The organism is Stenotrophomonas maltophilia (assembly GCF_900186865.1).
Lineage (GTDB): Bacteria > Pseudomonadota > Gammaproteobacteria > Xanthomonadales > Xanthomonadaceae > Stenotrophomonas > Stenotrophomonas maltophilia.
The window spans coordinates 4,523,807-4,578,497 of record NZ_LT906480.1 but is presented as its reverse complement, the minus strand read 5'-3'; the positions used below and the strand labels follow the sequence as shown (position 1 = coordinate 4,578,497).

55 protein-coding genes, 1 tRNA gene and 1 pseudogene (2 of these 57 cut by a window edge) are annotated in these 54,691 nt (G+C 66.7%); 29 read left to right on the top strand and 28 right to left on the bottom strand.

Translation table 11 applies throughout. From position 1 onward, the window contains the following. Together CKW06_RS21575 and CKW06_RS21570 are read right to left on the bottom strand one after the other, a co-directional pair. On the bottom strand, positions 1–258 hold the 5' portion of the coding sequence (locus CKW06_RS21575; RefSeq protein WP_005414726.1) for a response regulator transcription factor. 402 nt of this gene lie to the left of the window's left edge; only the first 258 of its 660 coding nucleotides appear in the window; the start codon lies at positions 256–258; its stop codon lies off the left edge, out of view. Next, positions 258–548 carry a PepSY domain-containing protein gene (locus CKW06_RS21570; RefSeq protein ID WP_024957659.1) on the bottom strand — a complete coding sequence of 97 codons (291 nt, stop codon included), beginning with the start codon at positions 546–548 and terminating at the stop codon, positions 258–260. The genes CKW06_RS21575 and CKW06_RS21570 overlap by 1 nt, the downstream gene beginning before the upstream one ends. Positions 549–699: 151 nt before the next feature. On the opposite strand from CKW06_RS21570, the gene CKW06_RS21565 reads away from it, so the two are divergent. Beyond that, the gene (locus CKW06_RS21565) at positions 700–1,134 is read left to right on the top strand and encodes a PepSY domain-containing protein (RefSeq protein WP_005411365.1); all 435 of its coding nucleotides are present in this window, start codon (positions 700–702) and stop codon (positions 1,132–1,134) included. Positions 1,135–1,261: 127 nt separating this feature from the next. Here CKW06_RS21565 and CKW06_RS21560 read toward each other — a convergent pair whose 3' ends face one another. The 3 genes from CKW06_RS21560 to CKW06_RS21550 all read right to left on the bottom strand — a co-directional run bounded on the left by CKW06_RS21560 (position 1,262) and on the right by CKW06_RS21550 (position 3,585). After that, positions 1,262–1,744, bottom strand: coding sequence for a hypothetical protein (locus tag CKW06_RS21560; RefSeq protein ID WP_005411364.1), 483 nt, complete (start codon positions 1,742–1,744; stop codon positions 1,262–1,264). 126 nt (positions 1,745–1,870) lie between these two features. Then, positions 1,871–3,079: an NAD(P)/FAD-dependent oxidoreductase gene (locus CKW06_RS21555; protein ID WP_024957660.1), complete on the bottom strand. Its 1,209-nt coding sequence runs from the start codon at positions 3,077–3,079 to the stop codon at positions 1,871–1,873. 11 nt (positions 3,080–3,090) lie between these two features. Continuing rightward, positions 3,091–3,585 carry a lipocalin family protein gene (locus tag CKW06_RS21550; RefSeq protein ID WP_005411362.1) on the bottom strand — a complete coding sequence of 165 codons (495 nt, stop codon included), beginning with the start codon at positions 3,583–3,585 and terminating at the stop codon, positions 3,091–3,093. A 182-nt stretch (positions 3,586–3,767) separates the two neighbouring features. On the opposite strand from CKW06_RS21550, the gene CKW06_RS21545 reads away from it, so the two are divergent. Next, positions 3,768–4,016: a hypothetical protein gene (locus tag CKW06_RS21545; protein WP_005414723.1), complete on the top strand. Its 249-nt coding sequence runs from the start codon at positions 3,768–3,770 to the stop codon at positions 4,014–4,016. A gap of 334 nt (positions 4,017–4,350) precedes the next feature. Beyond that, positions 4,351–6,780 (top strand): DUF3772 domain-containing protein, encoded by a 2,430-nt coding sequence (locus CKW06_RS21540; RefSeq protein WP_050426961.1) that lies wholly within the window; start codon positions 4,351–4,353, stop codon positions 6,778–6,780. Between the two features lie 35 nt (positions 6,781–6,815). Here the strand turns inward: CKW06_RS21540 and CKW06_RS21535 are convergent, their stop codons facing one another. Further along, positions 6,816–8,921 carry a phosphoglycerol transferase I gene (locus CKW06_RS21535; RefSeq protein WP_024957662.1) on the bottom strand — a complete coding sequence of 702 codons (2,106 nt, stop codon included), beginning with the start codon at positions 8,919–8,921 and terminating at the stop codon, positions 6,816–6,818. Between the two features lie 244 nt (positions 8,922–9,165). Further along, a pseudogene (locus CKW06_RS21530) lies at positions 9,166–10,812 on the bottom strand (ABC1 kinase family protein); the annotation flags it as partial. Positions 10,813–11,018: 206 nt separating this feature from the next. Here CKW06_RS21530 and CKW06_RS21525 point away from each other — a divergent pair. Continuing rightward, on the top strand, positions 11,019–11,945 hold the full coding sequence (locus CKW06_RS21525; protein WP_024957664.1) for a DUF808 domain-containing protein: 927 nt from the start codon (positions 11,019–11,021) through the stop codon (positions 11,943–11,945). A 107-nt stretch (positions 11,946–12,052) separates the two neighbouring features. Here CKW06_RS21525 and CKW06_RS21520 read toward each other — a convergent pair whose 3' ends face one another. Next, a complete protein-coding gene (locus CKW06_RS21520; RefSeq protein ID WP_005411356.1) occupies positions 12,053–13,591 on the bottom strand; it encodes a GGDEF domain-containing protein in 1,539 nt (512 codons plus the stop codon). Positions 13,592–13,697: 106 nt separating this feature from the next. Here CKW06_RS21520 and CKW06_RS21515 point away from each other — a divergent pair, with 106 nt between their 5' ends. The 3 genes from CKW06_RS21515 to CKW06_RS21505 all read left to right on the top strand — a co-directional run bounded on the left by CKW06_RS21515 (position 13,698) and on the right by CKW06_RS21505 (position 15,640). Next, entirely contained in the window at positions 13,698–14,333 is a 636-nt protein-coding gene (locus CKW06_RS21515; RefSeq protein ID WP_032963976.1) for a Rossmann-fold NAD(P)-binding domain-containing protein, read from the top strand. Continuing rightward, a complete protein-coding gene (locus CKW06_RS21510; protein WP_024957666.1) occupies positions 14,333–15,040 on the top strand; it encodes a helix-turn-helix transcriptional regulator in 708 nt (235 codons plus the stop codon). Before CKW06_RS21515 ends, CKW06_RS21510 begins: the two co-directional genes overlap by 1 nt. A 213-nt stretch (positions 15,041–15,253) precedes the next feature. Beyond that, complete coding sequence (locus CKW06_RS21505; protein WP_024957667.1) at positions 15,254–15,640, top strand: VOC family protein; 387 nt, start codon at positions 15,254–15,256, stop codon at positions 15,638–15,640. A 36-nt stretch (positions 15,641–15,676) separates the two neighbouring features. Here the strand turns inward: CKW06_RS21505 and CKW06_RS21500 are convergent, their stop codons facing one another. From CKW06_RS21500 to pdhA, 5 genes are all read right to left on the bottom strand, one after another. Continuing rightward, the gene (locus tag CKW06_RS21500; RefSeq protein ID WP_024957668.1) at positions 15,677–16,627 is read right to left on the bottom strand and encodes a hypothetical protein; all 951 of its coding nucleotides are present in this window, start codon (positions 16,625–16,627) and stop codon (positions 15,677–15,679) included. 269 nt (positions 16,628–16,896) lie between these two features. Further along, positions 16,897–18,294 carry a dihydrolipoamide acetyltransferase family protein gene (locus tag CKW06_RS21495; protein WP_024957669.1) on the bottom strand — a complete coding sequence of 466 codons (1,398 nt, stop codon included), beginning with the start codon at positions 18,292–18,294 and terminating at the stop codon, positions 16,897–16,899. Further along, on the bottom strand, positions 18,291–18,644 hold the full coding sequence (locus CKW06_RS21490; protein ID WP_005411349.1) for an SH3 domain-containing protein: 354 nt from the start codon (positions 18,642–18,644) through the stop codon (positions 18,291–18,293). Before CKW06_RS21490 ends, CKW06_RS21495 begins: the two co-directional genes overlap by 4 nt. Position 18,645: 1 nt before the next feature. Next, complete coding sequence (locus CKW06_RS21485) at positions 18,646–19,713, bottom strand: alpha-ketoacid dehydrogenase subunit beta (RefSeq protein ID WP_005419896.1); 1,068 nt, start codon at positions 19,711–19,713, stop codon at positions 18,646–18,648. Next, complete coding sequence (pdhA, locus tag CKW06_RS21480) at positions 19,706–20,788, bottom strand: pyruvate dehydrogenase (acetyl-transferring) E1 component subunit alpha (protein WP_005411347.1); 1,083 nt, start codon at positions 20,786–20,788, stop codon at positions 19,706–19,708. Before pdhA ends, CKW06_RS21485 begins: the two co-directional genes overlap by 8 nt. A gap of 335 nt (positions 20,789–21,123) precedes the next feature. Between pdhA and CKW06_RS21475 the strand changes: the two genes are divergently transcribed. The 4 genes from CKW06_RS21475 (at position 21,124) to CKW06_RS21460 (ending at position 25,727) form a co-directional block, all read left to right on the top strand. Next, complete coding sequence (locus tag CKW06_RS21475; RefSeq protein WP_005414712.1) at positions 21,124–21,999, top strand: tryptophan 2,3-dioxygenase; 876 nt, start codon at positions 21,124–21,126, stop codon at positions 21,997–21,999. Positions 22,000–22,180: 181 nt separating this feature from the next. After that, complete coding sequence (locus CKW06_RS21470; protein WP_014648688.1) at positions 22,181–23,680, top strand: peptide MFS transporter; 1,500 nt, start codon at positions 22,181–22,183, stop codon at positions 23,678–23,680. A gap of 19 nt (positions 23,681–23,699) precedes the next feature. After that, complete coding sequence (locus CKW06_RS21465; protein WP_024957670.1) at positions 23,700–24,305, top strand: thioredoxin family protein; 606 nt, start codon at positions 23,700–23,702, stop codon at positions 24,303–24,305. A gap of 282 nt (positions 24,306–24,587) precedes the next feature. Further along, the gene (locus CKW06_RS21460; protein ID WP_005411343.1) at positions 24,588–25,727 is read left to right on the top strand and encodes a hypothetical protein; all 1,140 of its coding nucleotides are present in this window, start codon (positions 24,588–24,590) and stop codon (positions 25,725–25,727) included. Positions 25,728–25,758: 31 nt separating this feature from the next. Here CKW06_RS21460 and CKW06_RS21455 read toward each other — a convergent pair whose 3' ends face one another. Beyond that, the gene (locus CKW06_RS21455) at positions 25,759–26,814 is read right to left on the bottom strand and encodes a PDDEXK nuclease domain-containing protein (RefSeq protein ID WP_024957671.1); all 1,056 of its coding nucleotides are present in this window, start codon (positions 26,812–26,814) and stop codon (positions 25,759–25,761) included. A gap of 374 nt (positions 26,815–27,188) precedes the next feature. Continuing rightward, a complete protein-coding gene (locus CKW06_RS21450) occupies positions 27,189–27,746 on the bottom strand; it encodes a MarR family winged helix-turn-helix transcriptional regulator (protein WP_005411341.1) in 558 nt (185 codons plus the stop codon). Between the two features lie 66 nt (positions 27,747–27,812). Here CKW06_RS21450 and hppD point away from each other — a divergent pair, with 66 nt between their 5' ends. Together hppD and hmgA are read left to right on the top strand one after the other, a co-directional pair. Further along, complete coding sequence (gene hppD, locus CKW06_RS21445) at positions 27,813–28,925, top strand: 4-hydroxyphenylpyruvate dioxygenase (protein WP_024957672.1); 1,113 nt, start codon at positions 27,813–27,815, stop codon at positions 28,923–28,925. A gap of 85 nt (positions 28,926–29,010) precedes the next feature. Next, a complete protein-coding gene (gene hmgA / locus CKW06_RS21440; RefSeq protein WP_012481453.1) occupies positions 29,011–30,309 on the top strand; it encodes a homogentisate 1,2-dioxygenase in 1,299 nt (432 codons plus the stop codon). A gap of 84 nt (positions 30,310–30,393) precedes the next feature. Here hmgA and CKW06_RS21435 read toward each other — a convergent pair whose 3' ends face one another. After that, positions 30,394–30,930, bottom strand: a complete 537-nt coding sequence (locus tag CKW06_RS21435) for a hypothetical protein (RefSeq protein WP_024957673.1) — start codon at positions 30,928–30,930, stop codon at positions 30,394–30,396. A gap of 125 nt (positions 30,931–31,055) precedes the next feature. On the opposite strand from CKW06_RS21435, the gene CKW06_RS21430 reads away from it, so the two are divergent. Together CKW06_RS21430 and CKW06_RS21425 are read left to right on the top strand one after the other, a co-directional pair. After that, positions 31,056–31,712, top strand: a complete 657-nt coding sequence (locus CKW06_RS21430) for a hypothetical protein (protein ID WP_005411337.1) — start codon at positions 31,056–31,058, stop codon at positions 31,710–31,712. Between the two features lie 73 nt (positions 31,713–31,785). Next, positions 31,786–32,745 (top strand): sodium:calcium antiporter, encoded by a 960-nt coding sequence (locus CKW06_RS21425; RefSeq protein ID WP_024957674.1) that lies wholly within the window; start codon positions 31,786–31,788, stop codon positions 32,743–32,745. A gap of 74 nt (positions 32,746–32,819) precedes the next feature. Here CKW06_RS21425 and CKW06_RS21420 read toward each other — a convergent pair whose 3' ends face one another. The 8 genes from CKW06_RS21420 to CKW06_RS21385 all read right to left on the bottom strand — a co-directional run bounded on the left by CKW06_RS21420 (position 32,820) and on the right by CKW06_RS21385 (position 40,689). After that, complete coding sequence (locus CKW06_RS21420; protein ID WP_024957675.1) at positions 32,820–33,209, bottom strand: Na+/H+ antiporter subunit G; 390 nt, start codon at positions 33,207–33,209, stop codon at positions 32,820–32,822. Next, entirely contained in the window at positions 33,206–33,490 is a 285-nt protein-coding gene (locus CKW06_RS21415) for a K+/H+ antiporter subunit F (RefSeq protein ID WP_005411334.1), read from the bottom strand. The genes CKW06_RS21420 and CKW06_RS21415 overlap by 4 nt, the downstream gene beginning before the upstream one ends. Next, entirely contained in the window at positions 33,487–33,993 is a 507-nt protein-coding gene (locus CKW06_RS21410) for a Na+/H+ antiporter subunit E (protein WP_005411333.1), read from the bottom strand. The genes CKW06_RS21415 and CKW06_RS21410 overlap by 4 nt, the downstream gene beginning before the upstream one ends. Then, positions 33,990–35,525 carry a monovalent cation/H+ antiporter subunit D gene (locus CKW06_RS21405; protein ID WP_024957676.1) on the bottom strand — a complete coding sequence of 512 codons (1,536 nt, stop codon included), beginning with the start codon at positions 35,523–35,525 and terminating at the stop codon, positions 33,990–33,992. The genes CKW06_RS21410 and CKW06_RS21405 overlap by 4 nt, the downstream gene beginning before the upstream one ends. Beyond that, positions 35,522–35,914, bottom strand: coding sequence for a Na+/H+ antiporter subunit C (locus tag CKW06_RS21400; protein ID WP_024957677.1), 393 nt, complete (start codon positions 35,912–35,914; stop codon positions 35,522–35,524). The genes CKW06_RS21405 and CKW06_RS21400 overlap by 4 nt, the downstream gene beginning before the upstream one ends. After that, a complete protein-coding gene (locus tag CKW06_RS21395) occupies positions 35,914–38,742 on the bottom strand; it encodes a monovalent cation/H+ antiporter subunit A (RefSeq protein ID WP_005411330.1) in 2,829 nt (942 codons plus the stop codon). Before CKW06_RS21395 ends, CKW06_RS21400 begins: the two co-directional genes overlap by 1 nt. Before the next feature lie 333 nt (positions 38,743–39,075). Next, the gene (locus CKW06_RS21390; protein WP_005411329.1) at positions 39,076–39,561 is read right to left on the bottom strand and encodes an Mpo1 family 2-hydroxy fatty acid dioxygenase; all 486 of its coding nucleotides are present in this window, start codon (positions 39,559–39,561) and stop codon (positions 39,076–39,078) included. Between the two features lie 201 nt (positions 39,562–39,762). After that, on the bottom strand, positions 39,763–40,689 hold the full coding sequence (locus tag CKW06_RS21385; RefSeq protein WP_005414703.1) for a phosphoribosylaminoimidazolesuccinocarboxamide synthase: 927 nt from the start codon (positions 40,687–40,689) through the stop codon (positions 39,763–39,765). Between the two features lie 144 nt (positions 40,690–40,833). Here CKW06_RS21385 and CKW06_RS21380 point away from each other — a divergent pair, with 144 nt between their 5' ends. The 10 genes from CKW06_RS21380 to CKW06_RS21335 all read left to right on the top strand — a co-directional run bounded on the left by CKW06_RS21380 (position 40,834) and on the right by CKW06_RS21335 (position 49,509). Continuing rightward, a complete protein-coding gene (locus CKW06_RS21380) occupies positions 40,834–41,163 on the top strand; it encodes a J domain-containing protein (RefSeq protein WP_005411327.1) in 330 nt (109 codons plus the stop codon). A gap of 30 nt (positions 41,164–41,193) precedes the next feature. Next, the gene (gene rpe, locus CKW06_RS21375) at positions 41,194–41,868 is read left to right on the top strand and encodes a ribulose-phosphate 3-epimerase (RefSeq protein ID WP_005411326.1); all 675 of its coding nucleotides are present in this window, start codon (positions 41,194–41,196) and stop codon (positions 41,866–41,868) included. 59 nt (positions 41,869–41,927) lie between these two features. Then, positions 41,928–42,410, top strand: coding sequence for a GNAT family N-acetyltransferase (locus CKW06_RS21370; RefSeq protein WP_012481443.1), 483 nt, complete (start codon positions 41,928–41,930; stop codon positions 42,408–42,410). Between the two features lie 325 nt (positions 42,411–42,735). Further along, a complete protein-coding gene (gene yegS / locus CKW06_RS21365) occupies positions 42,736–43,665 on the top strand; it encodes a lipid kinase YegS (protein WP_024957678.1) in 930 nt (309 codons plus the stop codon). Positions 43,666–43,965: 300 nt separating this feature from the next. After that, the gene (gene trpE, locus CKW06_RS21360) at positions 43,966–45,441 is read left to right on the top strand and encodes an anthranilate synthase component I (RefSeq protein ID WP_024957679.1); all 1,476 of its coding nucleotides are present in this window, start codon (positions 43,966–43,968) and stop codon (positions 45,439–45,441) included. A 67-nt stretch (positions 45,442–45,508) separates the two neighbouring features. Then, positions 45,509–46,288 (top strand): SIMPL domain-containing protein, encoded by a 780-nt coding sequence (locus CKW06_RS21355; protein ID WP_005411322.1) that lies wholly within the window; start codon positions 45,509–45,511, stop codon positions 46,286–46,288. Between the two features lie 2 nt (positions 46,289–46,290). Next, complete coding sequence (locus CKW06_RS21350) at positions 46,291–46,878, top strand: anthranilate synthase component II (protein WP_012481439.1); 588 nt, start codon at positions 46,291–46,293, stop codon at positions 46,876–46,878. 16 nt (positions 46,879–46,894) lie between these two features. Then, complete coding sequence (gene trpD / locus CKW06_RS21345) at positions 46,895–47,926, top strand: anthranilate phosphoribosyltransferase (protein WP_005411320.1); 1,032 nt, start codon at positions 46,895–46,897, stop codon at positions 47,924–47,926. Between the two features lie 75 nt (positions 47,927–48,001). Then, complete coding sequence (gene trpC / locus CKW06_RS21340) at positions 48,002–48,796, top strand: indole-3-glycerol phosphate synthase TrpC (protein ID WP_024957680.1); 795 nt, start codon at positions 48,002–48,004, stop codon at positions 48,794–48,796. Next, the gene (locus CKW06_RS21335; protein ID WP_005411318.1) at positions 48,793–49,509 is read left to right on the top strand and encodes a haloacid dehalogenase-like hydrolase; all 717 of its coding nucleotides are present in this window, start codon (positions 48,793–48,795) and stop codon (positions 49,507–49,509) included. The genes trpC and CKW06_RS21335 overlap by 4 nt, the downstream gene beginning before the upstream one ends. A gap of 116 nt (positions 49,510–49,625) precedes the next feature. Here the strand turns inward: CKW06_RS21335 and CKW06_RS21330 are convergent, their stop codons facing one another. Both CKW06_RS21330 and crp read right to left on the bottom strand, forming a co-directional pair. Then, on the bottom strand, positions 49,626–50,387 hold the full coding sequence (locus tag CKW06_RS21330) for a sulfite exporter TauE/SafE family protein (protein WP_005411317.1): 762 nt from the start codon (positions 50,385–50,387) through the stop codon (positions 49,626–49,628). 62 nt (positions 50,388–50,449) lie between these two features. Next, positions 50,450–51,139: a cAMP-activated global transcriptional regulator CRP gene (crp, locus tag CKW06_RS21325; protein WP_012481435.1), complete on the bottom strand. Its 690-nt coding sequence runs from the start codon at positions 51,137–51,139 to the stop codon at positions 50,450–50,452. A gap of 149 nt (positions 51,140–51,288) precedes the next feature. Between crp and speD the strand changes: the two genes are divergently transcribed. After that, positions 51,289–52,083: an adenosylmethionine decarboxylase gene (gene speD, locus CKW06_RS21320; protein ID WP_005411315.1), complete on the top strand. Its 795-nt coding sequence runs from the start codon at positions 51,289–51,291 to the stop codon at positions 52,081–52,083. A gap of 169 nt (positions 52,084–52,252) precedes the next feature. Continuing rightward, positions 52,253–52,573, top strand: coding sequence for a DMT family transporter (locus CKW06_RS21315; protein WP_005411314.1), 321 nt, complete (start codon positions 52,253–52,255; stop codon positions 52,571–52,573). A gap of 89 nt (positions 52,574–52,662) precedes the next feature. On the opposite strand, the gene coq7 is transcribed toward CKW06_RS21315, so the two are convergent. Continuing rightward, positions 52,663–53,307, bottom strand: a complete 645-nt coding sequence (gene coq7, locus CKW06_RS21310) for a 2-polyprenyl-3-methyl-6-methoxy-1,4-benzoquinone monooxygenase (protein ID WP_024958920.1) — start codon at positions 53,305–53,307, stop codon at positions 52,663–52,665. 198 nt (positions 53,308–53,505) lie between these two features. Here coq7 and rplM point away from each other — a divergent pair, with 198 nt between their 5' ends. Both rplM and rpsI read left to right on the top strand, forming a co-directional pair. Then, on the top strand, positions 53,506–53,934 hold the full coding sequence (gene rplM / locus CKW06_RS21305) for a 50S ribosomal protein L13 (RefSeq protein ID WP_005414692.1): 429 nt from the start codon (positions 53,506–53,508) through the stop codon (positions 53,932–53,934). Between the two features lie 2 nt (positions 53,935–53,936). Continuing rightward, a complete protein-coding gene (rpsI, locus tag CKW06_RS21300) occupies positions 53,937–54,329 on the top strand; it encodes a 30S ribosomal protein S9 (protein ID WP_005411311.1) in 393 nt (130 codons plus the stop codon). 322 nt (positions 54,330–54,651) lie between these two features. On the opposite strand, the gene CKW06_RS21295 is transcribed toward rpsI, so the two are convergent. Then, positions 54,652–54,691 (bottom strand) — tRNA-Gln (locus CKW06_RS21295) (it continues 35 nt past the right edge of the window).

Here is a 54,691-nt window from a genome sequence, read left to right as displayed (position 1 = left end):
GTCGTGCCAGCGCCCGCGTGCGGTCAGCACCAGCACCGGGAAGCTGCGGCCGTTGCCGCGCCAGCGCTCGATCACGCTCAATCCGTCCAGCCCGGGCAGGCCCAGGTCGACGATGGCCGCCTGCAGGTCTTCGATCTGGCCGATCTCCTCGGCCTGGCGGCCGTCGGCGACCACGTGCACCACGTAGCCGGCCTGTTCCAGCAGGGGCACCAGGCGCTGTGCCAGTGCGGCATCGTCTTCGGCCAACAGGATGCGCATCAGTCGTCCAGCTCCGTCTTCAGCAGCTTTCCGCTGCGCGCATCATAGTCCAGCTCCACCACCACGCCGTCGCCGCGCAGGATCTCCACTTCGTAGACGCCGTCGTCCAGCTCCACTTCCAGCAGTTGGCCCGGAAAGCGCTTGAGCGCATGGCGCACCACGCTTTCCAATGGCACGTAGCGGCCCTGCTGCACGGCGCGGCGCGCGACCTGCTGCGCCGGGTCCTGTGCGGGCGCGGCGGCGGTCGGGGCGCTGGCCAGGGCCAGCAGCAGGGGCAGGGTGGAGAGCATCGGGGCGCGGGGAGGACTGTAGGACCAGGCGTGAGTGTGGCGGAGGTGACTAACAGCTGGCTAACAGTGCCGGCTAAGGCGCTGTTAACCACGGGGTGCATTGTGGCGTTGCCGGGATGGTCCGGCCACGAACACGAACAGGAGAACCCCCATGTTGAAGTCACTCACCCTCGCCACTGTTGCCCTGCTGGCCGTCGCGCCGGCCGTACAGGCTGCGCCGCTGGGCATGGCCCAGGTTGAACAGACCCTGCGCAAGGCCGGCTACACCCAGATCCACGAGATCGAACGCGATGATGGCCTGTGGGAGGCTGACGTGAGCCGCGCCGATGGCCGCTTCAGCGAGGTCTACGTGGACCCGAAGACCGGCGAGATCTTCGATGAGCACAGCAGCCGCGCGCTGTTGACCACCGAGCAGGTGCTGGCACGGGCACAGGCGCATGGCCTGCGCGAGATCCATTCGCTGGAACGCGATGGTGCGACCTGGTCGCTGGAAGCCCGCAATGCCCGCAACCAGAAGGTGGAGGTGCGCCTGAGCGGTTATGACGGCCGCATCCTGCACAGCGAGCGCGATGGCTGGCTGGATTGATTCGCGTGCGGGTAGGTGCCGGCCGCTGGCCGGCACGGAATGCAGAGCGTGTCGACCAAGGTCGACACCTACCAAGCGTACGCAGCGGTAGTGGCCGACCTTGGTCGGCCCAGGCCGACGCGGGGCGTTACCAGCCAAACGGCGGCGGGTAATCCCAATAGCCCGGGCCGCGGCCGTAGTAGCCGCCGTACGGGCCGAAGAAGCCCGGGCCCTTGCCTTCGCTCACGTGGATGTTGACGTTGACCCCGTGGGTCTTGCCCTCATCGGTGGTGTAGTTCTTGCTCAGGTTCAGCGTGGCGGCGTTGTAGTGGCTGTTGCCACCGTTCTTGGAATAGCCGATACCGGTGGTGAAGCTGCCGGATACCTTGACCTTGTCGTCGGTGACGTCTGCGATCTTCGCGTCGTCGTGTACGCGCGGGCCGCTCTTGTCACCGTAGTACGTGCCCGGCGGGTCCTGCTGCAGGGCCGGGTCGTTGAGGTAGCGCATCGGCGCCTGCGGCAGCGTCAGGTCCAGGCCGGCAGCCTGCGGCGCGGTGGCGCCGGCGGCGGACTGGGCCAGCACGGTTCCCGGCAGGGCCAGGCACAGCAGCAGGGTCAGGGGGCGGATCATGACGGTGCTCCAGCGGACAGGTGGCCGCGCAACACGCGGCGGTACAGGCCGACGCTAGCAGGGGCTGCTTGAATGATGCCTGTCGGCGCCCGCTCGCGGTAGAGCCAGGCCATGCCTGGCTGCAGGCTACAAGCGCCCGAACCCGAACAGCCCCGCCAGCGGATGCGCCCGCCGCTCGATCCCGGCCCGCAGCAGCTGCGCGCCGATCATCGAATAGGTGATGCCGTTGCCGCCGTAGGCCATGGCGAAGTGCACCCGCGGCCCCCACTGATCGTGCGGGCCGAAGAACGGCAGGCCGTCCGCCGTTTCGGCGAAGGTGCCGGCCCAGGAAAACGCCGGCACCGGGTCCAGCCGTGGGAACCAATGCAGCAGCTGCTTCATCAGCTTGTCGGCCTTGCTCTCAACGCGCCGGTCGCGGCGGGCGGGGATGTCCATGGCATCGTCCAGCCCGCCCACCAGCAGGCGACGGTCGCCGGTGGCGCGCAGGTACAGGTAGGGGCGGGCGCTCTCCCACACCATGGTGGTGCGCAGCCGGCCGAGCACGTCCGCATCGACGGGATCGGTGATGAAGGCGTAGCTGCTGCGGTTGCGTGCGACCCGTTGCTTGAGCCAGCGCTGGTTGGCATAGCCCATGGCCAGCACCACGTGGCGTGCGCGGATGGTGGCACCGTCTTCGGTACGGGCGGTCACCCCGCGCGCAGTGGCATCAAGGCTGTGCAGCACCGTGCGGTCATGCACCTGGCCGCCGCGCCGGCGCACGCGCTGCAGCAGCGCATAGGTCAGCCGATAGGGATCGACCCGCGCCGCCTGGCGCGTGAGCAGGGCACCACCGGCATTCACGTCGAAGCGTTCCTGCAGTGCCTCCGGGCCCAGCCAGCGGGCATCCAGGCCGATGCTGCGCCGCGCCTCACCTTCGGCCATCAGGCGCGGAACGTCGCGATGGCGGCTGGCCAGGTACAGGCTGTCCATGCGCTGGAAATCCACGTCCTTCAACCCGCGTGCCACGTCGCCCAGCGCTGGGATTGCTTCCGCACACGCCCGGTAGGCAAGCGCCGCGGCGTCCTGGCCATAGCGCTGGGCCAGTTCCAGCAAGTGGGTGTCGATCTCGTACTGCAGCAGCGCGGTGCTGGCAGCGGTGCTGCCCCAGCCGATGTCACGCTGCTCGATCACCGCCACGTCGTGGCCATGCCCGGACAGCTCGTCGGCAATCAGCGCACCGGTGATGCCGCCGCCGACCACCAGCACGTCGCAGCGCAGATCCCGCTCCAGCGGTGGGAAGGCGTGGATCAGGCCGTTGCGCACCGCCCACCACGGGTAGCCACTCTTCAGGTCCATGAGTGGGCGGCTCAGGCTGTGGGGCGACCGGTGTGCGGGGTGTGGATCAGTTCGGACAGATCGAAGCCCTGCAGGCGGGCGGTGGCCAGATAATGGTCCTGCACGGTAGCGTCCAGCTGCGGTTCGCGGGCCAGCAGCCACAGGTACTTGCGGTCCGGGCTGCCGACCAGCGCCACGCTGTAGTCCGGAGCGACCTGGATCACCCAGTAGTCGCCCTTGGCGAACGGCAACCAGCGCAGGCCCTTGGGCAGGAAGCTCACCTCCAGCCGTGCGCTGTCGTTGTCGACGGCACAGGCCTCGCCGGTGGCTTCCTCGACGTCGCCGTCCATGCGGCAGCGGTTGGTGACGCCGACGTTGCCGTTGTCGAGCAGGGTGTAGTGCGCCGACACATCGGTGCAGCCTTCCGGCTCGTGGCGCATCGGCAGGCGTGCGATTTCATACCAGGTGCCCAGGTAGCGGGGCAGCTTGAGGTCGGCGACGGTCTTCAGCGGCGGGTGGTCGGTCATCGGCGGTCGTGGCAGGGGTGGGCCTCCACGATGCCGATGGCCTTGCCATGGGCGGGTGAAGCCGGGGCGATGGCCGTGTCCAGAACGTTCCGTCGCCGCTGCGGCGTGCCCGTTGTCACCGGCGTGGCGGTATGCTGCCGCCAGCGCCGTGTTTTCCTGATCCAACCGAGGTGGAGGTGCCGATGTACCAGGTGATCCTGTTGAAGAGTGAATCCGCGTTCGCACGCGAGCAGTGGCCGCAGGTTGATGACCTGGTCGACTACGAGGGCGTCAGCTACAGCCTGCGTGCCGGCCCGCGCCAGCCGCTGCCCACCGACCACGACTGGCACCCGGTGGCGGTGTACGCGCCCGATGAGATCACCGAGGAAGAGTTCCAGGACTGGTACGCGCTGCAGCAGCCGGCCGTCGAAGAGCTGCGCCTGAAGTACTGACTTCGCCGGCGTGGCGCGCGTGCGCGCGGAAACGCAGGCGGGGTGAATCGACGGGGTAGAGTCGACTGTTGGTCGACTGCTCTTCGCTGGACGCTGTGCCAAAGCCCGCGCTGCGCGCGATAGTCGACTAACAGTCGACTCTACCCCGTCGATTCGCCCGGCCACGATCACCCCGCCGCAATCGCCAGGCCGTTATCGCCCCGTCGTGACCACCCCGCGCCTTCACCCCGTCGAAGCTCCCATCGCGGTGGGTGTGGTCCTCTGCCCCACCATCCGGCCTTTACCGCCTGTGCCGTATAGTCGCGCGCAGGCGCGGTGGTCCGCGCGAAACGGTGTGGCTGGCGTGTCTTCTTTCCTGCGATCGATCCGTGCACGGGGGCCTTGGCTGGCCCTGCTGCTGTGCACTGCCTTCCTGCTGTCCGCACCGGTGCTGGCCCAGGATGAGGACCCCACGCCGAAGCAGCAACTGGCGGACATCGATTCCAGGCTGAAGGAGGTCGAGCGCAAGCGGGGCGATGCAGAGGCCATCGAGACACTGGCGATGCTGTCCGAGAATGCCTCGCAGGCCCGGCGCGATGCCGAAGCGCTGGAGAAGGCGTTGCAGCCGCAGCTGGATCGGATCAGCGAACAGCTGGCGCAGCTGGGCACGCCTGCGGAAGGCACTACCGAACCGCCGGAACTGGCCGCGCAACGACGCACCATCACCAAACAGCGCGACGGCCTGGCCGCGTCGGTAGCGCAGGCCAAGGCCAGTGCCGTGCGTGCCCAGCAGCTGGCAGCCGACATCGACCAGCAGCGCACTGCGCAACGCGCCGAAGACATGGGGAAGAAGGTCGCCTCGCCGTTGTCTCCGGCGCTGTGGAGCAAGGTGGCCGAGCGCCTGCCGATCGATATCGCACGCGTCGCGCCGTTGGCCGAGCAGGGGCGCGATACGTTCGTCGCCGGCGTTCGGGCCAATGGCTGGGGCACGCCGTTGCTGGGCCTGCTGGCCGCGCTGGTGATGATGTTCCCGCTGCGGCTGTGGCTGCGCAGGCTGGGGCGGCGCTTTGCGGCGTCCGAGCGTGCGCCGGACGGTCGCCTGCGCCGCTCCGGCCTGGCCATGTGGCTGCTGCTGGTCGGTACGCTGCTGCCCGGCTATGCCGTGGTGGTGCTGATGGCAGCGCTCGATGCGATCGATGCCATCGCGCCGCGCCTGCAGGTGGTGGCCGACGGCCTGGAGACGGCCACCTTCCGCGCCGCCTTCATCGCGGCGCTCAGCGCGTGCATGCTGGTACCCAAGCGTCCGTCGTGGCGTTTGCTGAATCTGGATGACACCGCCGCACTCAAGCTGCGCAAGTACGCGTGGGGCGCGGCGGCGCTGGCCTGGCTGAGCACGGTGCTGGTCGCCCTCGATCAGGCCACGCGTACCAGCGACGTCACCACGGTGGCGCTGGACGGCCTGATTGCGCTGACCTACCTCGGCCTGATCATGGCCATGCTGGTGACCCTGGCACGTCTGCATCGCCGGCAGACCGCCGAGGCCGAGGCCAAGCTGGAGGCACAGGCCGATGGCGTGGGCGCGGCCACGCCGGTGCGTCGCAGCAGCTGGCTGGTACTGGCCCGGGTAGCGGGCAACATCGCGGTGGTGGCGGCCATCATTGCCACGTTGCTGGGCTACCTGAACTTCGCCAAGTTCGTGAACCAGCAGCTGATCGGCGGCAGCATCGTAGTGCTGGCCGCGACCCTGCTGTTCAAGTTCGTCGATGACCTGAGCACCTGGATGCTCAACGCCGACAGCAAGGTTGGCCAGACCATCCTGCTCAGCACCGGCCTGAGCGTATCGCGGCTGGAGCAGGCCGGCGTGCTGCTGTCGGCGGCGCTGCGTACCGTGGTCGTGCTGCTCACGCTGCTTGCCCTGGTGGCGCCGTTCGGCAACATCGGCGCGGTGGTGGAGCGCTTCACTTCACTGTTCACGACCGGATTCGATATCGGTGGCACCAAGCTGGCACCGGCGGGGATCGTGTTGGCGGTACTGGCGCTGCTGGCCGGCCTGGCGATCACCCAGCTGGTGCAGCGCTGGCTGACCGACACCTACCTGCCCAAGACCGAACTGGATCTGGGCGCACGCAATTCGGTCAGTACGGTTGCCCGTTACGTGGGCATCATCATCGCGGTGATCTGGGCGCTGAGCGCGATGGGCCTGCAGCTGAGCAAGCTGGCGTTGCTGGTCAGTGCGCTGTCAGTGGGTATCGGTTTTGGCCTGCAGGTGATCACCCAGAACTTCGTCTCCGGCCTGATCCTGCTGGCCGAGCGCCCGGTGAAGATCGGCGACTGGGTGAAGCTGGGCGACCAGGAGGGCGACATCCGCCGCATCAGCCTGCGTTCGACCGAGATCCAGGTAGGCGACAAGTCGACGCTGATCGTGCCCAACTCCGAGCTGGTCACCAAGACCGTGCGCAACATGACGATGGGCAACAACCAGGGCCGCATCCAGATCCAGTTCGCGGTGCCGCCCAGCACCGATGTCGGCAACCTGCGGCAGGCGTTGCTGGATGCGTACACCGCGCATACCAACGTGCTGAAGCAGCCGGCGCCGACGGTCTACATCGACAGCATTGCCGGTGGCCAGATCACCATCAACAGCTTCGCGTACGTGGCCAGCCCGCGGCAGGTCTACGCCACCCGCAGCGATCTGTACTTCAGCCTGCTGCAGATACTGGCGGAGCGGAACATTCCGCTGTCGACCCCGACCGATATCCACATCACCCGCGATCCGCAGGAGTAGGGGGTTTTTTGCAGGGCGCAGCCCTGCAAAGAACCCTATCCCCGCGGTCGGCCGCGCGAGGGCACCAGTGCGAACGTATCCACTGCCAGCTTCTCGGCATGGTTCAACCACGCGCGGATCTCCAGATCATCCACTTCGTGGTCCAGCCCGAACGACACGTTGATCTTGCCGTTGGCATCGGGCTGCACCCACTGCTGGGCCAGCACCACCTTGCGCTGCGAGGACACCGCCTCGATCCAGAAGCCACGATCCGGCCGCGTGCTCGCCACCAGCTGCAGCATGTACTGGCCGGCGCGGGTGCGGCGACCCTTCTGGGTGATCATGTGCGCCTGGCGCACGCTCGGGCGCGGGCCCTGGAATGCGTCCAGCGGTGCGTCCACGGCAATGCCGCCACGCAGGTCGTTGTCGCGGTACAGCTTGATGCCGTTGTCACGGTTGACCAGCAGGGCGCACCAGTCGCCATCGGCCGAGCCGTCCTCGAACGCGGTGCAGCGGTCGACATAGGCCAGGGTGTTGTCCGGGTCGGCATCATCAAACTGGCGCGAGGTGTTCTCCAGATACACCGACTTCAATCCCCAGTCCTTGTCGTATTCCAGCAGCACCGGCGGTTGCACGTGCTGCAGGCCGACCACCACCTGGTCGTCGCCGTCGATCTTCAGTTCGCGGGTCGGCTCACCCAGCCACAGCGAGCGGGCGAAGGCGAGGTACTGCGGGTAATCTCGGCCGCCATCACGCTGGGTGGCCACGCTGGCGCTGGGCGCGCGCTGGGTATCGATCAGTGAACGGCCAAAGCCCATCGTCTTCAGGTTCGGGTCCAGCAGGCTGAGCAGGGTCGCACCCGAATCCAGGGTGGTGCCGGCGTCGGCGCTGAGCTGCTGCGGCGCAATGCCATCGCCGAGGAACAGCAGCAGGTTCTCGCGCTTCTGCCGGGTCAGGATGTGGGTCAGATCGTTGGGCATCGCCAGGTGGTCGGAGGCGATCACGATCAGCGTGTCCTTGCCGTACGGGCTGGCCTGGATGCGTTCGACCAGCTGCGAGATCAACCGGTCACTGCACTTGAGCGCGTTGAGCATGTTGATGTTGCCGTACTGGCTCTGGTAGCGCTCGCCCTTGCACGACACCGGCAGGTGGCCCGCCGGGTGGTGGGTGTCCATGGTCAGCGTGGTGAGCATGAACGGCGAGCCGGCGCGCGAGAGCTGTTCGAAGCGCTGGTAGGCGGTATCCAGCAGCACGTCGTCGTGCACGCCCCAGGCGGAGTAGTGGATGCGCCCGATCTTTTTCTGCTGCTTGAACCAGGCGAGGTCATGCACTTCGTCAAAGCCGTGGCTGGCGAGGAACTGGCCCTTGCCGGCGAACTGGCCGTTGGCCCCGCCCAGGTAATGGTTGGTATAGCCCTGCTGCTTCAGGTAGTCGCCCAGGCACACCGCCTTGGGCAGGAAGCTGCCCATCCGGTCCATGCTGTTCTCATCGCCCTGCGAGGTGGTCAGCGGCACGCCGCACATCGACGACACCAGGCCGGCGATGGTCCAGCCGCTGCCCTCGGCCGAGGCCAGGTTGCGCACGTCCAGCGACTCGGACGCCAGCCGCTTGAGATTGGGCATCAGGCCCGGGAACACGTTCTCGTCCAGGTAGGTGCGCTCCAGGCTCTCGCCGTAGATCCAGACGATGTTGCGCGGGCGCTGCAGCGGCTGCGTCGGCACCTGGTATTCGGGGGCGATGCGGGCGAAGTCGACCGGGCGCAGCTGCTGGTACAGGCGTTGGCCGTCGCGGGCCAGCGGGCTGATCATGATCGTGGCCACCCACACGGCCGCGAAGCCCGCGAACAGCGCACGACCGTGGCCGGGCCGGCGCCAGCGCTTCACCCGCGTGGCGAACAGCGGCAGCAGCGAGACCAGCGCCAGCACGATGAAGCCGGCGATGTAGCCCTTGAAGTCGGAGACTCCGGCGCCTTCCATGTCGGCGCCGAGGTGGTACAGCGTGGCGGCGTTGAGCCCATCACCGGACAGCTTGTCGATCAGCCACCATGCGCTGAGCGTGAGCAGCAGCAGCGAGAACGCACTGGCCTTCCACCACACCCATTTGCCGGACGCGAGGAACAACCAGCACAGCAGCAACAACGACAGCAGCAGTATCCAGAGCATAGGCAGCTTCGGCAGTGACGGGGTGGTGGTGATGGACGTCGTACCGACGCGTGTCCATCCGACCGGCGCTGCCGCACGCACATGCATGTGACAGGCCGATGACCCGATAGTGCATGCACGAACCTGACTGAAATGTTTGTTGAAATGACGCGCGCGAAATCGCGCTCAGAAGGTAAAACGAGCGTGAAAGGCTTCGTTGGATTGCATTAAAAGTCGCATGAATACGGGTGTTTTCGCAGATTCGCTAGCGATGCCCGCGCTCTTCGCGTGCCCGCGCGCGACGATCGAACAGCAATGCACTGGTCACGATGCCAAGGCCGAGCACTACGCCGATGAACAACAGAATCAGGGCGATGAGCGGGTAGCCGAACAGGTGCCAGCCGGTGTCGATCTTCATCATCATCGCGGCGGCCATGATCAATGCCGCGCTGATGATGCCGGCCGCCACGCGGTTGGCGATCTTCTGCAGGTTCTCCATCAGCCGCGATTCTTCCAGGCCCGTCACCTTCATCTGCAGACGGTTCTCAGCCAGCAGCGCCATGATGTCCGACAGCTTGCGCGGCCCATCGCGCAGCAGCTGCTGCAGCTCCATCGCCTCGCTGGCGATGTTGGCTGCCGACAGGGACTTTTTCAGGCGCGCACGCATCACATGCTGCAGCTGGCGCTCGACGATGCGGCGGGTCTCCAGTTCGGGTGCCAGCAACCGGCATACGGTTTCCAGGTTGAGCAGCGCCTTGCCGAGCAGGCTCAGTTCCGGCGGTGTGCGCAGGCCGCAGGCGGTGGCGATGCGCACCATGTCCAGCACCACGCGGCCTTCGGAGAAACTGCCGCTGGCGGCGTAGCGCGCGATCAGCTGGCCGGTCTCGCGCAGGTAGCGCTCTTCGTCGAAGGCCTCCAGCCGCGTGCTGATGCTGATCAGATCGTCGGCTACTTCCTCGCCACGGCCATCGACTGCGGCGAACAGGATCTTCAGCAGCCGTTCGCGCAGGCGCGGCGGCATGTGCGCGACCATGCCCAGGTCGAAGATCGCCAGCCGTCCATCGGGCATCACCCGCAGGTTGCCGGGGTGCGGGTCGGCGTGGATCTCGCCGTGCACGAAGATCTGGTCCAGGTAGCCGCGGATCAGCGCCGCCGCCAGCGGGTCCATCGATTGTTCGGTACGGCGCACATCGGGAATCGCATCCACGCGCACGCCGGTGGCCAGTTCCATGGTCAGCACGCGCTGGCTGCTGTAGTCCCACAGCGGCTGCGGAATCCACAGGCGGCGGAACGGCTTCAGGTGTCGGCCGAAACGGGCCAGGTTCTCGGCCTCGGCGTGGTAGTCCAGCTCCTGCATCAGGGTCTTTGCGAACTCGTTGAGCCAGTCGCGCAGGCGCACGCGGCGGCCCACCTGGGTCAGGTGGTCGGCGGCCAGCGCGAAGCTGCGCAGCGCCTCCAGGTCCGAGCGAAGTTGTGCAGCCACTTCAGGCTTCTGCACTTTCACTGCCACCTGGCGTCCGTCGTGCAGCACCGCGCGATGCACCTGCGCGATCGAGGCACAGCCCAGCGGTTCGGGATCGAATGAGGCAAACAGCTTGTTCACCGGTGCGCCCAGCTCCTGCTCGACGATCGCATGGATGCGCTCGACCGGAATCTCGGCCACCTTTTCCTGCATGCGCTCCAGGGCTGTGGCGAACTCCACCGGCACCATGTCCGGGCGCGTGGACAGCATCTGGCCCAGCTTGACGAAGGTCGGCCCCAGCGCTTCCAGGTCGCTGACGAACTGCTCCGGGTTGCCGTCGGCGGGGACGTCGGCCTGGTTGCTGGCGGCATCCAGGTTCATGCCCGAGAACACGCCCGAATGGCGGTAGCGCATCAGCAGGCGCAGGATCTGGCTGCGCCGGTTCATGCCTTTGACCAGCGGGGGATTGCCATTGGCGGTGGGCGGATTGCTCAAGCGGAACTCCCATGCGGCAAAGACGGTCGTGCCGGCCGCTGGCCGGCAATGTCCGGATTCCGCAGTGTCGCCGGGGGGCGGTGGGCACGCGGTGAATCCGTCCGCTTCCGCAGCTGCCCCGGTATCGGTCAGAATCCGCTCATTCCCTCTCTGGACTTCCCATGGCCGCTGCCAGCCTGTTTGCCCTGCTCGACGATATCGCCACCCTCCTCGACGATGTCTCGGTCCTGACCAAGGTCGCGGCGAAGAAAACCGCCGGCGTGCTGGGCGACGACCTGGCGCTGAACGCGCAGCAGGTCACCGGGGTCAACGCCAACCGCGAACTGCCGGTGGTGTGGGCGGTGGCCAAGGGCTCGCTGGTCAACAAGGTGATCCTGGTGCCGGCGGCACTGGCGATCAGCGCGCTGGAGGCCTGGTTGCACAGCCGCGGCTGGAACGTGCCGCTGATCGTGCCGCTGATGATGATCGGTGGTGCCTTCCTCTGTTTCGAAGGCGTGGAGAAGCTGGCGCACCGGTTCCTGCACTCAGCCGAGGACGACGCCGAGCATCAGGCCGAGCGGCGCAAGGCGCTGGCCGACGCGCAGGTGGACATGGTGGCGTGGGAGAAGGACAAGGTGAAAGGCGCGATCCGCACCGACTTCATCCTCTCGGCCGAGATCATCGTACTGACCCTGGGCGTGGTCGCCACCGCATCGTTCACCAACCAGCTGGTCACGCTGGCCGTGGTTGCACTGGCGATGACGGTCTTCGTCTATGGGCTGGTGGCGGGCATCGTGAAGCTTGATGACGTCGGCCTGTACCTGTCGCGCAAGGGTGGGGCCGTGGCCGCCTTCGGTCGCGGCCTGGTGGCTTCGGCACCGTGGCTGATGAAGTTCCTGTCGGTGGCCGGCACCATTGCCATGTTCCTGGTGGGCGGCGGCATCCTGGTGCACAACGTGCCGGCGCTGCACCACGCAGTACAGGCGATGGGCGGCGAGGGGCAGTGGGGCTGGCTGGTCAGCGCGGTGGGTAACATGGTGGTCGGCATCATCGCCGGCGCCATCGTGCTCGCGGCGGTGACCGGGTTCCAGAAGCTGCGCGGCAAGTAATCACCGGCGGGTCGCGAGGTAGAGGCCGACCTTGGTCGGCGCTTTGTTTCCTGCGCGTGCCAACCAAGGTTGGCACCTACCAAAGCGGTTCGCGACGGGCCGGACGGTCAGCCCGCCTGCACCCGGTTCTTGCCCTGTCGCTTGGCCGCATACAACGCGTCATCCGCACGGCGCAGCAGGGCCTCGGTATCGTCGCCCGGCTGCCATTGCGCCAGCCCGGCGCTGAAGTGCACCGGCACGCGCCGGTCCTGCACGGTCAGCACACGGTGCGCCAGTGAGCGTTGCAGGCGCTGCACGGTGGCCATGCTGTCGGCACCCTGGGTTTCCGGCAGCACCAGCACGAACTCGTCGCCACCCAGCCGTGCGATGCCGTCAGTGGCGCGCAGCAACAGCCTGCAAACGGCCACCAGGTGCTGCAGCAACGCATCGCCGCCGGCGTGGCCGTGCGCCTCGTTGGTCAGGTGGAAATCATCCAGGTCGATCACCGCCACGCCCAGCGGTGAGTTGTTGCGCGCAGCACGCGCCAGTTCACGCTGCAGCAGTTCGTCCAGGCCGCGGCGGTTCAGCGCCTGGGTCAGCGGATCGATGCGCGCCAGGTCACCGGCGGCACGCAGTTCCTGCTCCAGCTCGGCAATGCGCTGTTCGGCGCGTTCCACTTCCTGCCGCGCATTGGCCAGGTGATCGCGGGCCTGCGCGGCCTGCTGCTGTACCTTGCCGGTGTCGCGCATCACGTCCTGCAGCAGCTGGTTGAGGTCGGCGATGCTACGCGCCTCGCGCAGCTGCAGTGCGTAGCTGCCGATGCGGTCGTGGTATTCGCCGGTGCTGGTGGCCATGCCATCCATGCGCTCGATGAACTCGCCCATCAACCCGCGCATCGCCGCCTTCGAATCGTCGATGCCCTGGCGCAGCAGGCCCTGCTTGTAGATCACTTCGCGCAGTTCGGCACGGGTGCGCTCGACTGCCTCGGCTTCCAGCGGCCCGTCCAGCAGCTGGCGCACCGCCGCGATCTGGCCCTGCAGCCAGCTGCGGTCGTCCAGCAGCTCGCTCACGTTTTCCAACAGCAGCGCGAACAGTTCCAGCAGCAGCGCCTGCTGCTCCTGCCAGCTCTCGGCACGCACGCCGACCTGGTGCCCGAGTTCGCGCACGCCCTGTTCGATCGGCTCCAGTGCGGTACCCGGCTGCCACTGGCGCAGGCGCGTGGCCAGCGCCTGCGCTTGTTCGCGCAGATCCGGGTCGTGCTGCAGCAGGGCCACCACGGCGCCACCCAGCAGCAGCCGCAGCTGCTCGGACAGGCGCAGGCTTTCCGGCTGTCCGTCCGGCGAATGCTGTTCGATGGTGCGGATGTACTTGTCGATCAGCTGCCGCATCGCGCGCCCGTAGCGCGGCCAATCGGCACTGGCCTGCGCCGACTGCAGGCGGTCGCCCATGTCACCCAGTTCGCCGGGCAGGGTGGCCATGCCGTTGGCGAAGGCGGCCAGCAGCGGTTCCGGCGCGTCGGCGCCGGCGAACAGCTGCTGCAGTGCCACGCCACCACCGCCCTGCAGTACCACGCGGTCGCCCAGCCCATCGTCCACCACCGCGCGCACGCGTGCCGGCGGCCCAAGGGCGGTACCGGGGGCAGGGCGGTGGTCGGGCTGGTCCGTCATGGAGCGAATCCTGGGGGCTGGCAGGGACTGGTTCCAGCATATCGGCGCGGCCGCCGACGGCTTGAACGGCTAGGATGGGCGACAGGATGCCGCAGTGGAGGTGGTGATGCGCGTGATGTTGCTGGGGGCGACCGGCCTGGTCGGCGGGCTGGCCCTGCCCCGCCTGCTGGACGACCCGCGCTGCAGTGGCGTGGTGGCGCCCACCCGCCGCCCGTTGGGCATGACCCACGGGAAGCTGGAGAACCCGGTGCTGGCCTTCGACGCGTTGCCCACTTCGCCAGCATGGGCGCGCGTGGACGCGGTCATCTGCGCGCTCGGCAGCACCATTGCCCAGGCCGGCAGCCGCGAGGCTTTCCACCGCATCGATCATGACTACCCGTTGGCCTTCGCCCGCCTGGCGCAGGCACAGGGTGCACAGACTTATGTGCTGAATTCCGCGGCCGGCGCCAATCCACAGTCGTCGATCTTCTACAGCCGGGTGAAGGGCGAATTGGAACGTGACCTTCGTGCGCTGGGCTTCCATTCATTGACCCTGGTCCGCCCAGGGCTGATCGGGGGCGAGCGCAACGAGGTGCGTCGTGGCGAGCGCCTGGCGCTGACGGTGCTCGGTGCTTTGGGGCCGATGTTGCCACGGGCGTGGCGGATCAACCCGGCCAGCGAAATCGCCAAGGCTCTGGTCGAGGCCGCGCTGGCCCCGCAACCGGGTGAGCACGTGGTGGCATCGAGCGCACTGGTCGGCTGATGTCACGTGCGCTGCGCCTGACCCAGTTGCTGCAGCTGCTGCGCCGTCATCGACGGCCAGTGGCCGGGCAGGCGCTGGCCGAAACGCTGGGCATCAGCCTGCGCACGCTGTACCGCGATATCGAGACCCTGCGTGAGCAGGGCGCTGACCTGCGTGGCGAGGCCGGCGTTGGCTACCAGCTGGCGCCGAGCGACACCCTGCCACCGATGACCCTGCCACCGGCCGAGATCGACGCGCTGGTGCTGGGCCTGCGCTGGGTTGCGGCCCGTACCGAACCCGCGTTGGCCGAAGCCGCACGCGATGCCCTGGCGCGTATCGCGCATGTGTTGCCCGCAGCGCGGCGCGAGGCCTTGCGTGACAGTGGCCTGCGGGTGGGCCCTTCGCGTGCGGCGGCCAAGGTTCCCCCAGCTCGTCTGCAGGCCGTGCGAGAGGCTGTCGGTTCACAGCAGCGCCTGAAGTTCGGCTACGAGGACGCGCACGGCCAGCGCAGCGAGCGCATCGTCTGGCCGTTCGCGCTGGGCTACTTCGATGAGGTGCCGATGCTGGCGGCGTGGTGCGAGCGCCGCGAGGATTTCCGGCATTTCAGGCTGGACCGCATCCGTCAGGTGCGCGTGCTGGAGAATCACTACCTCGTGCCACGCGCCACCCTGCTGCGACGCTGGCAGAAGGCGCAGGGCATCGCGCCGGACTGGCTGGACCGTTCATAACAGAGCAACAGCCGGGAGCGGGGGTAGAGTCGACTGTTAGTCGACTATCGCGCGCAGCGCGGGGTTTAGGCAGGTTGAGGGAAGAGCAGTCGACTAACAGTCGACTCTACCAACAGTCGACTAACAGTCGACTCTACCAACAGTCGACTCTACTGACAGAATCTGTCAGCAGGCTCGTTCCACCATGATTGCTCCCAACAACGGAGCTTCCCCATGTTCACGCCCAGCACTCTGCTGCAGTACGTGCGCGACGTCGCCACCAGCGCCACCTTCTACAGCGGCATCCTCGGCAAACCGCCGGTCGAGCAGTCGCCCGGCTTCGCCCTGTTCCTGCTCGGCGATGGGGCCGCACTCGGCCTGTGGCAACGCGACGACGTGCAGCCTCCGGTGTCCGCGCAAGCAGGCGCCGCCGAACTGGCAATGGTGGTGGCCAACCCCGACGCCGTGCAGCAGATGCACGATGCGTGGCGCGCTCTTGGTGTGGAGATCCTGCAGGCGCCGGTGACGCTGGAGTTCGGCCATACCTTTGTCGGGGCAGATCCTGATGGCCACCGTCTGCGCGTCTACAGCCGTGCCGAGGGCTTGGTCGCACGCGATTGATTCAGGGAGGGAGCCGGCACGTGCCGGCTCCTGGAACTACCCTTGCTTCTGCGCTGCTTCGATGACGATTGAAAATGTCTCGTCGTCTTCCGAATTCCATGCAATGGCCAGCTGGGCCAGTTCTCCGACCACATCGCGCTCGGGGTGGCACCGCCTGAGCTCCTTGATGAACTGCCGGACCTGACGTGGCGTCAATTCACAACCTGGATAATTGAAGAGATTGAGCGCGGCATCTGAAGAGACGTCCAAGAGGTCAGGCGCGAGGATGGAATACGCTTTGATGTAGCGGGAGAGCGGAATATCCGACAGGAAGTTCTCCGCTGCACACATGATCGACGCGTCATGTGGCGGGTTCCGAAGGAACTCCCTCATGACCGCCAGGACGACTTCTACTGATGCTGGTGTCGTCAGAGCCCTGTAGAAGTGGTCGGCGTATGCCCAGCAACCTTCGTGAGTGACCGCAGCATCCGATAGCGTTGCCAGCGTCGTGATCCAGACGTCAGCGTCCAGCGGCGTAGACGGTTTGGCATGTCCTTGTTGATCGGCATTGGGGATGACCGCGCGGACGATTGGCTCGCCGTTGCGCCATGACCGCAGACGGGAGTCGATAATTGCGTACACCTGCTCCTGTTTGTCCCACATGGCGTCCGGCGAAGGCATGGCGTCTTGGGGGAACAACGAGAAGAAGTCCGAAAAGTAGGGACCGGCCATGCAGAAGTAGCGAACGGTGAACTCCAGCAATTCCGGGTCGAACGCAGCACCGGGGATTTCGTCCTGGAAGGCAGCTTCGATGCATGCCAGGGTGTCTGTCGGCGAGGGGGCGGCTGCCACCGTAGAGCCGACTGATGCGTCAAGGAGAGCGTGATTTCGGGCGAGCCAGCGCAGGAAGATGATGCCAAGGACCCAGTTCGTGTCTGACGGATCCTCATCCCTCGTCAACCGTAGGAAGAATGGAGAGGCGCGGAAAAAATCATTGCCCGCCTTCATGAATTCTTCGAGTGTGGGTGGTGTCTCAATCACGGAAGTTCGACGTCTGCAGAGAGGCTCAATGCTATCGAGCTGCTATTGGGAATCCATTCAACTATTCTCAAAATGCTCCGTTGCGCTTTCGACCGACGGTCGGAGAGCCCAGTGGATCCACGCCATGCGTGGATGGAGCGCGACGGAGCAGGCACAAAAAAACGCCGGGCAATGCCCGGCGTTTTCTCCAAGTCATGTGCCAACCAACGGTTGGCACCTACCGGTCAGGTGGCCGATCAGCTGGCCAGCGCCAGGTCGTCCATCATTGCGCGCAGGAAGCGCGCCGCTTCGCCGCCGGTGGCCGCGCGGTGGTCGAAGGTGACCGACAGCGGGATCACCTTGTGCGCTTCCACGCCGCCCATCACCGGGGTCATCTGGTGGCGGGCACGGCCGGCACCGACGATGGCCACGCACGGCGGCACCACGACCGGGGTCGCGTAGCGGCCGGCGAACATGCCGAAGTTGGACAGCGAGATGGTGTAGCCGCTCAGTTCCGAGGCGGCGATCGAACGCGATTCCACCTGCTCGCGCAGGCGGTTGACGCCTTCGCGGATGCCACGTGCATCCAGCATGTCGGCATTGCGCAGGGCCGGCACGAACAGGCCGTCGTCGGTGTCCACGGCGATGCCGATGTCCACCTGTGCGTGCAGGGTGCGGGTCAGCGCTTCACCGTCGAACCAGGCGTTCATCGCCGGCACCTTCTGCGCGGCGACCACGATCGAACGCACCAGGCGCGCGGTGACGTCGTTGCCCGGCAGCCAGGCGTGGATGTCGGCGTCGTCGTTCAGCGTGGTCGGCACCACCTTGCTGTGCGCATCGGCCATCACGCGTGCCATGTTGCGGCGCACGCCCTTCAGCGGTTCCGGCTGGCCCTTGGCGACCACGCCCGGCGGCTGGGTACGCATCGGCTTGCCGGCGGCGGACAGCGGGGTGCGGGCTTCGCTCTGCACCGGGGCAGACACCTGCGCCGGGGCCGGCGCGGCATAGGCAGCAGCGGCAACCGGTGCCGGAGCAGCGCCGAGCTTGGCGGTGCCGTTGGCGGCGGCCTGCTTGACGTCGGCCATGGTGACCGCGCCATCGGTGCCGGTAGCGGCCACGCGGCTCAGGTCCACGCCCAGCTTGCGCGCCATCGCACGCACGGCCGGCACGGCCTTGACGCCACCGACGGCCAGCGCCTGCTCGGCGTGCACGGCGTTGGAGCTCTGCATGGCGCCGACCACGGTGCCGGCATCATCGCGCTCGGCAGCGGCGGGCTTGGCTTCTTCTGCGGCCACCGGTGCGGCAGCAGTGGGAAGCGGCGGCGGGGTCGGTGCGGCAGCCGGCGCGGCCGGTGCGGCATGACCATGGCTGTGGCCGGTGTCCTGGCCATCGGCACGCTGCGGCAGGTTCGGGTCCAGTTCGAAGCTGGCCAGCACCGAGCCGGTCGGGATGATGTCGCCGGCACCGCCGGACAGCTTCAGCACCTTGCCGGAGAACGGCGAGGGCACTTCCACCACGGCCTTGGCGGTCTCCATCGAGACCAGCGGCTCGTCCAGCTTGATCACATCGCCTTCCTTGACGAACCACTCGACGATGGTCGCGTCCGGCAGGCCTTCGCCCAGGTCGGGCAGGTTGAAGTTCTTGGTCTGGCTCATTTGCAGTTCTCTTCCAGCAGTTCCAGTTCGCGGGCCGGCAGCCAACCCGTCGCGCCATTGGCGCGCTCGGACCACCACCACCCGCCGTGTTCGTGATGAAGCTTCACCATCTCGCCGCTTTCCACATCCAGCTCGCGGGCGTCGTAGTCGCACAGCGCTTCGGCGCGACCCTCGTCCAGCAGCTGCAACCAGGCGATGGGCGCCCATCCAGCGCGCCCATCGTTGGTGCGTACCCAGGCAAACGCCGGCCATTCCTCGTCACGGACACCTACTTCGACGATCTGGCCGGTGTGGAACCGGAGCGGGTTGGGATACTGGCTGCGGTAAGCCCCCAGAAGGCGGGCCCGCATGTCAGCCGGCCGCCACCGCGCGCTTGGCCGCAGCCACGATCCGCTCAACGCTCGGCAGGTACTTCATTTCCAGGCGGAACAGCGGAATGTGGGTGTCGTAGCCAGTGACGCGCTCGACCGGGGCCAGCAGGTCGTAGATCGATTCCTCGGCCAGGCGCGCGGCGATCTCGGCGCCGAAGCCCGCGGTCTTCGGGGCCTCCTGCACGATCACGCAGCGGCCGGTCTTGGCCACCGATTCGGCGATGGTGGCGAAGTCCAGCGGACGCAGCGTGGCCACGTCGATGACTTCGGCACTGATGCCTTCGCCGGCCAGCTTGTCGGCCGCTTCCAGCGCTTCCTTCACCTGTGCGCCCCAGGTCACCAGGGTCACGTCGGTGCCGTCGCGCAGCACGAAGCAGACGTCCAGCGGCAAGGCTTCGCCGTCGTTGACGACCACTTCCTTGTACTGGCGGTAGATGCGCTTGGGCTCCATGTAGATCACCGGATCCGGCTCGCGGATCGCGGCCAGCAGCAGGCCGTAGGCACGCTGCGGCGACGACGGCAGCACCACGCGCAGGCCCGGCACGTTGGTGAAGATCGCCTCGTTGGCTTCGCTGTGGTGTTCCGGCGCGCGGATGCCACCGCCCCACGGCACGCGCAGCACCATCGGGCAGTGCAGGCGGCCACGCGTGCGGTAACGCAGGCGTGCGGCGTGGCAGACGATATGGTCGACCATCGGGTACATGAAGCCGTCGAACTGGGCTTCGGCCACCGGCTTCATGCCCTGCGCGGCAAGACCAATCGTCAGGCCGGCGATGGTGGTTTCATCCAGCGGGGTGTCGAGGATGCGGTCCGAACCGAAGCGCTGCTGCAGACCGGCAGTGGCGCGGAACACGCCGCCGTTGACGCCCACGTCTTCGCCCAGCACCAGCACCGACGGGTCGTGTTCCAGCTCCCAGGCCAGCGCCTGGGTGATGGCTTCGATGAGGGTGATCGGGGTGGTGGTCATGCTGTCATCTCCGCGCGCGACAGCAGCGCTGTCGGCGGCGTTGGTGTGCGCGCCGGGCGCGCCGTTCTTGATCTCATCCATGGCGCTTCTCCAGGGCGATCGCCTGGGCACGCTGGGCCAGCAGGTCCGGCGGCGGATCGGCATACAGGAAGTCGAACATCGCCTCGACCGGCTGCACCGGCGTGTTGAGGTACAGGTTCACTTCCTCGTCCACGCGCGTGCCGCACTCGGCGACCCAGGCGGTTTCCTCTTCTTCGCTCCACACACCGGCGTTGATCAGGTACTTGCGCAGGCGCAGCATCGGCTCGCGCTGCCAGGCATCCTTCACTTCGGCGTCGTCGCGGTAGCGGCGCGCGTCATCGGCGGTGGTGTGGTCGGACAGGCGGTAGGTCATCAGTTCCAGCACGGTGCCGCCGTCGCCGGCCAGCGCACGTTCGCGCGCCTGCTCCATGGCCGCCAGCACCGCGATCAGGTCGTTGCCGTCCACCTGCAGGCAGTGCAGGCCACCGGCCAGGCCCTTCTGCGCCAGTGTTTCGGCACCGGTCTGGGCCGAACGCGGAACCGAGATGGCCCAACCGTTGTTGACGATGCACAGGATCAGCGGGAGCTTGTAGGCGCCGGCCGAATTCAGTGCTGCGTAGAAGTCGGTCTTGGAGCTGCCGCCGTCGCCGCACACCGCCACCGCGATCTGCGGTTCCTTGTTGAGCTTGAACTTCAGCGCGGCGCCTGCGGCATGTAGGCACTGGGTGGAGATCGGCACGCAGAACGGGAAGTCCTTGGCCGCGTTGCCGCCGTAATCGTTGCCGCGTTCGTCGCCGCCCCAGTACATCAGCACGTCGTGCGGGCGCACGCCACGCATGAACATCGCGCCATACTCGCGGTACGAAGGCGCGAACACGTCGTCCTTCTGCATCGCCGCGCCGATACCCACGTGTGCGGCTTCGTGGCCCAGGCAGGCGGCATAGGTGCCGAGCTTGCCGGTGCGCTGCAGTGCGATGGATTTGCTGTCGAACGTACGTACGAACAGCATCTGCTTGAACAGCGGTACCAGGACCTTGGGGTCGCGCAGCGACGCGGGCAGGTCATCGCGGACGAGTTTGCCGTCCGTGTCCAGGTACTGCAGGTATTCGATCTTGAATTCAGCGGCAACCGTCATTGCGTACTGCACCTTCGACAGAGAAGTTACAAATGATATGAATCGCCATGTTAAGGAACGCGTACGGAATAGCCTTCCTGCGCCGCAACACGGTAACGCCCTGTTTTACCCCTGCCGGCGGGTGGGGGGCCAATAACAACAACGTATTCAGTCGTTGCTGCAAAGCATCAGAATACGCCTCTGGCTGACCGCCAGTACAACGGCCTGGACGGTTCCACGCGCAGGCCTGGGATCGGCCGATGCTCCACGGCCAACCGCACGCCCCGGTATGGACCCGGCGGCTGCCAGCGCGGCGGCAACGCGCTACCCTTGCCGCCCCCGATCTGGTCCCGCCCATGTCCGTCGACAACAACCAACGCGATCTCGAAGCCGGCATCCACACCGACCTGCAGGGACGCCTCACCTACGGCGGCTACCTGCGGCTGGACCAGCTGCTCAGCGCGCAGCAGCCGCTGTCCAGCCCGCCGCACCATGACGAGATGCTCTTCATCATCCAGCACCAGACCTCGGAGCTGTGGCTGAAGCTGCTGGGCCATGAGCTGCGTGCCGCAATCGGCTTCCTGCAGCGCGATGAAGTCTGGCAGTGCCGCAAGGTGCTGGCGCGCAGCAAGCAGGTGCTGCGCCAGCTGACCGAGCAGTGGTCGGTGCTGGAAACACTGACCCCTTCCGAATACATGGGCTTCCGCGACGTGCTGGGCCCGTCGTCGGGCTTCCAGTCGCTGCAGTACCGCTACATCGAGTTCCTGCTGGGCAACAAGAACGCGCAGATGCTGCAGGTGTTCGAGCACGACCCGGCCGGGCAGGCGCAGCTGCGCACCGTGCTGGAGGCGCCCAGTCTGTACGAGGAATTCCTGAAGTACCTGGCCCGCTTCGGCCATGCCGTGCCGGCGGTCTACGAGGCCCACGACTGGACCCAGCCGCACGTAGCCGACGACGCCCTGCAGCCGGTCTTCGAACGCATCTACCAGGACACCGACCGCTACTGGCGCGAGTACGCGCTGTGCGAGGACCTGGTGGACCTGGAGACCGCCTTCCAGCTGTGGCGCTTCCGCCACATGCGCACGGTGATGCGGGTGATCGGCTTCAAGCGCGGCACCGGTGGCTCGTCCGGCGTGGGCTTCCTGGCCAAGGCACTGGAGCTGACCTTCTTCCCCGAGCTGTTCCAGGTGCGCACCAGCCTGCAGGCCGCGCCCCCGGCCGAACAGGCCTGATCCGTATTCAGCTTGGATCGCGGCCGGCGGCTGGATCGTTTCAGATGCAAGTTCAGCGAGCAGGCTGGCACCTGCCTCAAACGGCGTGTATTTGACGTGAACGCCAGAAGTCGGTGATCCTCGCGCGTTGCTCCAACTGCACAGCGGACGTGCTCGTCATCCACCGAACCAGGAAATCCGCATGAGCGTAAACGCCACTGCGAACACCCCAGAGCCGGCGCTGCCGGACTTCAAGACCACGCTGGGCCACCCGCGCCCGTTGTGGATGCTGTTCATGACCGAGTTCTGGGAACGCTTTGCGTTCTACGGCATCCGCTGGGCCTTGGTGCTGTACATCGTCGCCCAGTTCTACAACGGCAGCGCTGCCGGTGAAGGCGACGCCAGCCGCATCTACGGCGCCTACCTGGCCCTGGTGTACGCCGCGGCGATCTTCGGTGGCTACGTGGCCGACCGGGTACTGGGCTACCAGCGCTCGATCCTGACCGGCGCGATCATCATGGCCGCCGGCCTGTTCATGATCTCGCTGCCACAGGAGCACATCTTCAAGCTCGGCCTGGCCACGATCATCGTCGGCAACGGCCTGTTCAAGCCCAACATCTCGACCATGGTCGGCAAGCTGTACGGGCTGAAGGACGAGCGCCGCGATTCGGGCTTCACCATCTTCTACATGGGCATCAACATCGGCGCGATGATCGCCCCGGTGCTGACCGAGTACCTGGCCCGCAAGGTGTTCGGTACCGACGCGATGCCGTCCTACAAGGTCGTGTTCATCGCCTCGGGCGTGGGCATGCTGATCTCGCTGGTGTGGTTCTACATCGGTCGTGCCGGCCTGAAGGGCATCGGTGCACCGCCGGCCGGCGCTGAAGGTTTCGGCCGCATCATCATGGTGCTGGCCGGTGCCGTGGTCGCCATCCCGGTCGCGTACTTCCTGCTGGCCACCGGCGCCACCGCGCTGGCCTGGATCCTGGGTGCGATGTTCACCGCGCTGGCCATCCTGCTGCTGGTCGAGGGCGTCCGCGAAGGCAAGGTGCAGCGCGACCGCGTGATCGCCATGCTGATCATCTTCGCCTTCAACGTGATGTTCTGGATGTTCTTCGAACAGGCCGGCAGCTCGTTCACCTTCCTGGCCGAGAACATCGTCAACCGCCAGTTCGGTGACTGGACCTTCCCGACCGCGTGGTTCCAGTCGGTCAACTCGGTGGCGATCATCACCCTGGCCCCGGTGATCGCCTGGATCTGGGTGGCCATGGGCCGCGCCAATCCGTCCATCCCGCGCAAGTTCGGCCTGGGCCTGCTGTTCAATGGCGCCGCCTTCGCGCTGCTGATGTTCGCCCTGTCGCAGATGGTCGTGGACGGCAAGATCCCGTTCTGGACCCTGTTCATGGTCTACGTCATCCAGTCGGTGGGTGAGCTGTGCCTGTCGCCGATCGGCCTGTCGATGGTGACCAAGCTGGCCCCGGTGCGCCTGGTCGGCTTCGGCATGGGCGGCTGGTTCCTGTCCACTGGCATCGGCAACAACCTGTCGGGCATCTTCGCTGGCGTGGTCAGTGGTGAAGGCGGCATGACGGTCGAGTCGGCCCTGAAGGGGTATACCTTCGGGTTCTGGGCCCTGATCGGCTCCGGCGTGGTGCTGTTCCTGATCGCCCCGCTGATCAACAAGCTGATGCACGGCGTCAAGTAATGATGGGAGGGTAGAAGGCATGCGTAGCAAGCTCGGTACTGCGGTAGTGGTGGTCTGTGCGGCGCTGATCGGCGCCTGTTCCCAACCGCAACCGCCTGCCACCGCCGAGCCCACGCAGCCCCTGGATACCCGACCCACCGAGCCACCGGTCGCTGACCCCAGCGAACCGGTGGCCTCGGGCAACACCCCGGTGGCGGCAGACATCGCCGCCATCGCCGGGCTCGGTGCGCAGTTCGACCCGGCCCGCAACCCCGCCGATGATCTGGCCACCGCCAAGGTGGAAGCCCAGCGGGGCAAGAAGCGCATCCTGCTGGAGGTCGGCAACGCCGCCTGCGAGCGCTGCCGGGCGCTGGACGACGTCGTGGAAGGCAACGGCGACCTGCGTCGCTTCCGCGATGCCCACTACGTGTGGGTGAAGGTCAACGCCAGCGACGAGCAGCCCAACACCGCCTTCTTCGCCCAGTTCCCGGTGATGGAGCGCGACTACCCGCACCTGCTGGTGCTCGATGCCGATGGCGGACTGCTGGTGTCGCAGGCCACCGGCGAACTGCGCAGGGGCGAAGCCTTCCAGCCGGCACGGGTGAGCGCGTTCCTGAAACAATGGGCACCTGACAAAACGGAATAGGGGTAGTGCCGGCCGCTGGCCGGCAGGGGGGGGGCGACCGCTGACCGCCATCCCGGGTGGGTGCCGACCGCTGACCGCCAACCCCGGTGGGTGCCGACCGTTGACGGCCATCTCCGGTGGGTGCCGACCGTTGGTCGGCACAGAAGTGCATCCACGCATGGCATGGATCTACTGTGGTTGCGGTCACATTCCCGGAATCGGCATCTCAATATCGCAACGCGCTCGCCGTTACCGGCAAGGACCTCAGTCGACATCCCGTCGATGCAACCTTCCGGAACGCCCATGCACAGCGACCACGCCGAACGACTGCCCGAACCCGCCAGTGAGTTGGCCGAGGGTGGAGCAGGCGAGGGCGTAACCTTGCCGCCGCAGGAGGCGCTGCTGGATGACACCGGAACCGGCGAGGCCACCGTCGACCTGGCACCGCCGCGCCATCGCCTGCCGCAGATCGCGCTGCCCGACAACGTGGTGCTGAAGGGGGCGGTGCAGAAGCTGGTCGAGCAGAAGTCCCGGCTTGATGCGCTGGCCGCCGATGGCCAGCTGGCCGGGCTGCTGCCACCGGAGTGGCAGGGGCACGGCGTGCGTGCGATAGAGCTGTCCACCTTCATCCAGGGCGTGCTGCCGTTCCTGCAACCCGGCGAACGTGGCGAAACCGCTCCCGCGCGCCTGCCGGTGCGCCATGTGCTGGGAGACGACAGCCGCTGGGGCCTGGACGATGTCGCCGAGCCGAAGTCGCTGGCCTGGTACCTGGCCAGCGACGAACGCGCCACCGCTGGCAGCAAGGACGTGGCCGAGGCCTATCTAGTGGGGGCGCTGGGACTGGCGTGGATGCAGGAAGGGCGCAGCCGCCCCGGCTTCCTGCGCGCGATGGGGCAGGACAGCCTGGCCGCGCGGGTGACCATGCTCGGCTACCCGCCGGCCAACGAACTGGCGCTGTACAGCGTCACCGCGCATGGGCAGCAACAGATCTGGTGCGTGCATGGCCGCCGTCGCATGCGCCCGCTGGTGGCGCCGTGGCTGAGCGTGCCGGTGCTGACCGCGTATGGCGTGCCGGCGCCGGTCGCGTGGCCGTCCAGTTTCCCGCCGGTGGAGGCCGTGGCCGAGCTGCTGGCGACCGCACGGCAGGGGCGCGCGCTGCCGGAAGTGGACCTGGCCAAGGCGGTGGCGAAGATCGCCGAGGACGCCGCCTCGGAAGCCTGGCAACCGGTCAGCCTGCTGCAGCTCAATACCTGGTCACCGCGTTGGCATTTCTTCCTGGGCACCTTCGTCGGCCTGCCGTCGCTGCTGCTGGTGGCGGCAGCGCTGGCGCTGCCGGGGGCGGTCGAAGCAGCCACGGTTGCGGCTTCCCTCGGCTTCGCCGGTGGTGCCATCGCGGCGCTCGCGGTGCCGTGGATCCATGCACGGCGCAAGCATCTGAGCTGAAGCATGAACGCCATCCGCGCGTGGCGTAGATCTACGGGAGGCCGGGCGCCGCGGTCTGCAGCTGCTGCCGCGCCCGCTCCATGGCAGTCTGCAATCTTTGCTTGAGGACCTCACGGGAGGGCAGCGAGGTCAGGTACTCCGCAACATGGATGCCTGAGCGGTCCAGCTCCAGCAATTCAATCTGGCCCGCCTTCTTCCCTGTGCAGAGGATGATGCCCAACGGCGTCTGCTCGCCGTCCTCACGTTCGTACCGGTCCAGCCAGCGCAGATAGAGTTCCATCTGTCCCTTGTAGGCCGGCTTGAACTCGCCGATCTTCAACTCGATGGCAATTAGTCTGCGCAGGCGCCGGTTGTAGAACAGCAGGTCCAGGTGGAAGTCATCGCCGTCGATCTGGATGCGCTTCTGGCGGGCGACGAAACTGAAGCCCGTGCCAAGTTCAAGCAGGAAGCCCTGCATCTCGCGAAGGATCGCGGTTTCAAGGTCCTGCTCGTCCCAGCTGTCCTTGAGGCCAAGAAAGTCCAGTACGTAGGGATCACGCAGTACCAGCCCTGGAGACAGCTGCTGGTTGCCGCGCAGTGCCGCCAACTCTTCGGCGATGGTCTGCTCTGGCTGACTGGAGAGTGCCGTGCGCTCATACAGCATCGAATCGACGCGCTGGCGCAGCGTACGTACACTCCAGCCCTCGGTGGCGGCCATCTGTGCATAGAAGTCGCGCTTGAGTGGGTCCGCCAGTGGGATCAGCGCGATGAAATGGGTCCAGCTCAATTGTCGTATCAGCGATACGACAATCTGCTCGTCTGCAAATGCGATGGAGAACTGCACCATCCGGCGCAGGCTCTTCTCACCGAAGGATGTGCCGAACTCGGCAGACAGCGCCTTGGCGATCCGGGTGAAGAGAACCTCGCCGTAACGCGCACGCTGCCCCGCCATCTGGTCAACATGGATGCGACGACCGATTCGCCAGTACAGCAGCGTCAACTCGGCGTTGATGGACCTGTGCATCCTGCTGCGCGCTGCGCAGATCAGCTCTCTGAGATCGGCCAGCAATTCCTGGCCATGCGGCGACGTTGAACGCGAGTCATCCATGAGGGAGCCCGTTCGATGTGGATGGCCGGGCTGTACCCGTTGAACGTGTACCGTCCGGCCGCACACGTGAGCAGTCCAATAGGAGAATTCACTGGATCAGCCCGTTTCGATACACCAGCCTGGCGGAAACGGGCCGTATCGGGCCAATGCGGAAATGCCGCTGGGCGAGGGCGACACTTCAGGGCGGGATCTGCGGAAGGTGAATGCGTCCGATGGCATCGTTTGCGGTCGGTCCGCAGTCCGCCAAAGAGCGGGTCCCGTCAGATCAAAGGGAGTGGACGACAATCGCCCAGCCACTGTTCCGCTACCGGCCGGGGTCGGCACCCGCGACTTGGGGCCCAAAACGACTTAATCCCCTCCGTCCCCTTTTTCTTTCAGACCCCTTCGCCCATCCGTTCCAGGCCTTCGCCGGCCAGGCGCAGGATCAGCTTCTCCAGCACCTGCTCTTCCTCTTCGCTCAGCACCGACATCAGCTTGCGGGTGATCTCGATCACCATCGGCGCGATGGTCTCGTACACCTCGAAGCCGGCTGCCGACAGCGCCAGCACCGAGCGGCGGCGGTCGTCGCCGTGGGTCTCGCGCTTGATGAAGCCGCGCTCCAGCAGGCGGGCCACGGCACGGCTGACCGCCACCTTGTCCATCGCCGTGCGGTCGGAGACCTCGCTGGCCGACGAGCCCGGGTACAGCGCCAGGATGGTGATCACCCGCCATTCGGGAATCGCCAGACCGTAACGATCGCCGTATAGCTTGGCGATGTTGCCGCTGACCCGGTTGGACAGCACGCTCAGCCGGTACGGCAGGAACTGTTCCAGGTCGAGCAGGACGTGCGAGGAACGCAGGCGGGTCGAAACGGGATCGGCGGGGCTCATGTTGCGGTGCACCTTGCTGGTGGTTTCAAGTGTAACTATAAGGGGTAGGTCCAGACCCTGCATTCTCGCCGGGTCCCTACCTGCCCGCACCTGGTTTGTACCGATGCGGTACCGATTCGGAGCCACGCCATGAATACCGCAGTCCCGACCGCCTCGCATCCCAACCCCGGCATGCAGGTCACCACCTTCGAGAACCCGATGGGCATCGACGGCTTCGAGTTCGTCGAATTCGCCGCCCCGGCCGGCCGTGGCCAGGAGCTGCACGAGTACTTCCGGAAGATGGGCTTCAGCGCGGTGCTCAAGCACAAGCAGCGTCCGATTACCGTCTATCGCCAGGGCGACGTCAACTTCCTGGTCAATGAGGACCCCGATTCGTTCGCCGCCGACTTCGCCGGGAAGCACGGTCCGTGCGCCTGCGGCTTCGCCATCCGCTTCAAGAAGCCGGGCCAGGAGGTCTACCAGACCGCGCTGGGCAACGGCGCCGAAGCCATCGCCTTCAAGCCGGACAGCAAGGCGGTCAGCGCGCCGGTCATCAAGGGCATCGGCGACTGCATGCTGTACCTGGTCGATCGCTACGGCAGCGCCGGCAGCATCTATGACGGCGACTACGAGCCGATCGCCGGTGCCGACCTGCACCCGGTGGGCTTCGGCCTGACCTTCATCGACCACCTGACCCACAACCTGTATTTCGGCAACATGCAGCAGTGGTCGGACTACTACGAGCGCCTGTTCAACTTCCGCGAGATCCGCTACTTCGACATCAAGGGCCTGAAGACCGGCCTGGTGTCCAAGGCGATGACCGCGCCGGATGGCATCGTGCGCATCCCGCTGAACGAATCGTCCGACCCGAAGAGCCAGATCAACGAATACCTGGACGCGTACAAGGGCGAGGGCATCCAGCACATCGCCTGCTTCACCGAGAACATCTACGAGACCGTCGAAGCGATGCGCGCGCAGGGCGTGGACTTCCTCGATACGCCGGAGACCTACTTCGACGTGATCGACCAGCGCGTGCCGAACCACGGTGAAGACGTGCCGCGCCTGGCGAAGAACAAGATCCTGATCGATGCCGATCCGGAAACCCACCAGCGCAAGCTGCTGCAGATCTTCACCCAGAACTGCATCGGCCCGATCTTCTTCGAGATCATCCAGCGCAAGGGCAACGAAGGCTTCGGCGAAGGCAACTTCACCGCACTGTTCGAGAGCATCGAGCGCGACCAGATCCGCCGCGGCGTGCTGTAAGGTCTGCAGGCAATGTCGGCGTCCCGCCGGCATTGCCTGTCCGAATGGTCGTGCCGGCCGCTGGCCGGCAATCTCTGGAGTTCCCATGTCCCCCGCCATCACCGCCCGCGGCTACCAGTCCGGCTTCGGCAACGAATTCGCCACCGAGGCCGTTGCCGGCGCGCTGCCGGTCGGGCAGAACTCACCGCAGAAGGTGGCCCACGGCCTGTACGCCGAACAGTTGACCGGCACCGCCTTCACCGCGCCGCGTGGCAGCAACCGCCGCAGCTGGCTGTACCGGATCCGCCCGGCGGTGACCCATGGCGAGTTCACCCCGTTCGCGCAGTCGCAGCTGCAGTGTGATTTCGGCGCTCAGCCGGCCTCGCCAAACCAGCTGCGCTGGAGCCCACTGCCGCTGCCGGAGCTGCCGACCGATTTTGTCGAAGGTCTGTACACGATGGGTGGCAACGGCTCGCCCGATGCGCATGCCGGCGTGGGCATCCACCTATACGCTGCCAACCGCGACATGGTCGGCCGCTACTTCTACGACGCCGACGGCGAGCTGCTGATCGTGCCGCAGCTGGGCGCGCTGCGCCTGCTGACCGAGCTGGGCGTGATCGAGATCGAGCCGCAGCAGATCGCGGTGATCCCGCGCGGCGTGCGCTTCCGCGTTGAACTGCCCGATGGCCCCAGCCGTGGCTACATCTGCGAGAACTACGGTGCGCTGCTGAAGCTGCCCGACCTCGGCCCGATCGGATCCAACGGCCTGGCCAATCCGCGCGACTTCGAGACCCCGCACGCGGCGTTCGAGGATGTGGATGGCGATTTCGAGCTGATCGCGAAGTTCGAGGGCCGCCTGTGGCGTGCACCGATCGACCATTCGCCGCTGGACGTGGTGGCCTGGCACGGCAACTACGCGCCGTACCGTTACGACCTGCGTCGCTTCAACACCATCGGTTCGATCAGCTACGACCACCCGGATCCGTCGATCTTCCTGGTGCTGCATTCGCCCAGCGACACCCCGGGCACCAGCAACATGGACTTTGCGATCTTCCCGCCGCGCTGGCTGGTGGCGCAGAACACGTTCCGTCCGCCGTGGTTCCACCGCAACATCGCCAGTGAGTTCATGGGCCTGGTGCATGGCGCCTACGATGCCAAGGCCGAAGGCTTCGTCCCGGGTGGCGCCTCGCTGCACAACTGCATGAGTGGTCACGGCCCGGACGCGCCGACCTTCGACAAGGCCTCCAGTGCCGATCTGTCCAAGGCCGATGTGATCAAGGACACGATGGCCTTCATGTTCGAGACCCGCGCAGTGATCCGCCCGACCGCACAGGCGCTGGCCGCCGGCCACCGCCAGGGCGATTACCAGCAGTGCTGGAACGGCCTGCGCAATAACTTCCGTTGACCCTAAAAAGGGGACGGAGGGGATTAAGCCGCAATCAGCACACGTGTGCCTGAAACGACTTAATTCCCTCCGTCCCCTTTTTCTTCAGGCGACCTCGGCGAACGCGTCGCAATGCTCCAATGGCAACGCCTCCAGCAGGCGCTGCCGTACGCGCTGGCAATAGCCATCCGAAGTGAGCGTGGGCAGCAGCTGCATTGCCGACTGCAGTCGCTGCAGCACCTCGTCCTCCGCACGCGCTTGCTGCAGGTCGCGGAACAGCGCCGCCGCCTGTGGATGCCGCTGCATTTCCAGGATGCCCAGCGCGTAGATGCGCGCTGCCACCAGTGAGCGCCGGCGTTCGACCGCGGGTGCAGCAGGTGTCGCTGCCGGCGGCGTGGGCACCGGCGCCACCGCGGCTGCGGTCGACGGTGCTGGGGTCGTGGCGCCTGTGCCGGTGCTCAGGTACCCCGCCTGTACCAGCTGGATGACCATCGCCGGTGCTTCCTGGCCGAGCAGACCGGTCAGGTCGGCGACGGTACGCTGGCCGTCGCACAGGATCAGCAGCCGGCGCTGGCGCATGTCCAGCGGCGCGCGGTGGGCCTGCAGCGCGGTTCGGGCGAGATCGGTCTTGCGCGGTTGCATGGAAGGGACGGCCAGGTCGGTGCTCGCCGAGCCTGAACGAAGGCGATGAAACCGCGATGACAATGCAGCGCCTGCACACCGGATGGGCTAGCGTGCAGCCATCCTTGTGCCAGGGAACCGCACCGATGAAGCACCTTCCGCTTGCTGGTCTGTTGCTCCTTTCGCTCACCGCCTGCAGTGCTGGCCCCGACAAGCAGGGGGCGGCCGGCAGCGGCAGCGACACCCCGGCGGAAACCGCCTCGGCGACCGGACCCGCGCAGTCGACGGATCCCGACCTGGCCGCCCGTCCAGCCAATGACCGTCGCGAGGACAGTCCCGCGCGCCTGGATGGCTTCGCTGGGGCGAAGCTGGGTGCCGGCATCGCCGAGGTCCGTGCCGGCTTCGGCACGCCGCTGCAGGGTCTGGGCACCGATGCGGCCGGCAAGCCGCTGCCGGCTGACGACAGCAACGACGGCTGCTACTTCCTGCGCCCGCAGGATGCCGAAGATCCGCGCCTGATGATCGAGGGCCGCAAGCTGGTGCGCTACGACGTGCGCAGCGCCGCCATCACCGCACCGGGGGGGGGCAAGGTCGGCATGACCCTGGGTGAGCTGCAGGTGCTGTATCCCGAGCGCGCGGACGTCGGCCCCGACAAGTATGACGAGAAGGCCCAGCACCTGCGCGTGCGCCCGGCGCAGGAGGGCGGGGCGGTGATCGACTTCGCACTCGGTGCCGATGGCCGGGTGGGTGCCTGGCGCGTCGGACAGACCCCGCAGGTCGATTATGCGGAAGGCTGCGGCTGATCCTTGATCCACGGCCCAGCCGCGCGTACGGGCCAAGCGTAGAATCGCGCCACGACCGCTGGGGGAGTGCTCGATGATCGCCATTGCCATTGCCTGGTTCCTGCTCGGCCTGCTGCTGCTGGCGCTGGGCGGGGACTCCATCGTCAAGGCCGTGTCCGGCCTGGCCCAGCGTTTCGGGGCCAGCCCATTCACTGCCGGGCTGTTGCTGCTCGGGGTGACCACCTCGTTGCCGGAACTGGCAGTCAACGCGCGCGCCCTGGCGGTGGGCCAACCGGAGCTGGCACTGGGCAACGCGGTGGGCAGCAGCATCGTCAACCTGGGCTTGACCCTGGCCCTGGCGGCCATGGCTGCGCCCCTGCTGCTGCGCGCGCGCCTGCAGACGGTGCTGTGGTGGTCGCTGCTGGCGGCGGGTGTGCTGCTGATCCTGTTCGGGCTTGATGGCGGCCTGGCACGTTGGGAAGGCGGCATACTGCTGGTCGGCTTCATCGTGGTGCAGGTGCTGCTGCTGCGCCGCGGTCGCGGCGAGAGCGCGGAGGTGCAGGTGGCCATCGCCGAGTCCGCACTGAGCCGCACCAGCCTGCCGTTGAACGTGCTGCGCGTGCTGATTGCCGCGTTGACGCTGTACTGGGGCGCGCGCCTGGTGGTGGGCGCCGCCGCCGACTTCGGCGCCGCCCTGGGTTGGACGCCGCTGCTGGTCGGCCTGCTGCCGGTGGCGATCGGTACCGCACTGCCGGAGGTGGCCACCGCCATCGCCGCCGCGCGTCGCGGGCATGGCGACATGGTACTGGGCCACGTGCTGGGTTCCAGCGTGGTCAACCTGCTGCTGGTGATCGGTGCGATGGCCGTGCTGCAGCCGCTGGCGCTGCCGGCCTCGTTCGTGCGCCTGGAACTGCCGGCGCTGCTGGCGTTCGCGCTGGTGCTGTACCCGATGCTGCGTGGCGACCTGAAGATCAGTCGTGGCGAAGGCGGGATCCTGCTGGTCGCGTTTGTCGGCTGGTTCGTGCTGGAGCTGCTGCTGGTCGGCGCGGCATGAGGTAGTGCCGGCCGCTGGCCGGCAACCTCACTGCCTCTGACGGAACCCTTGCCACTGCCGGCCAGCGGCCGGCACTACCGGTTCTGCGTGGTTTCTTCTTCCCGCACCGGCTCCGGCGGTGGCAGCTGCTCCTCGGCGGCACGTTCGTTGCCCGGCAGGGTGGGGCGGGTCTCCATCAGCAGCGACAGCGCGGCCTTGGCCATCATGTGCGCGCTGATCGGTGCGGTGATGAACAGGAACACGGTGATCAGCAGCTCGCGCGGCTGCGGGTCCTGGCCGAGGAAGATGTGGTAGCAGACCGAGCACACCAGCACGCAGCCCACGCCCAGCGTGCTGGCCTTGGTCGGCGCGTGCAGGCGCTTGAAGAAGGTCGACAGCTTCACCAGGCCCAGTGCGCCGACCAGGATGAAGAAGCAGCCGAACAGCAGCAGCATCGACAGGCCGATCTGGATCGCGGTGATCATTCGACGATGTCCCGGCGCAGCACGAACTTGCTCAGCACCACGGTGCTGCCGAAGCCGAGCATGGCGATGATCAGCGCCGCCTCGAAGTAGATCGGCGAATTGAGATACATGCCGAACAGCATCAGCTCGGCGATCGCGGTCACCGACAGGGTGTCCAGCGCAAGGATGCGGTCGGGCACGGTCGGCCCGCGCAGCAGGCGCCAGGTGGCCAGCAGCATGGCCAGGCCGACCACGTGCATGCACACCACCAGTGTGGTCTGGATGACTTCAAAACCGGTCATGGGAAGATCTCCATCAACGGCGCCTCGTAACGGCGCTTGATCGTATCGATCAGGTCCTGTGGGTCCTCCAGGTGCAGCACATGCACCAGCAGGAACTTGCGGTCGTCGCTGAGCGCGGCCGAGACCGTGCCCGGGGTCAGGGTGATCATGCTGGTCAGCGCGGCGATGCCGTGGATGTTGGCGATGTCCAGCGGCAGCCAGATGAAACCCGGGTGGATGTTCTTTTCCGGGCCCAGCACCTGCAGGGCGACACGGATGTTGGACATCAGGATGTCCCACAGGGTCACGCACACCAGCCTGGGCAGTGGCCGCAGGGTGCCGATGCGGGCGAACTCGCGGTCCAGGCGCGCGGCGAACAGCGGCACCACCACGCCCAGCAGCAGCCCCAGCACGATCTGGCCGAGGGTGAAGCTGTCGGACATCAGCAGCCAGAACGCCACCACCATGATGCTGAGCATCGGCGAGGGAATCAGGCGACGGAACAGGGAGCGCTGGGCGGTCATGGCTGGCGGATCTCCGGCGTGGTCGCACGCAGTTGCTGCACGTACTCGCTGGGTTGCAGCAGCTGTGCGGCGGTGGCGTCGGTGTAGCGCATCAAGGGTGCCGCGGCCAGGGTCATGCCGATGCCGTAGGCCAGCAGCAGGCAGGCGGCGTAGAGTTCTACCCGGCGCAGGGGAGCCTTGCGCGGCTTCGGTGCATCGGGATCGCCCGGCGGCACGCGCCAGAACAGGCGGATGCCGCCGCGGGTCAGGCCCATGATCACCAGCAGGCTGCTGACCAGCACGGCGGTCCAGACCGGGCCGATGTACTGCGCCGGCATGCCGGCCAGCAGCGCGGCCTTGGCCAGGAAGCCGGACAGAGGCGGCAGGCCGGCCACCGACACTGCCCCGATCAGGAACAGCACCGCCGGCGTTTCCTTGCCCGGCATCGGCGCCACCACCTCCTTGCGGTCGCTGGCGCCACCACGGCGGCGGCGGATCAGGTCGGCAACCAGGAACAGCGCAGCGGCCACGAAGCTGCTGTGCGGCAGGTAGTACAGGCCGGCCGACAGCACCTGCGGCGTGCCCACCGAGAAGGCGATGAACAGCGTGGCTGCCGACACGATGACCAGGTAGGAAATCAGTACGCGCAGGCGGGTCGCGGCCAGGGCGCCGAGCCCGCCCAGCACCAGCGTCGCCACGCCGGCCCACAGCAGCCAGTCGCGGCCATAGCCGGCCATCGCGCCGGCATCGTCGCCGAACCACAGCATCTGGATGCGCAGCACCGAATACAGGCCGACCTTGGTCATGATCGCGAACAGCGCCGCCACTGCGGCCGGCGCGCGCGAATAGGCTTCCGGCAGCCACAGGTACAGCGGCATCAGCGCGGCCTTGGCGCAGAACACCAGCAGCAACAGGCCCATCGTGGCCTTCACCAGGGTCAGCTGCGTCGGCGGCACCGCGGCAATGCGCTGCGACAGCTCGGCCATGTTCAGCGAACCCAGCGTGGCGTACAGCAGGCCCAGCGCGATCAGGAACAGGGTCGAGGCGGTGACGTTGAACACCACGTAGTGCAGGCCGATGCGCATGCGCAGGCCGCGGCCACCGCTGAGCAGCAGGCCGTAGGAGGCGATCAGCATCACCTCGAAGAACACGAACAGGTTGAAGATGTCGCCGGTCAGGAACGCGCCGTTGAGGCCGACCAGCTGGAACTGGAACAGCGCGTGGAAGTGCGGTGCGCGGCGGTCCCAACCCGAGCAGGCGTGCAGCAGGCAGGGAATGGCCAGCAGCAGGGTGGTCAGCAGCATCCATGCCGACAGCCGGTCGGCCACCAGCGCGATGCCCAGCCGCGACGGCCAGTCGCCCAGCAGGTAGACGTTGATATCACCGCCCGCGGTCGACGCGAACAGCAGGCTCACCGCCAGCGCCAGCGCCGACAGTGCGGTCCAGGCCACCGCGCGCTGCACCCTGGGGCCGTAGCGGCGGTGTTCGACGAACAGCGACAGCGCGGCGCCGAGCAGCGGAATCAGGATCGGCAGGATCACCAGATGGTTCATGCGCGATCCTCGCCCTGGCGCGCCGATGCGTTCTCATCCTGCAGGTCGTCGTCGGGCTCGTGGGCGTCCACATGGTCGCTGTGGTTGTCGCTGCGGCTACGCATGGCCAGCACGATGCTCACTGCGGTCATCGCGAAGGCGATCACGATCGCGGTCAGCACCAGTGCCTGCGGCAGCGGGTCGGTGTAGTTGCCCAGGTGGCTGTCCACGCCCTCCTGCAGCACCGGCGCCTTGCCCAGCACCACGCGGCCACCGGCGAAGATCAGCAGGTTGGTGGCGTAGGACAGGAAGGTCATGCCGAGGATCACGTCGAAGCTGCGCGCACGCAGCAGCAGGTAGATGCCGATGGCGGTCAGCACGCCGATCGCGGTAGCCAGGGCCAGTTCCATCAGTGCATCTCCCCGGTGCGGGCCGAACGGCGTTGCAGGTCGATCTCACCCTTGCGGGCAGCGCGGGTACGCGAGGGCTTGATCGTGCCCATCATCGACAGCATCAGCATGGCGCCGCCGAACACCACCAGATACACGCCGATGTCAAAACCGATCGCGCTGGCCAGCGGCACGTCGCCGATCAATGGCAGATGCAGGTCGAGGTGGCCACTGGTCAGGAACGGCACGCCGAACAGCATCGAGGCGCTGCCGCTGAGCAGGGCGATCAGCAGGCCCATGCCGATGCAGCGGATGTAGTCGAAGCCGAAGCGCGATTCCACCGACGCGGTGCCCTGGATCACGTACTGGATCAGCAGCGGCACCGCCAGCACCAGGCCGGCGATGAAGCCACCACCGGGCGCGTTGTGGCCGCGCAGGAACAGGAAGATCGACACGGTCAGCGTCAGCGGGAACATGATCTGCGCCAGGTCGGCCGGCACCGGCAGCTTGATCGGCGGGCCGGGCATGATCTGTTCCGGTGCCATCCGCGTGCGCCGCAGCAGTGCGTGCACCACCAGCGCGGCGATGCCGAACACGGTGATCTCGCCGAAGGTATCGAAGCCGCGGAAGTCGACCAGGATCACGTTGACCACGTTCTGGCCGTAGGCCTCGGGCAACGCACGGGCGAGCAGTTCGCCGGCCATGGTGTTCGGCGGCAGGGTCATCGCCGAATAGGCCAGCGCACCCAGCCCGGCGCCGGCGATGATCGCGATCACCGCATCGCGGCGCTTGCGCCAGCGCGGACGTTCCGGCCCGGACTGCGCGGGCAGGTAGTTCATGCCCAGCAGCATCAGCACCAGGGTCACCATCTCCACGAGCAGCTGGGTCAGGGCCAGGTCGGGTGCGGACAGGAACACGAAGGTCAGCGCCACCATCAGGCCGACGCCGCCGACCAGCAGCACCGCCAGCAGGCGCTGCTTGTAGATGCGCAGGGTGGCCACCGCGCAGGCCATCATCACCAGCCACAGCGCCCAGCCCAGCAGCGGCATCGGCTGCGGCGCGGTCCAGTTTGGCGACGCCGGATCTGCCACGAATGGCGCGGCGGCAACTGCGATCGCCACCAGCACCAGGCCCAGCAGCATGCGCTGCAGGCTGCCGTTGGCGATGCCGTTGGTCAGGCGCATGGCCAGTGCGGACACGGCATCCAGCTGTGCATGGAACACATTGCGGCCAGTGCTGACGTTGGTCACGGCATGCAGGTTGATCAGCTTGCGCAGGCCGAAGTACAGCGCCACGCCGCCGATCACGCCGATCGCGCTCATCGCCAGCGGCAGGTTGAAGCCGTGCCATACCGCCAGACTGTACTCGGGCATGGCGCTGCCGAGGATCGACGCCGCAGCGGCATGCAGCACCGGTGCCACGGTCAGTGCCGGGGCGATGCCAACTGCCACGCAGATCACCACCAGCAGTTCCACCGGTACCTTCATCCAGCGCGGCGGCTCATGCGGCACGCGATCCAGGTCGTGCGGGCCGGGGCCAAAGAAGGTGTCGTGCACGAAGCGCAGGCTGTAGGCCACCCCGAATACGCCAGCCAGCAATGCGGCGATCGACACCGCCGTGCGCATGATTCCCGGGCCTCCGGCCGTGATCGCCTCGGCAAACAGCATTTCCTTGGACAGGAAGCCGTTGAGCAGCGGGATGCCGGCCATCGCCAGCGAGGCGATGATCGCCAGCGCGCTGGTGAACGGCATCAGCCTGCGCAGGCCGCCCAGCTTGCGCATGTCGCGGGTGCCGGTCTCATGGTCGATGATGCCGGCGGCCATGAACAGCGAGGCCTTGAAGGTGGCGTGGTTGAGGATGTGGAACACACCGGCCACCACCGCCATCGGCGTGGACAGGCCGAACAGCAGGGTGATCAGGCCCAGATGGGAAATGGTCGAATAAGCCAGCAGGCCTTTCAGATCGTGCTGGAAGATCGCGTTCCAGGCGCCGATCAACAGGGTGATCGCACCGATGCCGCTGACCGTGTAGAAGAACAGGTCGCTGCCGGCCAGCGCTGGATGCAGGCGCGCCAGCAGGAACACACCGGCCTTCACCATGGTGGCCGAGTGCAGGTAGGCAGAGACCGGAGTGGGCGCGGCCATCGCGTGCGGCAGCCAGAAATGGAACGGGAACTGCGCGCTCTTGGTGAAGATGCCCGCCAGCACCAGGAACAGCGCGTACGGGTACAGCGCGCTGGCGCGGATCTGCTCGCCGGCGGCCAGCACCACGTCCAGGTCGAAGCTGCCGACGATGCGCCCGATCAGCAGTACGCCACCGAGCAGCGCAAGGCCGCCGCCGCCAGTGATCACCAGCGCCATCCGCGCGCCCTCGCGGGCGTCCTGGCGGTGCGACCAGAAACCGATCAGCAGGAACGAGCTGATGCTGGTCATTTCCCAGAAGATCATCAGCAACAGCAGGTTGCCCGACAGCACCATGCCCAGCATGGCGCCCATGAACAGCAGCAGGTAGCAGTAGAAGCGGTGCGCGTTGTCCTGCTGGCTCAGGTAGTAGCGCGCGTACAGCACCACCAGCGCGCCGATGCCCAGCACCAGCCCGGCGAACATCCACGCCAGCCCGTCCAGGCGCAGGGTGAAGTCCAGGCCGATCTGCGGCAGCCAAGGGACCATCGTCCGCACCACCTGGCCGTCGAGTACGGACGGGGTCAGCCAGCCGAGGATGGCCAGTCCGCCCAACGGCGCCAGCGCCGCCAGCCAGGCAGCAGTCGAGCGCGAACTACGGGGGAAGGCCGCAACAGCCGCTGCCATCAGGAACGGCAGGGCCAGCAGCAGGGGCAGGCTGGGGAGCATGCAGGGAATCCATGATTCACGAGCAGGTCAGGGAGGATAACAGGCTGCGAAATGTCGCTGAAACCCATCGAACAGCGATCAATTGCATGTAACGTCCGCTGATTCATATTTTCTGCGACGCAACATCGCGTTCCTGCAGTCCCTCCCCGGTTGCCCTCGGGGGACGCCCTACGCCCACGCAGGGAGACCGCAGGCCCTGTCGCACAGGGGCTGCCGTCGACGGGCGGGAAGTGGGGAGCGGATCACCGGCGCAGGCTGGCAGGGCCGTCGTGAAGTGCGGGTGATGGAATCTGCCCGTTCAGGAAACGAGGGGCGCCGTCGACCCTGGGCAGGTCAGTAGCGCCAGTCGAGCTTGCGGTAGAACTTGGCCATCACCCAGGCCGGGCCGATCAGCAGGTAGGTCAGGTCGGTCAGGAAGCTGGGCTTGCGGCCCTCGAACTTGTGGCCGATGAACTGCGCGATCCAAGCCACCACGAACACGCCCACCGCCAGCCAGAACAGGTTGTGCAGGCCGATTTCGGCCTCCAGCAGGCGGCACAGGCAGCCGAACACGAAGAACTGGATGAGCATGCCGATGCCCAGCGGGCGCGACAGTTTGTTGTAGAAGCACCAGGCGCTGAACATCGCGAACGCCGACCAGATGCCGTACTGGAACCAGGTGATCAGCGGCGGCAGGCACCAGAGCAGGGCCACCACCGACCACAGGATCGCCGGGACCGCCACCACGTGGATGCGCTGGTTGATCACATTGCGGTGGTCGTCGGAGTAGCTGGCGAAATAGCGGTCGATCGGCCGCGCAAGCTCGGTGGATGTCTGCATGCTGCGTTGCTTCCTCGGACAACGGTAGTGCCGGCCGCTGGCCGGCACTCCAGAGCATAGCCGAGTTCGTGAGGTTGCCGGCCAGCGGCCGGCACTACCAGAGCCAGGCCATGCCTGGCTGCAGGTGTTCGCGAGGTTGCCGGCCAGCGGCCGGCACTACCGAACGCGCCCCCCGCCTTTCCGGCCGGGGGCGCAGGCGCATCAGTCGACGCTGATCCCGGCCAGGCGCTGCAGTGCCTCGGCATACTTGGCGCGGGTGCGCTCGATGATCTCGGCCGGGATGGTCGGGCCCGGGGCGGTCTTGCCCCAGTCCAGCGTCTCCAGGTAATCGCGCACGAACTGCTTGTCGTAGCTCGGCGGGCTGGTGCCCACTTCGTACTCGTCGGCCGGCCAGTAACGCGAGGAATCCGGCGTCAGCATCTCGTCCATGATGTACAGGCGGCCATCGGCGTCGGTCCCGAACTCGAACTTGGTATCGGCCAGGATGATGCCGCGCTCGCGGGCGTAATCGGCCGCGAACTTGTAGATGCGCAGGGTGGCGTCGCGCACGCGCTCGGCCAGTTCCGCACCGACCTGCTTCACCATCGCATCGAAATCGATGTTCTCGTCATGGTCGCCGACAGCGGCCTTGGTCGACGGGGTGAAGATCGGCTCGGGCAGCTGCTCGGCCTGGCGCAGGCCGTCGGGCAGGTCGATGCCGCTGACCTTGCCGGTGCGCTGGTAATCCTTCCAACCGCTGCCGATCAGGTAGCCGCGGGCGATCGCTTCCACCGGCACCGGCTTCAGCTTGCGGGTGACTACCGCGCGCTTGGCATACAGGGCCGGGTCCACGCCTTCGGGCAGCACGCTGGCCACGTCGATGCCGGTCAGGTGGTTGGGCATCAGGTGCGCGGTCTTGGCGAACCAGAAATTGGAGACCTGGCAGAGCATCTCGCCCTTGCCCGGGATCGGGTCGGGCAGGACCACGTCGAACGCCGACAGGCGATCGGTGGCCACCATCAGCAGGTACTCGCCCGGCGGGGTTCCGGCTGGCAGCCGCTCGCGCGGGATATCGAACACATCACGCACCTTGCCGCGATGGCGCAAGGGCAGGCCGGGGAGATCGGATTGCAACAGCGTGGTTGGCACGGGCACTCCTGGGGCGTTGTCGATACGGCTGCTGCCCAACGGACCCGGCGGGCCCGCTGACCAGCGGGCGGCCTAGTGTAAAGCCGTCCGGGCCCGCTGTGACGTAAAATGAGCGTCCATTTCGTCGGTCGACCCCGGAGCGCCATGCGCTGGTACGGAAAACTGCTCGGATTCATCGCCGGCGCCCTGCTGTTCCGGCCCAATCCGCTGTTCGGGGCGGTGGTCGGCCTGCTGATCGGCCATGCCTTTGATTCGGACTGGTTCCGCCTGAACAAGGAGAACCCGTACCGGGAGCTGGGGCTGACCTCCGAGGCCACCGATGCCGAGGTCGAGCGCGCCTACCGCAAGCTGATCTCGCAGTACCACCCCGACAAGCTTGGCGGCGCCGCCCCCGAGCTGCAGCAGCAGGCCGAGCAGAAGTCGCGGCGCATCAACGCCGCCTACGACCGCATCAAGACCCTGCGCAAGCGCTGACCCCCTTTCCCCTCGTTGCAAGGCCCGGCCATGTCCCACTGCCTCATCGCCCCCTCCATCCTGTCCGCCAACTTCGCCCGCCTCGGCGAGGAAGTCGACAACGTCCTCGCCGCTGGCGCGGACTGGGTCCACTTCGACGTGATGGACAACCACTACGTGCCGAACCTGACCATCGGCCCGATGGTCTGCCAGGCGCTGCGCAAGCACGGCGTGACCGCGCCAATCGACGTGCACCTGATGGTCGAGCCGGTGGACCGCATCATCCCGGACTTCGCCGAGGCCGGTGCCACCTACATCAGCTTCCACCCGGAGGCGAGCCGCCACGTGCACCGCACCATCCAGCTGATCCGTTCGCTGGGCTGCAAGCCGGGCATCGTGCTCAATCCGGCCACGCCGGTGGACATCCTCGACTGGGTGCTGGAGGACCTGGACCTGGTGCTGCTGATGTCGGTCAACCCGGGCTTTGGTGGTCAGGCCTTCATCCCCTCGGCGCTGGACAAGCTGAAGGTGGTGCGCAAGATGATCGATGCCAGCGGCAAGGACATCCGCCTGGAGATCGACGGCGGCGTGAAGGCCGACAACATCGGCGAGATCGCGGCTGCCGGTGCCGACACCTTTGTCGCCGGCTCGGCCATCTTCAACGCCAAGACCAGCTACCAGGACGTGATCGCGCAGATGCGCGCGAACGTCGCTGCGGCACGCTGACAAAAAGGGGACGGAGGGGATTAATCTCGTTTAATTCCCTCCGTCCCCTTTATCTGCGCATGGCACTGTTGAACATCCGTCCGGCCACCGTGGCCGATGCTGGCCTGATCCTGCATTTCATCCGCGAACTGGCCATCTACGAGAAGGCCGAGCATTCGGTACAGACCGATGAGATCGGCATCGCCGAGAGCCTGTTCGGCGCCGATGCCACGGCGCGCGCGTTGATCTGCGAAGCCGACGGCGAGGCCATCGGCTATGCGGTGTACTTCTACAACTACTCCACCTGGCTGGGCCGCAAGGGCATCTACCTGGAAGACCTCTACGTCAGCCAGGAAAAGCGCGGCGTGGGCGCCGGCAAGGCACTGCTGAAGTACATCGCACGCCAGGCCGTAGCCGAGGGCTGCGGTCGCTTCGAATGGTCGGTGCTGGACTGGAACACCCCGGCCATCGAGTTCTACACCGCTGCCGGTGCGAAGCCGCAGGACGAGTGGACCGTGTACCGGCTGCAGGGCCAGGCGCTGCACGATTTCGCCAACGGTTGAAGCGAAGTGCATCCACGCATGGCGTGGATCTACCAACCGGGTGGGTGCAAACCGCAACCCGGGGGGAGCGAACCGCAACCTGGTGGGGAGCGAACCGCAACCTGGTGGGTGCGCACCTTGGTTCGCACTCCCTGCACACCCCAAAAAAAAGCCACGCCAATCACTGGCGTGGCCTCGCTGCATGCGTGGGAGGCTGATCCTGCCTCCATCCGTCGTCCCTGCTATGGACTCCCATTCTCCGGTAGCTGAATGACATCTGCGTGACATTCACCGCAGGCAAACAGCGCATTGCTAGCCTGTGCCACCGCATCCCTGGAAGCTCTGCATGACCACCCCGCGCTGGCGCCTGATCCTCAACGGCAAATCCGCCGGCAATGATGAGTTGCGCGACGCCGTCGGCCATTGGCGCGGACAGGGCGTGCAGCTGGAAGTGCGGGTGACCTGGGAGGACGGTGACGCCGAGCGCTATGTCGCCGAGGCGATCGACCATGGCGTGGATGTGATCGTAGCCGCCGGTGGCGATGGCACGCTCAGTGCGGTGGCCGAGACACTGGCGCATCGTGAGGAGCTGGAAGATGCGCTGCCCTCGCTGGCGCTGATCCCGATGGGGACCGCCAACGATTTCGCGACTGCGGCTGGCATACCGACCGAACCGAAGGAGGCCTTCGCCTTGATCGGGCAGGCGACGCCGCACGCCATTGACCTGTTGCGCGTGAACGCCGATGGCACCCAATGGTGGTGCGCCAATCTCGCCAGCGGTGGCTTCGGCACGCAGGTGACGGTGGAGACTGATGCGGGCTTGAAGAAGATGCTGGGCGGGCTGGCCTATGTGATCACCGGCATCGCCAAGCTGGGCCGCATCGAGCCGATCACCGCGCGCCTGTCCGGCCCGGATTTCGCGTGGGAAGGCGACTTCATCGCGCTCGGCATCGGCAATGGCCGCCAGGCCGGCGGTGGCCAGCAGCTGTGCCCGCAGGCCCTGATCGACGACGGGCTGCTGGATGTCACCGTGCTGCCAGAGCTGGAAGGGGAGGTCACCGCCACCCTCGGCCAGATGCTGAAGTCCGGCACCCAGGCTGCGCTGGAACAGCTGGCCACGCGTGCGCGGCTGCCGTGGCTGGAGGTCGCATCCGAGCGCCCGCTGACCCTCAATCTGGATGGCGAGCCGGTACAGGCCCGTCAGTTCCGCATCGAGTGCGTGCCGGGCAGGGTGCGGATGCATCTTCCGGCTGGCTGCCCGTTGCTGGGTGGGTAGGGAGGTAGAGTCGACTGTTAGTCGACTGCTTCTCGTTCCGACGGCGTAAAACCTCGCGCTACGCGCGCAAGTCGACCAACAGTCGACTCTATCGGTCCGCGTCGTCGGTTCCCGTGGCTGGCCCCGCCCGTCCCGTGGTTCAGTTTTCCAGGGTTCCCCTGCCGTCCAAGCTGCGATACAGTCAAGGGGTGTCCAGCCTGACGACCCCGCATACCCTTTCTTCCGCACGCCGTTGGTGGCGATGGTGGCCCGTTGCCGTCGTCCGCCCCCATAACGCTGTGTCCCGGAAGGAAAGTCGTCTTGAACTCGCACGCTCAGTTTCAGCAGCAGGCCGCTGAAGGCCACACCCATATTCCCGTCGTCCGCGAAGTGCTGTCCGACCTGGACACGCCGCTTTCGGTCTATCTGAAGCTCGCCGACGGCCCCAATACCTACCTGTTTGAGTCCGTCGAAGGCGGCGAGCGCTTTGGTCGTTACTCGATCATCGGCCTGCCGGCGCGCCGCGTGTACGCCTTCCACGGCCACACGCTGACCGTGCGTGAAGACGGCCAGGTGGTGGACACCCGCGAGGTGGCCGACCCGTTCGCCGAAGTCGAGGCGCTGCGCAGCGCCCACTCGGTGCCGAAGCTGGAAGGCCTGCCGGGCTTCACAGGTGGCCTGGTCGGCTGGTTCGGCTTCGAGTGCATCGGCTACATCGAACCACGCCTGGCCCCGCCGGCCGGCCGCGATGAGCTGGGCACGCCGGACATCCTGCTGCTGGATTCCAACGAGCTGGCCGTGTTCGACAACCTCAAGGGCCGGCTGTACCTGATCGTGCACGCCGACCCGCGTGTCGACGGCGCCTTCGAACAGGCGCAGGCGCGCCTGGATGCACTGACTGCCAAGCTGCGCGCGCCGGGCGCCGGCTATCCGGCACCGCTCAACAGCGATGTGCTGGATGAATCCGATTTCGTCTCCGGTTTCACCCGCGAAGGCTTCGTCGATGCGGTCCAGCGCAGCAAGGAATACATCCGCGCCGGTGACATCTTCCAGGTGGTGCTCAGCCAGCGCCTGAGCGTGCCGTTCAAGGCGCGCCCGGTGGATGTGTACCGCGCGCTGCGTGCACTGAATCCGTCGCCGTACATGTATTTCCTGGACGTCGGCGACCTGCAGGTGGTCGGCTCCTCGCCGGAAATCCTGGTGCGCCTTCAGGATGGCGAAGTCACCGTGCGCCCGATCGCCGGCACCCGCCCGCGTGGTGCCACGCCCGAGCAGGATCTGGCGCTGGAAGCCGAGCTGCTGGCCGATCCGAAGGAACGTGCCGAGCACCTGATGCTGATCGACCTCGGCCGCAACGATGCCGGTCGTGTGTCCAGGGCGGGCACCGTGGAAGTGGGCGAGCAGTTCGTGATCGAGCGCTACAGCCACGTCATGCACATCGTCAGCGAAGTGACCGGGCAGCTGCAGCCGGGCCTGAGCTATGCCGACGTGCTGCGTGCCACGTTCCCGGCAGGTACCGTCAGCGGCGCGCCGAAGATCCGCGCGCTGGAAGTGATCCGCGAGCTGGAACCGATCAAGCGCAATGTCTACGCAGGCAGCATCGGCTACATCGGCTGGCACGGTGATGCCGATACCGCGATCGCGATCCGCACCGCGGTGATCAAGGACGGCCGCCTGTACGTGCAGGCCGGCGCCGGCATCGTCTACGACTCGGACCCGGACAAGGAATGGGACGAGACGATGAACAAGGGCCGCGCGTTGTTCCGCGCCGTCGCCCAGGCCGCCAAGGGCCTGTAAGCCTGCCTTGCCACGGCCGCTGTGCCGTGGTCGTTCCGCTGTTCCCGTTCAAGACAAGGAGTACCGCATGAAGCTGCTGAGCGCATTGCTGTGGTCGTCACTGCTGGCCACGATGGCCCCGTCTGCGTGGGCGCAGGCCAATACCATTCCGTCGCAGCCGCACCTGCTGGTGAAGGGCGAGGCGCGTCGCGTGGTGATGCCGGACCGGTTCGGCCTGCAGTTGAACATTGAAGAGACCGACATGGACGCCGACGCCGCGCGCCGCCGCGTGCAGGACAACGTTGCCCGCGTGCTGGCACTGTTCAAGCAGCACAAGGCGGTGGAAGGCAGCGTGCGCGCGGACAACCTGCGGATCGGTCCTGCGACGCGCTATGAGCAGAATCGGCAGGTTTTCATCGGCACCCGCGTGTCACGCCAACTGCGCGCCAGCTTCGCCAGCGTCCAGCAGATGCAGGACGTGCTGGGGGCGCTGAAGGCCAACGAGAACCTGCAGGTCAGCAGCGTGGCGCCGATGTACTCGGGCGAAGTGGCGCTGCGCCGCGAACTCAAGGGCGAGGCGGCGGCCCAGACCCGCCAGTCCGCGCAGGGCCTGGCCAAGGCCTACGGCACCCAGCTGCGCGGGCTGTACAGCATTTCCGATGTGGCGCCGAACTTTGCCTATGGCGTGCAGGCGGGCAATTGGCCCAGCAGTGGGGATCTGGTGACGCCGCCCTCGCCGCCCGCGCCCGAGGCACCGATGAACAGCATCGAGACCACGGGCTCGCGCCTGCGCGAGTCGGTGGAAGCCGGCCCCATCACCTACACCGAAAACGTGTACGCCATTTTCCTGATAAGCGACGGAACCTGACCATGTTGTGGATGATCGACAACTACGACAGCTTCACCTACAACCTCGTGCAGTACCTGCAGACACTGGGCGCCGAGGTGAAGGTGGTGCGCAACGATGCAATGAGCGTGGACGAGATCGCCGCGCAGAAGCCGGAGCGCATCGTCATCTCGCCCGGCCCGTGCACGCCCAACGAAGCGGGCGTGTCGCTGGAACTGATCGAGCGCCTGGGCCCGACCACGCCGATCCTCGGCGTGTGCCTGGGCCACCAGGGCATCGGCCAGGTCTACGGCGGCACGGTCATCCGTGCCGGCAACATCATGCACGGCAAGACCTCGCCGATCCGCCATGAAGGCAAGGGCGTGTTCGCTGGCCTGCCGGACCGCTACCAGGCCACCCGCTACCACTCGCTGGTGGTGGACAAGAACAGTCTGCCGGACTGCCTGGAAGTGACTGCCTGGACCGAGAACGACGACGGCTCGATCGAAGAGATCATGGGCCTGCGCCACCGCCAGTTCCCCGTGGAAGGCGTGCAGTTCCACCCCGAGTCCATCCTCACCGAACACGGCCACGCCCTGCTGCGCAATTTCCTGCAGCGCCCGGCGGCCTGATCCAAGGAGCATTCCCATGAGCTTCTCCCCCCAGGAAGCCCTGCATCGCACCATCGAACACCGCGAAATCTTCTTCGACGAAATGGTCGACCTGATGCGGCAGATCATGCGCGGCGATGTCTCGCCGATGATGACCGCCGCCATCCTCACCGGGCTGCGCGTGAAGAAGGAGACCGTGGACGAAATCGCCGCGGCGGCCACCGTGATGCGTGAATTCGCCCGGCCAGTGCCGGTGGCCGATACCTCCAACCTGGTTGATATCGTTGGCACCGGTGGCGATGGCTCGCACACCTTCAACATCTCCACCTGCGCGATGTTCGTCGCTGCTGCTGCAGGCGCGCGCGTGGCCAAGCATGGCAACCGCAGCGTGTCGTCCAAGTCCGGCAGTGCCGATGCGCTGGAAGCGCTGGGCGCGGTGATCGAGCTGCAGCCTGACCAGGTGGCCGCGGCCATCGACCGGACCGGCATCGGCTTCATGTTCGCGCCGATCCATCACCCGTCGATGAAGGTCGTCGCGCCGGTGCGCCGCGAGATGGGCGTGCGCACCATCTTCAACATCCTCGGCCCGCTGACCAACCCGGCCAGTGCACCGTCGGTACTGATGGGCGTGTTCCATCCCGATCTGGTCGGCATCCAGGCGCGCGTGCTGCGCGAACTGGGTACCGAGCGCGCGATGGTGGTCTGGGGCCGTGACAACATGGACGAGATCTCGCTGGGCGCCGGCACCCTGGTCGGCGAACTGCGCGACGGCAAGGTGCGCGAGTACGAGATCCACCCGGAGGACTTCGGCATCGCCATGTCGGCCAGCCGCAACCTGCGCGTGGACGGCCCGGAACAGTCCATCCAGATGCTGCGCGCCGTGCTCGACAACGAGCCGGGCCCGGCGCTGGACATCGTTGCGCTGAATGCCGGTGCCGCCCTGTACGTGGCTGGTGTGGCCAGCGACATCGGAGACGGCCTGGCCCGCGCCCGTGCCGCCATCGCCAATGGCAGCGCCCGCCAGCGCCTGCAGCAGTATGTGGAGACCACCCGCGCGCTGGTTGCCTGAGCGCGCGGTTCAGCCTGACCCTCTCGATGGCCGATAATGGCCGTCCTCACCGCCCCCCGCACCGACCCGAAGACGATGAGCGACATCCTGCAGACGATCCTGGCCCGCAAGGCCGAAGAAGTGGCCCAGCGCCGCGCCCAGCGCCCGCTTGAGGCGCTGCAGGCCGCCGTGGCCAGCGCCCCGCCGGTACGTGGCTTCGTGCGCGCGCTGCAGGCGGCGGTGGCCAATGGCGACCCGGCGGTGATTGCCGAGGTGAAGAAGGCCAGCCCCTCCAAGGGCGTGATCCGCCCGGATTTCCGCCCGGCCGACATCGCCGTCAGCTACGAGTTCGGTGGCGCCAGCTGCCTGTCGGTGCTGACCGACGTGGACTTCTTCCAGGGCGCCGACGCCTATCTGCAGCAGGCCCGCGAAGCCTGCACGCTGCCGGTGCTGCGCAAGGATTTCGTCATCGACGCCTACCAGGTGTACGAGGCGCGCGTGCTGGGCGCCGACTGCATCCTGCTGATCGTCGCCGCGCTGGACGATACCCAGCTGGCCACGTTGTCCGAGCTGTCGCTGTCGCTGGGCATGGACGTGCTGGTGGAAGTGCATGACATCGACGAACTGGAGCGTGCGCTGCAGGTGCCGGCGCCGATGATCGGCATCAACAACCGCAACCTGCGCACCTTCGAGGTGTCGCTGCAGACCACGCTGGACATGCAGCAGGCGGTGCCGCGTGACCGCCTGCTGGTCACCGAGAGTGGCATCCTCGGCCCGCAGGACGTCGCGCTGATGCGCGATGCCGGCATCCATGCATTCCTGGTCGGCGAGGCCTTCATGCGCGTGGAAGAGCCTGGCGAGGGCCTGCGTCAGCTATTCTTCGCGGCATGACAACGCACTATCCGACGCCGCGCGACGATGCGCCGCTGGTGGTCTTCGATTTCGACCACACCCTCTACGACGGCGATTCGGGCACCCATCTGTTCGCCTCGCTGATCAAGCGCAACCCGCTGCGCATGCTGGCCGCGCTGCTGGTCACGCCGATCGCCGGGCCGTTGGTGGCGATGCTGCCGACCCGCCGAACGGGTATTTCGGTCTACGTGTGGATCGGCAGCTTCGGCCTGCACCGTGCGCGCGATTTCAACAAGGTGATCGATGCCTACGTGCTGCGCAACGAGGCGCAGATGCGCGCCAAGCTGCTGCCGCAGGCGCTGGAGGTATTCGCCGCGCACCGTGCCAAGGGCGACCGTGTAGTGGTCGCCACCGGCGCGCCGCCGGAACTGGCCCGCGCCATCCTGGCGTTCGTTGCCCACCAGGACGTGCCCGTGATCGGCACCGAGGTCGGCCCGCGACTGGGCGGCGTCGGCCCGACCCGCCACTGCCACAACGAAGAAAAGATGCGCATGCTGCGCGAGCGCGGCTACGGCAATATCGACATCGCCTACTCCGACAGCACCGCCGACCTGCCGTTGCTGCTGGCCGCCAAGGCGCCGGTGGTGGTGAACCCGAAGCGATCCAGGGTGGACTTCTTCCGCCGCGTGCTGCCGGCCGGCACCCGCATCCTCAACTGGGGCTGCGTGGACCGCGGCGGCGACAAGGCGTAGCCCGGGGCCGGATCCCGTCCGGGGCCTGACCCCATCGCACGATGACGGATCTGCCGGCCAGCGGCCGGCACTACCCTCCTCCGTCCCGGTAGTGCCGGCCGCTGGCCGGCAAACGCTCAATGCCCCAGGTACCCGTACACCGCATGGCCGATCTGGAACAGGCTGATCCCCAGCACCAGCACGCCAACGGCCACCAGCACCCAGCGCTCCTTCACCCGCTTGACCAGGATCGCCGCCACCGGCGCGGCCATCATGCCGCCGATCAGCAGGCCGGCGACGATCTGCAGGTGCTGCACGCCCATCGACAACAGGAAGGTCGCTGACACCGTCAACGTGACCACGAACTCGGCCGCGTTGACCGTACCGATGGTGGTGCGCGCCTGGCCGCCACGGGCGAGCAGGGTGGACGTGGCGATCGGTCCCCAGCCGCCACCGCCGCTGGCGTCGAGCAGGCCCGCGAAGAAGCCCAGTACCGGCACCCGGCGGATCTCGCCCTTGGGCATCCAGCGCCCCGCGGCGCGCGCCAGGATGATGATCGCCAGCACCAGCAGGTACAGATAGATGAGGGGGCGGATGATGTCGCCGGGGATCTGGGTGAGCACGTACGCGCCCAGGGCGCCGCCCACCGCACCGGGCAGGGCCAGCCGCAGGAACAGGCGTTTATCGACATTCCCGGCGGCGAGGTGCGACACGCCCGAGGCACCGGTGGTGAACACTTCAGCGGTGTGGATGCTGGCGCTGACCTGCGCCGGTGGCAGGCCCATGCTCAGCATCACCGACGAGGACACCAGGCCGAAGGCCATGCCCAGTGCGCCGTCAACCAGCTGCGCGCCAAGGCCGATGAGGATGAACCACCAGAATTCGCTGCTCAGTTCCATGCACCGAGCCTAGCGCGCGAAGGAGTGCGGACCAAGGTCCGCACCCACCGGGTGCTCAACGGTCAACGGGTGCCGTACAGCACCACGGTCTTGCCGCGGGCATGCAGCAGGCCGTCGGTCTGCAGCTTCTTCAGCACGCGGCCGGCCATTTCTCGCGAGCAGCCGACCAGGCGCGCCAGTTCCTGGCGTGACACGCGCAGCTGGCTGCCCTGCGGATGGCTCATCGCTTCTGGTTCCTGCGCCAGATCGTGCAGTGTGCGCACGATCCGATCGGTAACATCCAGGAATGCCAGGCGACTGGCCTTGCGGCTGGTATCGAGCAGGCGCTTGGAGATCTGCTGGCCCAGCGCATACAGCAGGCGCGGGGCGTCGGCCGACAGCGGGCCGAGGAACAGCTGGTGCAGGCGCTCGTAGCTGATTTCGGCCAGTTCGCAGGCGGTACGGGTCCGCAGGATCACCTCGCGGCGGTCCGATTCGACGAACAGGCCCATTTCGCCAACGAACTCGCCGGCACCGAAGTAGCCCAGCACAAGCTCTCGATCGTCATCTTCCTCGGCCATGATTGAAACCGAGCCGCTGACAACGTAATACAGGGTTCCCGCCGGGTCACCGGGTCGGAAGACGTCGGTACGGGTGGGATATCGCCGCCGGTGGCTGTGCGCCAGGAAACGATCGATGGTGGCGATATCCAAGGCCAGTGGACTGCTAGCTAGGCGCACGGTTGACACGATAGGGGCGCTCCCTCTGCGCATGAACGGATTCACGGGGTCGATAGCGGAGCTTAACCAGCGCAATTGTTAAGGGCAAACAGTGTGCCAGAACTCTTGCGTCTTCACGTTCCCCCCGGGGGCAGTTTGCCCCATAATTCCCCCTTTCCCTTCTTACACAGGAATCGACCGCCGTGGTCAAGCCGTTGCCTCGCCTGAGGCTGCAGGGTTTCAACAACCTCACCAAGGCGCTGAGCTTCAACATCTATGACGTGTGTTACGCGCGCACCGAAGAGGAGCGTCAGCGTTACATTGAATACATCGATGAAGAGTACAACGCCGACAGGCTGACTCAAATCTTGACCGATGTCGCCGAGATCATCGGCGCCAACATCCTGAACGTGGCCCGCCAGGACTACGACCCGCAGGGTGCCTCGGTGACCATCCTGATCTCCGAAGAACCGGTGATCGACAAGAAGCTGGCCGGCAAGGAGCTGATCTCCGACGCCGTGGTCGCGCACATGGACAAGAGCCACATCACTGTCCACACCTACCCGGAAACCCATCCGCAGGAAGGTATCGCGACGTTCCGCGCGGACATCGACGTGGCCACCTGTGGCGTCATTTCCCCGCTGAAGGCCCTGAACTACCTGATCGAGAGCCTTGAGTCGGACATCGTGATCATGGACTACCGCGTCCGTGGCTTCACCCGCGATGTGAAGGGCAAGAAGCACTTCATCGACCACAAGATCAACTCGATCCAGAACTTCCTGGCCAAGAACATCAAGTCGCGTTACGAGATGTTCGACGTCAACGTCTACCAGGAAAACATCTTCCACACGAAGATGCACCTGAAGGACTTCGACCTGGACCAGTACCTGTTCGAGGAAAAGGCCAAGAACCTGTCGTTCAAGGAACGCATGAAGATCGAAGCGCTGCTCAAGCGCGAGATCGAAGAGCTGTTCCACGGCCGCAACCTGTCCGAGTAAGCACCATGTGCGATGCCCGCAGGCATCGCCACCCAGGCGGGACGACCCGCCCCGTGGAACCAGTGCCCCCGCACGCGTTACAGTTCCACGGTGATGTACCGACCCACGGCCCGGTGTGAAAACACCGGGCCGTTTCGTTTTTTTCAAAAAAGGTAAGGAGCCCCCACCCATGCCCTGGATCTACCTGCTGCTGGCCGGCCTGTTCGAGATCGGTTTCGCCCTCGGAATGAAGTACTCCGAAGGCTTCAGCAAACCCCTGCCCACCGCTGCCACGGTGGTATCCGCGCTGATCAGCCTGTACCTGATGAGCCAGGCGATGAAGAGCATCCCGGTCGGCACGGCCTACGCGATCTGGACCGGTATCGGTGCCATGGGCGTGGCGGTGCTGGGCATCTACCTGTTCAACGACAGCGCATCGCCGGCCCGCCTGGCCTGCGTGGGCCTGATCGTGGCTGGTGTGATCGGCCTGAAGCTGGTCTCGCCGAACTGATTGATGGCCCGACCAACGGTCGGGCCCCACCGTCGGCCCCCCCCCCCCGCACCTCCTGGTAGGCCCGCACCGTTGGTGCGGGCGACCCTTCAAATGCGGTAGGCGATGGTCTTCATCACCCTGGAGGCCAGTGCCATCACGCCCGGGATCGGGAACGGCAGGCGGCGAGCGCCGGCCTGCTCGGCGTGGTCCGCATGGCGGGCCTCGTCTTCCTTCATCACCGCGATGACCGCGCGGCTGCGCAGGTCGCCGGCCGGCAGGTCGACCAGGTGCTCGTCCAGGTGGGCCTCCACCTGGCGCTCGGTCTCGACCACGAAGCCCAGGTTCCAGCCGTCGCCGCGCAGCCCGGCCAGGGTGCCGATGGTGTAGCTGCCGGCGTACCAGAGCGGGTTGAACAGGCTCGGACGGCTGTCCAGTTCGGCCAGCCGGGTGGCGCACCAGGCCAGGTGGTCGGTTTCTTCCTGCGCCGCTTCCAGCAGGTGTTCCCGCGTGGCCGGGTCGCGCGCCACGGCGGCCTGGCCGAAGTACAGGCCCTGCGCGCAGACCTCGCCGACGTGGTTGATCCGCATCAGGCCTGCGGCATGACGCCGCTCGGCGCTGTCCATGCCGGGCTCGCCGGTGTCCGTGGCGGGGTAGGGGCGGGCCGCCGGCGGATTGCCGAACACTGTGTCCAGGGCGCGCTGCGCCTCGGTCAGCAGGTGGTCCAGCGGAGTGGTGTGGCGGAGCACGGTCATGGCAGTACGCGGTGGAGCGGAAGACCCCCCGATTCTCGCCCGGCCCCGCGCCCCTGCCAACCCGGCCCAGGGGACGGGTTGCGCTCCCGCGGCAGGATGAGTACAATCCCGCCTCTTACGCTTCACCTTTTCACAACGCGTGGCAGAGTTCCGGCGAGCCTTTCGCCGCAATGAGCCCGACCTAACCTAGAGTTCTTCATGAGCACTTTCACTGCCAAGAACGAGACCGTCCAGCGCGACTGGTACCTCGTCGACGCCGAGGGCAAGACCCTGGGCCGTCTCGCCACCGAGCTGGCCCGCCGTCTGCGTGGCAAGCACAAGCCGGTCTACACCCCGCACGTTGATACCGGCGACTACCTGGTCGTCATCAATGCAGAAAAGATTGCCGTCACCGGCAAGAAGCTGCAGGACAAGATGTATCACCGTTTCACCGGTTACATCGGCAACCTGAAGACCGAGTCCCTGGCCCAGGCGCTGGAGCGCCACCCGGAGCGCGTGATCGAGATCGCCGTCAAGGGCATGCTGCCGAAGGGCCCGCTGGGTCGCCAGATGTACCGCAAGCTCAAGGTCTACGCTGGCACTGAGCATCCGCACGCCGCACAGCAGCCGCAGGTTCTGGATATCTAATCATGGCTATCACTCAAAACTACGGCACTGGCCGCCGCAAGTCCTCCACCGCTCGCGTGTTCCTGCGCAAGGGTTCGGGCAACATCACCGTCAATGGCCGTCCGCTGGACGAGTTCTTCGGTCGTGAGACCGCGCGCATGATCGTGCGCCAGCCGCTCGAGCTGACCAAGAACACCGAGAGCTTCGACATCCTGGTCACCGCCGCTGGCGGTGGCACCACCGGCCAGGCCGGTGCGATCCGTCTGGGCATCGCCCGTGCTCTGGTCGAGTACGACGAAACCCTGAAGTCCGAGCTGCGCAAGGCTGGCTTCATGACCCGTGACGCCCGTGAAGTCGAGCGTAAGAAGGTCGGTCTGCACAAGGCCCGCCGCGCCACCCAGTTCTCCAAGCGCTGATTTACCGCGCCTGGTTGGGCTCCTTCGGGAGTTCGCTGGATGGAAAAGCAAAAGCCCGGCTTCGGCCGGGCTTTTGTCGTTCCGGGGTCATGGATTTCCTGGTTGCCGGCCAGCGGCCGACACTACCCGTGGTCTCGCGTGTCGGGAGGGTGGGGTCAGGGCCTTTCCCTGCGGAAAAGGATCCGACCCTGGGGTTCTTTCTGGAGAAGAGCCCCCTTGTTGTTCAAGGGGGTGTGCCGACAGGCGCGGGGACAAGGTGGAATGCGCGACCAGATTAAAAGCAAAAGGCCAGATCTTTCGATCTGGCCTTTTGCTTTTAATTTGGCTGCCCCGGATGGATTCGAACCACCGAATGCCTGAGT

Coding starts and splice junctions, on each gene's coding strand:
- CKW06_RS21490 (WP_005411349.1), bottom strand. CDS start 18,644: ATGCGGGCCCGCCTTCTGGGGGCTTACCGCAGCCAGTATCCCAACCCG.
- CKW06_RS21520 (WP_005411356.1), bottom strand. CDS start 13,591: ATGACGGACCAGCCCGACCACCGCCCTGCCCCCGGTACCGCCCTTGGG.
- trpC (WP_024957680.1), top strand. CDS start 48,002: ATGAGCGACATCCTGCAGACGATCCTGGCCCGCAAGGCCGAAGAAGTG.
- CKW06_RS21535 (WP_024957662.1), bottom strand. CDS start 8,921: ATGCTCTGGATACTGCTGCTGTCGTTGTTGCTGCTGTGCTGGTTGTTC.
- CKW06_RS21420 (WP_024957675.1), bottom strand. CDS start 33,209: ATGATCACCGCGATCCAGATCGGCCTGTCGATGCTGCTGCTGTTCGGC.
- CKW06_RS21435 (WP_024957673.1), bottom strand. CDS start 30,930: ATGCAACCGCGCAAGACCGATCTCGCCCGAACCGCGCTGCAGGCCCAC.
- CKW06_RS21475 (WP_005414712.1), top strand. CDS start 21,124: ATGTCCGTCGACAACAACCAACGCGATCTCGAAGCCGGCATCCACACC.
- CKW06_RS21405 (WP_024957676.1), bottom strand. CDS start 35,525: ATGAACCATCTGGTGATCCTGCCGATCCTGATTCCGCTGCTCGGCGCC.
- CKW06_RS21460 (WP_005411343.1), top strand. CDS start 24,588: ATGCACAGCGACCACGCCGAACGACTGCCCGAACCCGCCAGTGAGTTG.
- CKW06_RS21390 (WP_005411329.1), bottom strand. CDS start 39,561: ATGCAGACATCCACCGAGCTTGCGCGGCCGATCGACCGCTATTTCGCC.
- rpe (WP_005411326.1), top strand. CDS start 41,194: ATGTCCCACTGCCTCATCGCCCCCTCCATCCTGTCCGCCAACTTCGCC.
- coq7 (WP_024958920.1), bottom strand. CDS start 53,307: ATGACCGTGCTCCGCCACACCACTCCGCTGGACCACCTGCTGACCGAG.
- CKW06_RS21315 (WP_005411314.1), top strand. CDS start 52,253: ATGCCCTGGATCTACCTGCTGCTGGCCGGCCTGTTCGAGATCGGTTTC.
- CKW06_RS21555 (WP_024957660.1), bottom strand. CDS start 3,079: ATGGACCTGAAGAGTGGCTACCCGTGGTGGGCGGTGCGCAACGGCCTG.
- CKW06_RS21395 (WP_005411330.1), bottom strand. CDS start 38,742: ATGCTCCCCAGCCTGCCCCTGCTGCTGGCCCTGCCGTTCCTGATGGCA.
- CKW06_RS21465 (WP_024957670.1), top strand. CDS start 23,700: ATGCGTAGCAAGCTCGGTACTGCGGTAGTGGTGGTCTGTGCGGCGCTG.
- CKW06_RS21495 (WP_024957669.1), bottom strand. CDS start 18,294: ATGAGCCAGACCAAGAACTTCAACCTGCCCGACCTGGGCGAAGGCCTG.
- CKW06_RS21335 (WP_005411318.1), top strand. CDS start 48,793: ATGACAACGCACTATCCGACGCCGCGCGACGATGCGCCGCTGGTGGTC.
- trpD (WP_005411320.1), top strand. CDS start 46,895: ATGAGCTTCTCCCCCCAGGAAGCCCTGCATCGCACCATCGAACACCGC.
- CKW06_RS21570 (WP_024957659.1), bottom strand. CDS start 548: ATGCTCTCCACCCTGCCCCTGCTGCTGGCCCTGGCCAGCGCCCCGACC.
- CKW06_RS21510 (WP_024957666.1), top strand. CDS start 14,333: ATGTCACGTGCGCTGCGCCTGACCCAGTTGCTGCAGCTGCTGCGCCGT.
- yegS (WP_024957678.1), top strand. CDS start 42,736: ATGACCACCCCGCGCTGGCGCCTGATCCTCAACGGCAAATCCGCCGGC.
- CKW06_RS21560 (WP_005411364.1), bottom strand. CDS start 1,744: ATGATCCGCCCCCTGACCCTGCTGCTGTGCCTGGCCCTGCCGGGAACC.
- CKW06_RS21550 (WP_005411362.1), bottom strand. CDS start 3,585: ATGACCGACCACCCGCCGCTGAAGACCGTCGCCGACCTCAAGCTGCCC.
- CKW06_RS21500 (WP_024957668.1), bottom strand. CDS start 16,627: ATGAAGGCGGGCAATGATTTTTTCCGCGCCTCTCCATTCTTCCTACGG.
- CKW06_RS21525 (WP_024957664.1), top strand. CDS start 11,019: ATGGCCGCTGCCAGCCTGTTTGCCCTGCTCGACGATATCGCCACCCTC.
- CKW06_RS21350 (WP_012481439.1), top strand. CDS start 46,291: ATGTTGTGGATGATCGACAACTACGACAGCTTCACCTACAACCTCGTG.
- CKW06_RS21450 (WP_005411341.1), bottom strand. CDS start 27,746: ATGCAGGGTCTGGACCTACCCCTTATAGTTACACTTGAAACCACCAGC.
- rplM (WP_005414692.1), top strand. CDS start 53,506: ATGAGCACTTTCACTGCCAAGAACGAGACCGTCCAGCGCGACTGGTAC.
- CKW06_RS21470 (WP_014648688.1), top strand. CDS start 22,181: ATGAGCGTAAACGCCACTGCGAACACCCCAGAGCCGGCGCTGCCGGAC.
- CKW06_RS21430 (WP_005411337.1), top strand. CDS start 31,056: ATGAAGCACCTTCCGCTTGCTGGTCTGTTGCTCCTTTCGCTCACCGCC.
- CKW06_RS21400 (WP_024957677.1), bottom strand. CDS start 35,914: ATGGAACTGGCCCTGGCTACCGCGATCGGCGTGCTGACCGCCATCGGC.
- CKW06_RS21370 (WP_012481443.1), top strand. CDS start 41,928: ATGGCACTGTTGAACATCCGTCCGGCCACCGTGGCCGATGCTGGCCTG.
- CKW06_RS21545 (WP_005414723.1), top strand. CDS start 3,768: ATGTACCAGGTGATCCTGTTGAAGAGTGAATCCGCGTTCGCACGCGAG.
- CKW06_RS21505 (WP_024957667.1), top strand. CDS start 15,254: ATGTTCACGCCCAGCACTCTGCTGCAGTACGTGCGCGACGTCGCCACC.
- CKW06_RS21355 (WP_005411322.1), top strand. CDS start 45,509: ATGAAGCTGCTGAGCGCATTGCTGTGGTCGTCACTGCTGGCCACGATG.
- CKW06_RS21515 (WP_032963976.1), top strand. CDS start 13,698: ATGCGCGTGATGTTGCTGGGGGCGACCGGCCTGGTCGGCGGGCTGGCC.
- CKW06_RS21485 (WP_005419896.1), bottom strand. CDS start 19,713: ATGGATGAGATCAAGAACGGCGCGCCCGGCGCGCACACCAACGCCGCC.
- hmgA (WP_012481453.1), top strand. CDS start 29,011: ATGTCCCCCGCCATCACCGCCCGCGGCTACCAGTCCGGCTTCGGCAAC.
- rpsI (WP_005411311.1), top strand. CDS start 53,937: ATGGCTATCACTCAAAACTACGGCACTGGCCGCCGCAAGTCCTCCACC.
- CKW06_RS21415 (WP_005411334.1), bottom strand. CDS start 33,490: ATGACCGGTTTTGAAGTCATCCAGACCACACTGGTGGTGTGCATGCAC.
- CKW06_RS21410 (WP_005411333.1), bottom strand. CDS start 33,993: ATGACCGCCCAGCGCTCCCTGTTCCGTCGCCTGATTCCCTCGCCGATG.
- CKW06_RS21330 (WP_005411317.1), bottom strand. CDS start 50,387: ATGGAACTGAGCAGCGAATTCTGGTGGTTCATCCTCATCGGCCTTGGC.
- crp (WP_012481435.1), bottom strand. CDS start 51,139: ATGCGCAGAGGGAGCGCCCCTATCGTGTCAACCGTGCGCCTAGCTAGC.
- hppD (WP_024957672.1), top strand. CDS start 27,813: ATGAATACCGCAGTCCCGACCGCCTCGCATCCCAACCCCGGCATGCAG.
- CKW06_RS21455 (WP_024957671.1), bottom strand. CDS start 26,814: ATGGATGACTCGCGTTCAACGTCGCCGCATGGCCAGGAATTGCTGGCC.
- pdhA (WP_005411347.1), bottom strand. CDS start 20,788: ATGACGGTTGCCGCTGAATTCAAGATCGAATACCTGCAGTACCTGGAC.
- CKW06_RS21425 (WP_024957674.1), top strand. CDS start 31,786: ATGATCGCCATTGCCATTGCCTGGTTCCTGCTCGGCCTGCTGCTGCTG.
- CKW06_RS21380 (WP_005411327.1), top strand. CDS start 40,834: ATGCGCTGGTACGGAAAACTGCTCGGATTCATCGCCGGCGCCCTGCTG.
- CKW06_RS21565 (WP_005411365.1), top strand. CDS start 700: ATGTTGAAGTCACTCACCCTCGCCACTGTTGCCCTGCTGGCCGTCGCG.